Consider the following 57671-nt stretch of genomic DNA (forward strand, 5'->3'; position numbering starts at 1 on the left):
TCCCAAGCGCAGCGAACTTCTGGCCTGAACGCACGGGGAGGCCGGCCGATCAGAGATCAACGACAAACGCGGGTCCGATCGTCGGCAACCGACTTGCATGTGTAACGGCTCGGAATGCAACCGTAGGCGTCAGGCGAGGCCGGGAGTACTGTCTACCCGACATGCGTTGTCCATCCACCTGCAAGAGTCCTGCGTAGTCCAGTCAACTACGAGACTTGACAATTGATGGAGACGATCGACACATGGCAATCGTCATGCAATTTGGATTGAGGATCGGTCCGGCTGCTGACTAAACTCGGAATTCAAAGCAACAACCCCGCGGGAAAGACACTAGCACCTCGCCTCGGGAGGGCATCCTTGATGCGGTTCGCAACCAAGGCGAAGAGCGTCGCCAAAACCGGTGAAGTATGTTTTCTCTGGTCCTGGCGATCATCTCACTGCTCTATACGACCGTTGGCCAGGCGGGTGGCACCGCATTCCTGGCGCTAATGGCTTTTGCCGCTCTGCCATCGACAGAGATGCGCCCGACGGCGCTCGGTCTCAACATTGTTGTCGCGACTTACTCTACATGGGTCTTCAGCCGCAACAAGGTCGTTGACTGGATAATGCTGCGTCCGCTTCTGCTCTCATCGATGCCGGCGGCGTTTGCCGGTGGCCTTATGGTGCTCGGAGAAGACATTTATAAGACGCTGACCGGGGTCGTCCTTCTGCTGGCAGGAGCCGTGATGATCGTGCGGCGCGGAGGCGCCGCCGATCGCATTCACGAAAATCCGCTCTGGGGAACGGTGAGCATTGGAGCGGCCATTGGCCTGGTTTCCGGCCTGACCGGCGTCGGCGGCGGAGTGTTCCTCGCCCCGACGCTCATCGCCCTGAATTGGGCGTCGCCGAAGCAGACCGCCGCGCTGTCGCCCCCTTTTATTCTGGCTAACTCCACAATCGGCTTCGTTGGAGCTCTTCTCGCTGGTCAATTTCCGTCTTCGTATTTCGGGCTTTACGCAGTCGCCGCGCTGGGAGGTGCCGTTGCAGGTACGATGATCGGCCTGAAATGGATGAGCCAGACAACTGTCAGGTTCATCCTCGTGGCGGTTCTATTCGTCGCCGGCATCCAATTGGTTTGCGCATGATTGTGCAGCTGAAGCGCGACCAATGAAGAGCTGAACTGCACAATCCCGCGAAGATTGATAACTGCAAAAGCAAGCGCAAAACAAGCGACATGAAACGCTGAAGCGGAACAGAAACGCATCCTCACATAGTCACTGCGTGTGAGAAGCTGGTCGGCCTCTCATCCGGGATTAGCAAAACCGGACACTTGGTTGTGAATGGTGAGTTGCTTGTATTCGGCGATGGGACGTCGCTGAGCCAAGGCGCCCCGACGCACTTTGCCGGGGTTGGAAGTGCGCCGGGTCCGCCCCAACATCATCAGTACATCCGTGACGATGCTTGCCGCAATGAGACAAGCAGCGTGGCGGAAATGAGGCCCGTCCATTTTTTTGGCGTGGCGTCTAAAATGCCTTCTGCGCGGCTCCAAGGGCCTTGAATCTCACGTAGCGTCAGGTTGTATGATCTCGCGCTTGTCACGCCTCATCTAATGAGCAACTTCTTATCCATGGTATCTTCAGCCGGACGCGTCCTGCTCATGGCATTTATCCGAGAGGTGCCGCCTATAGCGAAGGAAGGTGAGCGACGAGCAGCCACTCCACCCGGACCTGCGCGGGATATCGCTTGCCTCGCGGTGATGGGTCGAGATGGTGGATCACATCCACGCTCGCAGCGCAGCCTCGGCCCTCATACCTCTCACGCCACGTCAGTCCCTAGGCCGTGATATCGAGAACGGAATTCCGATTTCGAGTAAGTTCGGACCAGTTGACATAACTCAAAGACACAGGAGGGCGAATCGGCCAGCTTCGCGGCTGTATGAGCATGGGAAGCCAAGCCTTGCAGACCGCACTCCTGAACAAATATTGCGATGCTCGCCTGCCTTGGTACACCATCTACCCAACTGTACCGGACTTCTCCACGACAATCGGTGCCAGGACCTGTCAGACTTGGTTGAACCGGCTGCCGCCCGACGAACCCGTATCGCTCTATCTCCACGTTCCGTTCTGCCGGTCGATCTGCTGGTACTGCGGCTTTCCCACAAGCCTCACTCGCAGCGAACGGCCGATTCGCAATTACTTGACGTCGCTGCGGGAGGAGATTCGTCTGGTTGCGGAGCAACTGCCGCGCGCCTTGCCCGTCAACGACGTGCATTTCGGCGGCGGAACGCCGACCAGCATTGCGGCGGTCGATTTCCTGGCTCTCATGGAGCTGTTACGCCGCTATTTTGCCTTCAGCACGTCCGCCAGCGTCGCCATCGAGATCGACCCGCGCGCGTTCACGATCGAGATGGCGGAAAGCTTAGGGGCAGCCGGGGTCAGCCGCGCGAGCATTGGTGTGCAAAGCTTTGACCCCAAGGTTCAAAGGGCGGTCAACCGCATTCAGAGCGAAACGCAGACGGCTTCTGCTGTCGAAAGTCTTCGCCAGCAGGGAATAAGCCGCATCAACTTTGACCTGCTCTTTGGACTGCCGCACCAGACGGTGCAGTCCTGTGTGAACTCGGCAAGGACGGCAGTGGCCATGCGACCCGACCGGCTTGCGGTTTTCGGTTATGCCCATGTGCCCTCCTATATGAAACGTCAGCGCCAGATCGATGAGACGGCACTGCCGGACAATGTTGCCCGCGTCGAGCAAGCTGCGGCCATGGCGGAGACGCTGGTGTCTGCCGGCTACCGGCAAATCGGGCTCGACCATTTCGCCTTGCCGGACGACGAGCTCACGCTGGCACAAGAAGCTGGACGGCTACGCCGCAACTCGCTGGGTTATTCGGCTGATACCTGCAAGACCGTGATCGGCCTTGGTCCGTCAGCCATCGGCCGTCTCGGTGACGGGTACGTCCAGAACGCGGCCGAAACCGCTACTTATAGCCGGCATATCAGATCTGGCCGTCTGGCAACATCGAAAGGCTGCTGTCTCACTGAGGAAGATCGGCTGCGGGCTGCAATTATCGAGCGCCTGATGTGCGATCTGCAGGCCGACGTGCCGGCACTCTGTGCGGCCCACGGAGTTGATCCGATTGGGTTTCTCGATTCAGCCGACCGCTTGGAAATGCTCACCGAGGACGGCATCGTGGAGATCCAGGACGGCTTCGTCCGCGTCAAGCACGAGCACCGTTTTATCGTGCGCGCCGTCGCTGCCGCATTCGACGCTCATCTCGACCGCACACCCTACTAGGCCACGGATCCGAGCACGGTCTCGATGCATCAACACTGCTTGCGGACGAATGATCGAAACAAGCGCCGGAATGCTGTCGGCTGCATTGACGGGGATCACCTCGGCGAGCGTGACCTTGGTGACGACGCTGTATTCGTAGGCTTCGGCTATGTATCGCAACAAGCAACTTTGCGAAACGTACGGCCGATCCCGGTGAGTGCGGCTAAAGGACTCGTCCACGCCTGTAACAGCCTTAACATGTCAAGGCCTGTCCCTCTTCTGTCCTGCGATCACTGGCGCACCGCCGACGGAAACGGGGCCTTGTGGTTTGGACCGCTCTACGCGCTTCTCGGCGCGCTTCTTGGCCGGGCTCGAAGCAGCTTGTGGGGGCGACGAAGAAATAGCGGAGGGAGCAGAAGGGACAGCTGCTGGATTCTGCAAGGAATCAATCCGCGAAGCCAGCACTGTGATCTGATCTAAGATCCCTTTGAGGTCCTTCCGCTGAGCATCGATGTACCGGTTGAGCTCTGCGATATCCTCGCTCATCTTCTCCTGCGCCCAACGTATCTCGGTTAGGGATATCCTGTCCTGCGCTGACAGGCCCACCACCGCATCTGCGGGCCCGGCTGCCGGCGTCTCGACAAACCCTGCGAGGCTGCCGCCAAAATGAGCTGCTGCCGCACACAAGCCGACAAGGACGAGAAACACCAGACCCCTGCGAATTCGCCCTGACGAGCCGTATAAGAGCGGCCGCAAGTCTGAAGCGGCCGCCTGATCAACCATCTCCATCGTTCCTTGCCCGACTTCCCCGTTTCGATAGACTTCTTGGTTGACGTGAGAGCTCGCGACGTTCACGCATCCCAGCGAGCCGCGGCCGCCCCAACAACATTCTTCAACTCGCCGACCATTTGCTCCCTTGGCTCCAATCAAGCGGCCCGTCTTGACCAAGGCAAAGCGAACACCCTACGTGGAACTCTTGCATCATAGGGCTGGCGGTAGGCACTAGTTCTCATCTTCTTCGGCCATGGTGCAGCATTCTTGCATTCAGGATGACCTTGCAGATTTTGTACCCTGCCGGCGCCTGATGTGAGCCGGCCGCTATTTCCTTCAAAGTCGGACTCTCGGTTTCCGTGCTGCCGAGGCTGGCAACTTCGCGGTCAGGCGCTACGAAAAAGGCGCCACAGCTGGCGCTCGAGCCACCATGCCATTGGAGCGGCAAGTGTTGAGCATGGCCAACTACCAATCCTGGCAGGTTGATCGAGACGACGGACACATGGCAAGCGTGGCCCACGAACGTTACCCGATCATAGCTAGGCACTCGGAATGCACCGCAGATTTGTCCGTGCCAATGCAGCGGGCGGAATTAGCAACTCCTCGCCCACAGCCACCAAAGCAGCTCGAAACCTGCTTCCCCCGCTGTTCTGGGCTACCATCGTGGACGTTGTGACGCGATCGCTGCACGAACAAATTCCGAGGCTCTGTGGAAATCGCGGCCGTCGACGATCGCTTCGTCCTTGGCGGACCGCGATACCAAGACAGCCTCACGAAGCCACGGCTCCGCTTTGGCTGGCATTGCATTCCGGTGGCTGCCACTTCGTCGAGAAAGGCACTTCGAGCAAGATGCTCGGCAAGGCTGCAATCCTCCACCCCATAGTGCATCGAAGTCGACGTTCGAATTGTTTTGGCGGCGAGGACAGCTGCGACGCCGCGCGCTCGCGGCCAACAGTTCTCGCTCAGCCAGCAAGCGCGGCTCACTCTCGGCAAATCCGGCCTGATGCACACGCAAGGCGCAGACCAGATCGTGCTCGCACTTACGAGCGACCAAGTCGGCAGGTCTAGTGAATCTCGCTGGGATAGACTTCCTGCCCATGGGGCGTCGTCCCTCTTGTCCTCAGACGCCACGGCTCGGGATGTCCGTTCTGGACCGCCGATCAATCCATTCATGGCTCGCAAAACAAGGACGCGAAGTACACTGTGCGTGATTGCTTTGTTACGGCGACGACGCCTCGAACATCTTCGGCTACCGCAGCATTTTCCTGCAGCTTGCGATCAGGAGAGCCGCAACGGCGACTTGCCGTCGCACTTTCGCTCGCGGCTTGTTTGGTCGGCCCCCCCGTTTCGGCACAAACTGCTGACGATCCTGTCCCCAAGAGCAATGTGGCGGACCAAGCCACCAAGAGAAGAGCGGCAACACTGCCCGATATGGCTACAAAGCTCCAGATCGGCGTGGTCAATCAGCCAATTCGACTTCATGCCTCGGCGTTGGCGTCAGCTCCCAACCTGCCTCTCATAAAGCGCGGCAGCGCTGGTCGGATTGCCCAGACCCAAACGCGAAAGACGATCGACCCCTTCGCACGCTTTGATGCTTTCCGAGAAAAAGGGATCTGGCTCAACATACCCGGCCCTGCTGATACAATTGATCAGGACAACAATGGCGTTAGATCCGCGCTGGCAGATGTCGGCATTGGCTATATCGGCTGGACGCACAACACCTTTGCAAACAACCAGCTGCCGAATGCGGCCAGAAGCAGCATCGCCAACCAGCTCTATATGGGGCAGAATCCGACATTTGCTACGGCGAACTTCGTGATCGTCACCTATGACCTCAGCCGGTTTGGTATTCCCGATGGACAGATTGTCGTTGGAGCCGAGCAGCAATACTGGACATGGAAGCGACCTGGACCGGATCGAGTAGGATTAAATGCATTCGCCTACTATCAAACTTTCCTCGACAGGAAATTCGAACTCAAGTTTGGCTATCTCAGGAATGCGAATGAGTTCACCGGCACATTGTTTGGAGGAATTTCAGGATCAAACATGTTTGCTCTTTTCCAAGCAGGGATGAGCACCAACGCCGCGCCAACGCCGGCCGCCAACCTGAAGTACAATTTTGATGATCACTTGTACAACAAAGTCTCCGTGCAGCGGTCAATCAGTCCAGATGGTCCTTATGCGCAGATAACCGAAAATCCTTCGGGTTTGAATTGGAGAACAGCCAATGCCGGCATTCTGTTCATTGATGAACTTGGCTACAAGAGCAAGGCCGCTCCTGGCGTTCCCGACACCTGGCTGCGGGCCGGCATTGGTTTGAACAGCAGCCGCTACAGGAATTTGGCAGATCCGGATCAACAAAGAGAGAGCGGGAATAACTTTCATTACATCGCTGCTGACAGGCAGCTCTGGCAGAGTGATGTTGAGGGGACGCCATCTCGCGGCATCTATGGCGGATTCTCCATCATGGGAGCTCCGCCTGACGTAAACAGGATCAGCCAGTATTACGAGCTTCGTCTATATGCAAAGGGACTGTTTGACAGCCGGCCCAGTGATTTGATTGCTCTGGTTGCCAACAACACGACCTGGAGCAGGTTTGCAGTGGATGCTGCCTTGGCCAAAGGCCAGCTTGCGCATCACGATACCACAGCCATCACGGGGACATATACGGCGCATATCGCTCCGGGGATATATGGAAGCCTCGGACTGTCCTACATTCATAACCCGACAAGCATCACACACATGCCCCAAACGGAGCACGCCCTCAATCTGTTGGTGTCTACGCTGATATTTTTCTAGATCAGTGAGGATGCCACCAATTCTGCTACCAAACTCTCGGTTCGAAAGAATTGCTCGCAAAGTTCTGCAAGCGCGCCGGCGAGACGCTGTGAGGAGACGAACCAGGGCGCCTGCTATCCCATGATCTAAGAGCCTCCTGACCGGATTTCGGCTACAGCTACTTATCCGCAGGCTGCCCCGCTGGACATAGGGCGCGGGGGTGAAGTTCCAAGAATGAGCTGAGACAGATAGGGAATGTCGCGCACGGTTCGGCGCACCATTAGCGCGACCAGAACAATCGCAGCCCCTAGAATTCCCGCCACGGCCAACTTGGATGTGAGATCCGAAGGCTCTGCGTACTGTATCGAATCCATGAGACGAAATGCCATGCCCTGAATCAGGTACAGCACCAGCGTGCTCTGTCCTATTTCCACGGCGATAAAGCGGACCACTCGATTTGAGCGGCCAACTCTCCAGCAATTCTGGAAGAGTTCACTCATGATCGCTGAGGCCGCTGCTGAGCCAAAAAACATCAGAAGCACGTCTTTTGCCGACTGCATATCTTTGACCAGGGCGAGATTGTTGTAGACGTAAGTGTCTTTGCGCCAGGCCAGAAAGCACACCAGTGCGGCTATTGAGGCAGACATGATCAAGAGCGGCTTATAGGCGCGCGTTATGCTCGTCCACCAGTCTCTTGACTGCGCAAATGAGAATCCCAAGCAGAAAAACGGGTAAGTGTACTTTATGAGAGGAAATATGGAGAATGTCAGAGGTGCAAGTGCGACCAGGATGACTGATAAGAATAGGATCCAGGACGACCAACGATTGAAGATCGAAAGAATTTTGACGAGAAGAAAACAAACGAGCGCGGCCCAGATGAACCAGTATGTGCCGGCGACATCGTTTAGAAGCTGTAGAATGTTGCCTGATGCGTCAGGGGCGCGGGGAAGCACGGCTAACTTTGCTGTCTCCAGGAGAGCGCACCAAAACAGCATGGGCACCAAGAGCTGCATCGCCCGATCACCGACGGCTTGCATCAACGACTTTTGCAACAGCGCTCGGCAAGAAAGATATCCGCTTATCGCCATGAAGAGAGGCATGTGGAACATGTAGATCCATTTGAAGAATGGCGAATCCCAGTATCCTTCATCTCGGTAGAGGATATATTGGATCAGGTGACCGACGATCACCAAAATGATGAGCACTCCTTTGTCGAAATCCAAAGCTAGATCGCGATCGTTTTCCTCTGGCGTCCCAGGCAAAGTCGACCCAGTTACATTTCGCAATGTATCAATCATCTCGACATCCCTTCATCCAACGAGCTGGAGATCCGTCTGACGTTGGGTAGCTGCCGCGACCAAGTACTGGCCGGAAGCTGCATCATCAGGTCGTCGGTCCATCATGCTCTTCAATTTGGAGTTCCGAGCCGGCATCAAAGACATCCCTGCCGGATGTCGTAGGTCCACTCTCCGGAACGCTGCTTTGAAGCTAGCCGTTCAGGTCAGCTGGAATATCGGGTGCTGGCGAACCAGGCGTGCGAAGGTCGGCCGCGTCCTGGCGGCGTCCGAGAAGACACCACATCATGACGACTGTTCTTAAGGTCAAGTTTCATGAGATGCCGCGTTATACCGGAGCACGGGAAGTCCAAGAGAGAGATAGGCTGAGCAGCCGACCATCGGGATCCGGCTGCCAACCACTTAGTATGAAAGGCAACTGCTGCAGCTTTTGCTCCATGGCAATCGATCCGACCGTCGATCGTGGAGGCAATTGCCATCGCAACTCTACGCTCCGATAGCTGGCTGGGCGCCAATATTCAATTATATGGATGTGGGCGATCGTTATAAAGAAAGGGGGACCGAGCTATACGACGGTTTACCGATTTGAAGTGCTGCTACCTCACTTCGATCGGCTGCCAGATCGAGCAGTCACCTTACTGGGTGTCCCGTCCGGAAAAAGTGTTTGCAACGCACTATGAGAATTTTGAATAGCGGCAATACCCAACTCGAGCATGAAGGCCTAAATATATGTAGGTCGCGCAGCAGGGCCTCCTTCCGAAAGTATTCGACCTTGCCATCACGAGTAGCCAGCGTCAGCAAAACGACGTCGTTGGCGAGCGTTCCCACATCCACCAGACCTCGCTTCGTCCGCACTCCGGACTGTGGGCGGTCGACGTGGTTCGAACAGTCGCGCTTACTGAGCAGCGGCTTCTAAGGCAAGTTGATCGGCGGAAGATTTGTGAAAGCCTGAGGGATAGAGAAGGCCGCGTTCAAGCTGCGCCAACAAACGGGAGCTGGACCGCTCAGGCGGGGCCCATCTCAATACTTTGAATGGATACATCGGCTGTCAAGGGCCGGGCTGTAGAACGCCTCGCGCGAGCTGCCCCGCCGAGCGCCTGAGATTGCCGTCCACCTGCGCTCTTCAGCCACGTTCAGGATAGATGCGAACGCGCTGGCGCCCTTCGCTTTCATCCAACTCGCCCCTGTAGGGCACGCCGCGGATCGCGAAATAGGTTGGACGCCCAGCCCCCGGCATGATGCGTTCCCCCTGCAGGACGCGGACAAGGTAAAGCGGAAGCAACCGCTCGCGGTGCTCCCATCCTCCGTGGATCAGGTACCCAAGATCCCGTAGACCCTCACGGGGTTGCTCGGCTTGGACGATCAGCGGTGGATGATGAAGCGGCCGGGATGGCCCAGCTTCATCAAGGTAGCTCGGGCGGGGATGATGGATCAGGCGGACATCCGTGCGCCCTCCTGGTCCGAATGTGGCCGAGTAGCGCTCACCGTTGATCATAAACTGACTTGGCCCGAACTGGTTTGGCAGCAGATTGATGTTGCCGAGGACGTCAACCAACACATCCGAGGCCGCTTGGGAGCCGCGACGCCAGTCAGAGCCAACGACGGCCCCAATATCCCGCAGTTCTTGGACGTCCCCGGACAGTCCAGCGAATGACGGCGCTCTGCCAAATTCAGGTGCGGGCGCGGAGCGTGCTTCGTCGTGCAAGTCGTGCGGAGTGGACGGATCCAAATCAACCAAGGAATTTAGACCGCTGTAGATGTTTGATGAGCGAGGCCGCACTGACGATGGTGAGGCGGGTTCTTGCATCTGTTGCCCGAACCAATCCCAGGCTCCTTGGCTGAGACTGGCCGGAGTCGCAGGAAGCCCGTGCGGCAGATTGGGCTGCGCGACCCAATAGGGCGCTTGCACAGGTGCGGCGGGTTGGAGGATCTGCTCGCTGGACCGATCCCAAGCCCCGGCGCTCGGGCTGGCCGACGTTGTAGGCAGTTGCTGCGACGAGGCGGCCTGCCAACCGTGGTGCGGCGCTGGCAGTGATGGGAAGGGTCCGTGGATCTGCTCACCAAGCCAATCCCAAGCTCCCGAACTCGGCGTGGCTGGCGTTGCCGGGACCTCCTGCGGCGAGTGCGCCTGTCGAGCGCCTTCCGCGACGGGCTGCCCCGCATCCTCGGCAGGTTGCAAACCGAGCGCCCTGTTCGCCTCCAAAATTTGCTGGTAGCGGCCAAGCCTGAGCAAATCAGCGTTGATTTTGCCGTCGTTGGTTTCTTGCCTGTACTCCGCGACATCCTGGTCCAGCCCGGAGGTGAAGAGCCGGCCGGCGATGGCCGGCTTATCGTGCTTTTGCAGCCATTCACTCAGCCTCGACATTCGGCGAGCCTGCCTGTCGATCGTCTCCGGCTCAACCCTGCGTGTCGCCTTTTCCGCCGCGACCCACATGCCGATGAGGGGCGCGTCGGCACCATGGGGAGCCAGGCGACGGAGATCGGCTGACAAGGTGTTTCCGGCCCCGACCTCACGGAGCTTTTTCAAGGCAGCTTTGATACGCCTTGCGCGGTCCGCTGCATAGGTGTCGACATCCTGGTCGAGCTCAGCTTCCAGCTGGTGGTTTTCCACCTCCGGATCTTCCAATTGCGCATTTTCCATCTCGAGGCGAATGCGATCCGCAATTGAGGGCCTATCGTTGTCATTGGCGCGCGCTCAAAATGCGCAGGTCGGCTGCCGCATTTCTGATGGTGCCGTCGGTGAGGTTGCCGGCTGCGGTGCCTTCGGTGCGGTTGCGGACTGCTCTTTGTCTAAACTCTTTGATGAGCGCCTCGTCCTCCGGATCGACCCCACGCGTCCGGCCCGGCTGTCTGGCGTAATCGACGCGAAAAGTCGTCGAGAAAGCATCCGGCTGCGCGGTCTCCGGCGAGGACTTGCTACTCCCACCAAAGGCTTTGCCGACCCCCGACTTGAAGCGCGACCACAGTCCGCGGCTTTTACCGCTCCTGGCCTGAACCGCAGGCCCTTCGTCCGGCAAGCTGTAGCGCGCGCTGCTGAACAGATCATCGCGCAAACTGGACTGCGGCACTTGGGCCGGAGCATCAAGCTGAAAGCGGGGAATGTCTAAGCTCCGCCGCGCATCGCCCCGCGCGCTGTCCCTAAAATCTGAGCGTGGTGACACCCGCATCGAACCGCCGAGTTCGTCCCGTCGAACTGCCCGCCCCGCTCCTGCGGGAGCCTGGTCCGGCGAACTCGACTTTGCGGAACTCTCATCAGGCGAATCGAGCTGCAAATCTTCCATCCGCCGCTCAAAATCGCCTTGCTGGCTTGCGTTGCCCCCTGGCCGTCCCGCTCGCCCCTGTCGGGCGGCGTACGCCTCCATCCAAGCGCCTGAATCGAAGAATGGGTCAACTGGATCCATCCTGCTCTCCTTGTGACGGTGTAGGCCCTGCGCAATCCGCACGCTTGCACGGCCGCCAAGCGGCAGCTGTGGAGCAAAGTCAGATTCTGGATTTTTATGGGACCTAGCTTTCGAAAAGCTGACGAGAACAAGAATTCACAGCGAGCAATGCCGATTGCGTCGACCTCTACTGAAGGGGACAGTAAGAAGCCGGCATGGCGCGACGGCCGGGCCCTGCCCCAATTTCAGTTGCTGTCGACGGGAGGTCCCAGCCCAAGGACGATCTCGCCCCCACTCTCGGCCCGAGAGCTGCGCAATAACGAGAAAACACTCGCCAGGGTTCCTCTATTCCGATCTGGAAGGTTCGCCGGACAGCCAATCTGTGGCACCTGCGAAGAACGCGTTCAGCGACCATTTCGCGGCTTCGCCATCGGTCAATTGGTGCGAATAAGGCTCGCGGCCTGCGGGATTGGCCCCGACACCGGTGGATTTGTATTCAGCATAGTAGGCCGTCCCCAGCGTATTGGTCGTGCCCGGAGTCCATTCGCGCCAGCCTTCCGCGACGACCGGTGCATCCATCTTCGTCGATAGGAACACCACTGTTGCATAGGGGCGCCAGGGCCGCCCAAGCGCAACATCCCGCGCGGCGGAGTCGGCAGTCAGTCTGCAATGATCGAACACATAGGCACTGTCCTCGTCCGGCGCTGCCTTGCTCTGCGCGGTATAGACGACCGCCTGATTGGCGATACCGTGCAACTCACAGTGTCGGAAATAGGCCTTGGCATTGCCGAATATGAAATCGACATGTCCCTCGATATAGCAATCTAAGAAGTACTGTCGCGACATCCGGCCATTCGGCCCCTTGGCAGCGAACAAGGTGTCTTGTGCGCCGAGCAGGCGGACGCGGCTGATAATGTCCCTGTCTCCAGTAACGGACAGTGCGACGGCCTGCGAAGCTGGATTGGCCGAATTGAGCGAGTAATCGTTTTGGATCGTCAAGTTGTCGAGCCGAAAGTCATCGCCTGAGGCGTCCAACGTCGCAGAACGGATGGTCCCTCCGACATTGATCGCACCGTCGCCGTACACAATGACCGTATCATCCGGCTTCCTGCCGGATCCTTTGATATGAACACCGGATTTGAAGACTTTGACCTTCTCGCGATAGATGCCCGGTGCGATCTGGATATCCCCGCCTTGCGCCGGCAATGCGTCAATGGCTGCCTGCACGGAATGATAGGCTGCCCTGTCGCCGTGCGAGACAAGAAGTGGCTGAGCATGGGCTACCGAGATCCAGAAACACCCAGCCAGAACGGTAGCGGGAAACACGGACATTCGCATCTGATCTCACTCTTACCGGGCTTGCTGCACACCGAGTGCGATCGTCCAAGATCCGTCCCGATATAGCAACTGAGGATCGTCAACCCATTTGCTCGCCGAAGTTGAACCCGCGCGTAACTGCCGCAACGTCCGATCACGGCAATACCTGTCAGGATGGCTACAACCCAGCGCCATGAACCGCATTCTGGTGATGCCCGTAATTCAGAGCCGCATCAAGGCAGACCTGACCAAGCTGAGGTCCCAGTTGTTGTGCTTACTGATTAACGTCGCGGAATGCCCTGGCGCACCCCTCCCAATCGCGCGGCACCGGTCCTCTCACTCGCCCGGGCAGCGGCGGCGACACGTCAGAATGATCGGCGGTCACATTGACATGCTCGAGCTGCCAGGTCGCGGAATCGGCAAATCGAACATCTTCGAGGGTCACGTCAAGCGTATGGCTCTCGTCTGCCCCGCGCATCAGCAGCGCACCGTTGTCGCCGCGCACATGGCGCAGAACGATTTTTCGATATAGCGGAATCCTCGTGCCTTGTGCGCGCGGATCGTACTTTGTATCGAACGCGACAGGCCATCGATTTCCCCGCAGACAGACGTTCTCGTAAGTCACTCGCTCGACCAATCCGCCGCGACTGGCATCGCTCTTGATGCGCAAGCCAGACGTCGTGCCGTCCAGGGTCAGATTGCGCACCAGTATGTCGCTGGCGCCGGAGTTCACCTCGCTGCCGATCGACATGCCATGGCCCCAGCCGAAATAATTGTCGATGACGGAAATATGGTGGGTTGCGCCGTTGTCGCCGGCCTTGATGGCCACGTTATCGTCTCCGGTGCGGATAGAACTGTGGGTGATGGTCACATCCTGGCTGGCGCCAGGGTCGATGCCGTCGGTGTTGCGGGCGTCGGCTGGCGCCTCGATCGTGAGGCCCCAAAACGTGGCGCCTTCGACCCGGTTCATCGCGATATGGAAATTAGGCGCGTTGCGCAAGGTGGCGCCAGCGACCGTGATGTCCTGCGCATGGTCGATCTGGATCAAACGCGGGGCGTTCTGGTGGCCACCCTCGACTTGCGCGCGGCGCGCCAGCTGCCACCAAGTTTCGGCACTGCCGACCATTGGCGTGCCGCCCTGGCCATCGATGATGCCATCGCCGTAGATGCCGCCGCCGCGCGTTTTGCTGAAGCTGATGAACGGGCGGCAGCCATCGCCTTTCCCGGCGATGCGACCACACTGCCCCCGACCCTTGTCGTAAGCAGCTGGTTCAGCGATGGCGAACAACGTTGCACCGCGTCCGATCCATAAGGTTACGCCAGATTTCATCTCCAGTGGACCGGACCGGAACTCACCACGCCCGAGATAGACCGCCGCACCAGCGGGGCACTGGTCGATGGCATCTTGCAGCCTGGCCGTATCGTTCTTGCCGGAGGCCACCGGGCGATCGCAGACCGTAGCAGGTGCAACAGGTTCGGCGACAATGCGGCGATCTTGCGCTTTTGCGGCGGGGCAAAGAAGCATGGAAGCAGCGATGAACAATAGAGTCCATGCGCGAAAAAGCTCTGTCATCGACCTCATCTCTTCGTCACGCGCATCCTGCCGCATGCTTTGTCTGGAACTAATCGCTGGCCACCCCGGCGCTTGCTTCACTGACTCGCGCAAGATGACATTTGTAAGACGCAAGTGAGAGTGGACCTCATGAGCTGACTTGCCAGCTGATCTCCGGTGCTCAGAGCGTGTGCTCTAATAATCATTCGACAACCGGCGGTCCTTCGATCGTATCCTGCGCGCGCGGGTCATCATCCAGCAGTCAACGAAGCTCTTCTGGAGACACCTTGCTCGGAATTGAAAATGAACGCCTCGACCGGCTGAGACTGGCAAGTTGCCGGATTTGTCCCCGAAAAACGGCGCGGGCTTATTGTCAAGCGTTCGGCGTGGCTCCCCTGGCCTTCCTATTTCAAATTCTCAATTCGGTTGTAAAATCCCAAGCTCAAGGATTCTCGAAAAGAGCGCCGCGTTGGCATTGGCGGGCCAACGCAATCCGCCTGGCCCGTCCACCTCCGAAGAATTCTGCTGGGTGATCTGATGTGGAAAAGCGACGTCAGCTGCCCTAATTGCATTCCGCGCATCGAACTAATATCCGAGCCCGGGAACAGTGATATCTATGCCCTGTTTGCGACGCTGCACTTGAACGCTTCAGCGGAGACAGGTTAATTGCATACCGTCTAACGGTGCAGCCGGAGTTCTCGCGGATCCTGAAGTAGCGGGGCCGCCAGCTGCGCAAAATCGACGGCCCCTTAGCCACTTGAAATGCCTCTTAACCGAAGTAGGCGGCAGCTATGCTGAGGAGTATGGCGACGCTACTTTGCAGCTTTGTGACGTCAGGCATCGGCTTCAGTCCCACGCCACGATTGGCTCTATTGCGGTGTTCGCGCGGGACGATCGCGGAGTGCGGCGATCAGCGAACCGTCGTCGGCGAACTGGTCCCAGATCATGATCCCGGCAAGTCCATGGTCACGCGCGTACATTGCCTTGCGCGCGATGGAGAGTGGATAGCGGCGTGAAATTGCTTCGAAGCCATGAGGCCCGGCGGCTCAGGTGCTGACTGGCTCGGTGTCCCTCCTGCGCAGCGCTCTGCGCGCTACAGCAGCTAACCGCCGACGATCGCGCCCCCGAATAGATAGAGCCATACTTGTTAGAAATTGAAGGATGCGAATTGAGCAACGAACTCACGCAATTCCACGCGACTGAGAGTAGGCAGATCCGTGCAAGCAGACCTGCCCTTACGTCTGAATTTCGTGCGAGTATGAGAAATACTGATCGGTTCCGAACACGGCTTTTCGGCAATACGTCCGCTTACATATACGGTTGCACTTCCGTGCCGTCGCGAGTACATAACCCGATTTGAATTTCGGTGTTACGGCTCGGCCCTGCCAGCCCGCGCTGAAATTCAACCCTTTCCATTCGAATCCGAAGAGCCCATGGGCAAGATCGAAACTCGCGTCAGTACTCGAGGACGTGCTCACGTCAGGTTAAGAAATGACGACATTCGCATTATTCGTCTGCTTGAGTTCGGCGCCTTCGAGCGGCGCTCGCGTGGCGGCTGGCGCTTCGGCACAAAAACGATCAGCGATGCCGTCGCCGAGCGCCTGATCTCCAGTGGTCGCGCGGAAATCATTGGCGATCGCCTGCAACTCACGCGCCGTGAGGCAGCAGAATGATGCTGGTCGCCGTGAGCGCCGCGACGAGGGTCTCGACGCCCAGTAGGCCTCGAAAATGCCGTCTGGCGCAGGCGCGAATTCTGCACCGATACCACTCGACAAGCGCAGACGCGGCGAATGGTAGCAGAAGGTGCCGTCGCACGGATAGGTCGTCGGCGAACGCTGGAAGCCCTTCCGACTGGCTCGTCGAGACCACCGGTAACGGCTCGATCGCAAAGCTGCCGAACTCCAAATGGTGACCTTTGCTTGAATTTAGACAGCGGTAGTTCGGCCCCACTTCCTTTGACATTCAAAATCTGGCGAGGAGCCACACTCAGTTCGCAAGGGCTCCCGGTTATGCCGGCGGGAGCGGCGTCTTGGGAACCCAGACCACACCGTGGCGCATCATCATCACTCGACGATGGTATTCTCGTCCTTGAAAGCAAACCTGTTGCGACAACGCGCTCGAATAATGCGCACCCGATCCGTCCGTTGTTGCGTCGTGCCGGTCGGCGACACCGTCGGCATCTGAAGAGCCGGCACCGATCGCCGGCGAAGCGCTGCGAGGCTGAATCATCGGATATCGGCGATGACGCCAGGATGGATCAGGCCCTCGTCAAACAGTTTTGCCAGCTGAAGATCTCGCCGGCAGGTCAGTACCATCCAGCCCTCTGCTCGACAAAAGGACGCCCAATGATCCGCCGCGCACGGCGCGGAACCGTCTGACAAAGGATCCCGTCAATGTTTGGCGCAGGAGAGGGTCGTCTCGGCGGCCGCACCTCGCGTGACCGCGAGGTCGCCTTGGGAGGCGAGCCGATCAGCCGTAAGCGGTATGAGCTACCACGTCCGTGGTGATCAGCGTGCGTAGCGGATCGGCATCCAATATTGGCGCAAGGCTTCGACGGCCGCTGGGATGTCGGCGTGAGCGATAGGCTCGCGACCGCTTTGTGGCGCCCCGAGCAGCGGACGGTTCTGATCGTCGCGACTGTGCAGCAGGATGGGTAGCAGCAGGCCGTGACTAACGTTGCCTGCGTCCAGCAACAGCGCCCACGCGGACAGTCTGAGCTGCATCGCGGCATAGAAGCCCTGGCACCAGGGGCGCGGATCGATATCGCCATTGAGTTTGCGCCGGTGCATCGGCTCGAACCGATCGGGCGCGGTCGAGAGGGTGTTGCTGATGTCGTTGTGGCGTAGCGCGACGGCTGATATCGCGGCGAACTCCGGCGTACCACCATGGTTGAAAGCGTCAGCGTCGATCGCGAGCAGTGGGCAGATCCAGTCAATCGGGCTCATTGACACCGGTCCGGCGACGATCGCGGCAGCATAGCCGTCGAGCATGGGAATGCTGGTGGCGGCAGGATGTCGATTGATACGAGCCTGGAGCCATCGCTCGAGCTCGGCAAGAGGCATCGCGGCTGACGCCATCGACGATGCTGATTTATGTCGACGCGGGCTCATGCGGCAGCCTGTGCGGCGCGTGGGCGTGCCGCCTTCCAGTTCCAGGCGAGCAGCTCCCGCAACTGATGGCTTTTGGTTCGCCCGGACACGATGCGCTCCAGCACATCGGTCAGGTAGGCCTGCGGGTCGAGCTCATGGAGTTTTGCCGTGTTCACGAGCGACGCCAGGATCGCCCAGCTCTCGGCGCCGCCTTCGCTGCCGCTGAACAATGAGTTGCGTCTTCCCATCGCAATCGGTCGCGTGGAACGCTCGACTGTGTTGCTGTCAACTTCGACACGGCCGTCGCGGAGAAACAGCGTCAACCCGTCCCAGTGATTGAGTCCGTAGTTGATGGCCTCCGCCAGCTTCGATTGGGAGAAGAGCTGGCCGACCATTGCGGTCAGGCGCGTCCTGAGCGCCTTCATCAATGGAGCGGACCTGGTGCCGCGGGTGGCCAGCCGCTGCTCGGCACTGCTGCCACGGATCTCTGCTTCGATGGCATAGACCGCCTGCAGGCGCTCGATCACTTCGCGCGCGAACGGCGACTGAGTCGTCTTATACACCTCGACGAATTTGCGGCGGGCGTGGGCGAGACAAAAGGCGAGTTGGATCGCGCCGCCATGATCGCGCGCCAGCGCTTTGTAGGCGGCATAACCGTCGACCTGCAGAATGCCGGAAAAGCCCATCAATTGTCCGGCGATCTCTCTTCCGTGCCGCGGCCGTTGGCGAACACGTAGGCAACCGCCGGCGGCGACGGCCCGCCCTATGGCCGGTCATCCATGGCATGCGCCCAGAACTGGCAGATGCGGGGGCGATGTCGTCCGGGATCGAGCACCGGCATCAGCGTCTCGTCGCAGAAAAGGCGCGGTGCAGCCTGGATCATCCGCAGCTGCAGTTCGTAGAGGCTCTTGAGCCACCAGGCGGCACGCTTGACCCAGCCGGCGAGCGTCGCGCGGTCGAGCTGGATGCCCTGGCCGGCCAGGATCTGCGCCTGCCGGTACAGCGGCAGATACCAGGCGAACTTCGAGACCACCACGTGGCTCACGAGTGCTGCCGAGGCCATGCCGCCTCAAGGTCCGCGACGACGGCTTCGACTGCAAGATCGATACCGCGCTTGAGGCAACATGATCGCCATCGCTCCACTCCCATTTCTCGTTTGCTGTCGGCGCTGTTCATCCCCCCTTTCCTGGCGCCTTAGTCGTGATGGTGATGGATTGGCCTATCATCTTCTTCAGCCAGACTCGCCGGCTCTATCATGAAGTTGATCGCTATCGTACCGGCCTTCTCGAATTCCAGCGTTCCTTTGACCATCTCTCCCTCTTTAAGTGCGCCGTGTAGTCCCTCAAACAGGATCCGCGCCCCATTGGGCTGAAGGCGAACGAAACCACCTGGCTCGATTGGGAAGCCCTGATCTTGCGCGGCAAACCTCGCTGGCCGAGCGCCTGCAACGGCTTTCTGCAAGATTCCTTTCTTGCCGGAAAGTGATGCCCCGAGCAACCGATCTGGCTTTGCGCCTCTGTTCTGGATTTCAACCACGTAGGCTGTCGTTGCGGCGTGGGTCATATCCTTGGCCGCGACCCAAGGATGTTGGATCAGGAGTGCTCCGCTCTCCAACTCATGACTGGCGGCGGCACTGCTGACCAAAGCCAGGATGGCAACAACACGGATCAACGGAAGCAACGCCGTTGCACTTGCCATCAACGTCGCAGGTTTCCAACGCATCATGGGCCTCCTCTGTTCTCGTTTGCGCTCGCCACCCCGTCTTCGGAGAAGGCGATCAGGAACGTGTGTCGCAATTGTCCTTTTTGGATCTTTCCGGTCGCTGCCATGGGACATTTCGGCAACGGAGTTGAGGGTCCTCTTTCGCCATCTTACGACTTTGTTCTTCTGACGTTCGAAATGAAAAGTGTTATGCAACGGGCGCCGTCCGGGCCCACCAAAACAGCCGAGGGGCCGATTATCGATGCAGGAGCTGCTCTCTGCGAATTGGGCATTCTCCGCCTGCTTGCGGACCGACAGATCACATGAGCAGAGGTGATCGCTGTATCCGACCATTATCACTCGCCTCAAAGCCTCGGTCATCAGACCATATGACCGTTTAGAGATCGCCGATGGACGCTTGCGGATGGAGTAGCCACGAAACGTCTGTAAGCACGGTCGGGGAGCAGCACGCTGGCGCAGGAATCATCAGCGCAAGTCCATCTGCGGTTCTGATTTGTAGACAGATTTGGCTCCCTGAAGACCGCCGAGATTGGTCGTGCTGCAATCCGCCGTATGACGCGGATCTTTTGTCATGGCCTGTCATGCCCTGAGATCTTGCCGGCCCCAGACCGCTCCCGTCACAAGTGATCGACGGGATGTCCCGAGTGAGTGTCATGCTTACCGCGAGCTTCAGTCACCGAAGCAAAAAGCGAGCCAGACGGCATGCGAAATGATAATCTACCTGCACACTAATGATCATGAATGCCTCTCTTGTTTATCTCTGGTTCGGCTCGAAGTTGCGTCATGGCTTCGACCAATTGGGAGGGCGAGGCCAACCCATCCGTCTCATCCGAACGCCAGCGCGCGCGCACGAACCCGAATCTATCGATGAGAAACTCGATGATCGATGGCGGCAAATCGTCGTCATGGGAGCCAGGGTTACTCATCGTGCGCCGATATAGATTCCATGCAGCGGCAATACGATGATCCACGTCGAACACGACACAGACATTTCTGACAACGCCGGCAGACGCGATCTTTTCGGAAGGAGACGGCAGCACCGCGACGATCACTCCACCTGCTCGCGCAATCTCGCGCTCATGTTGCATCAACTGATCGAGGTGCTGCATTCGAGCGCCATCCCGGAAGATCGACACCAGCTTTGCGGACCCATCGCTCCCCCCTTTCGAGTTCTCTGTCGGAGCAACGCCGCTGCACGTCGGAAAGTCGATCGCGTGCAGCCACGGCTGCCCCGCCGCGATTTCGGGGCCCAGAACTCTTGCTTCATAGCCAAGTGATAGAGCCATCACATACTCGACTACCCGCCAACGGTCCATGTCCGAGAGACGGTCGGCAAATCCCGGCATCGCCGAGGATGGGAAGCCATAGCTCACCCACCAGTACATGTCTCCCATCGTATGAGCGGTCGTGTGCGGCGCGGTGAGATCGGCAGGCGGCGGCTTCAAATCATTTGCCAGCGGGCCATCGCCTCTGCCCCTTTGGCCGTGGCATGCTACGCAATTTGCACGGAATACATCGTATCCCCGGCCGATTGCTTCCGCGTCATACGGCACTGGAACCGTCGCGTAGGTCGACGGATAGGCTGGGACTGACAACGCAGGCAGCGCGAAAGCACCTCCGACGCCAACTCCAGCGGCAGCAACAATCGTCGCCCATCGCCACATTCCCGCGCTGCCGAGCACAAAGGCGGCCATACTCGCCACAGACAGCGCAGCGCAGCCGCCAATGGCCGGAAGGCGACTTCCCGGAATCGTCCGCCACGCAACCGCTGGATCCAGACGAAACGAAAGCGGCCAGATTATCTCGACGTGTCTCGATGGAATCGCCTGAGACAGGCACCCTGCAAGTAGTGTGACCAGACATGCGAAGGCTAGCTCGGTCTTCAAGACCATCGCGAGCGGAGGAACTGATTTCTCGGACTTTAGCAGCGGCAAGAGCTTCAGCCGGACAAACGCCGCACAGATCAGGGCCACGCCGACACAAGCGAGCTTCCCCATTAAGAGCCAGCCATACTCAGTCGCCACCAAACCCGGCCAAGTCCCAACGTTTTCAATCGCTAGAGTAACGCCGGTCGCGACCACGAGCAACATCAGTGGCAGCGCAATGTTCGAAAAGCCGCTGAGCCGCTTCGACGGCCCTTCAGGCCTCGACGCTGACTGGTGAGCCATTGCGACAACGAGGGCTGACAGTCCTCCGAACCAGAGCGCTGCTGCAACAACGTGAGCTATATTGATCACGAGGTCTGCAATAGTCCCGCCTGCCGCCGAGTGACTCGAGAACAATCCCATTAGCAGCGACAATACGCCGGCAATCGCGGCAGGACCTGGCTTGTGCAGAAGTCGCAAGCTCGCGGCACCAACGAGCACGCATCCAAGCGCTGCAAGCTGAGCTCTCCCGAACCGGGTGCCAAGAATGATGAAGAGCACGTCGCTGAAGTTGATAGCCGAGGGCGGCTTACCAAGAATCGCAACGGTCCGAACCGTTAAGAACAGGACACCAAGGGCGAATCCTGCGAATGCTGCGGTGGAAGCGATCGTCGTGAAAAGCGACCGGGTGCGGCTTTCAAGTCCATCGCGCCACAGCGCCAGACCCGAGCAAACCCCGCCGAAAGCTGCCGTGGAGGCAAAAGCAGTCCCTCGCGCAAGTGAGAGGACTGTTTCCATCAAGGTTCCCAGTAGACGAACTTAAACTTGCCTTCCGTGCGATGCCCATCAATGGAGACAACGTTCCAACTGACGGTATAGAGCCCGGCAGAAAGATGGGGCGGTGAAATAGTCACGGTTCGTCCATTGTCGGCTAGCAAGGGCTGCGAAAGCCCTGACACGGCTTTATCATCGCGAAAGAGGGTGACATGGATGAGCAGCGGCTCGAGCGCTTCGGTGAAGGAGAGGACGATTTCCTCGATCGGCGCTGAAACTCGACTGCCATCTTGCGGCGTCGATCGCATGAGATGCGCATGAGAGAGGACTGCACTCGGCGTTCCGATCAGCGCAGCCATCAGCACAATCACGAACCTTTTCATTGAACTACTCGCCTTCACTTCTCGCTCGCCGCAGGTAGATCTTGTGCTATCGCGTATCGTTGCCAGGCCCATAGAAACGTTCCGATGGCGGCTGATACGAGGACCAGACACCAGGCCAAAAGGCGTATCAGACTCCAGCCTCGTCCCACGTCGAACGGAAATTTCGCCACGTTTCGCTCCCCATTCTCGATCGCCACCATCCCGATATATCTGCCGGCTTGCTCGAAATTGACGTCGATCTTGATCGTTCCGTTCGGATACTTCTTCGGTGGAATGTAGAGGATGCTGGATGGCGTGTTCATCGTGTCCACCGTTCGGGCGCCATCATCTCGAGCCAGATTCACGCTGACCGGGATGTCTCGAAGGGACTGGTCGACGAAATCGAGAACGATGATTGTTCGCCCGACCTCCGGTATGTCCTCACAAAATTCGGCTCTCGAGCTCTGCGGCTGATAGCCAGTAAAATGCATGAAATAGCTGTCCACTTTCAGCTTGCATTGGTCAGCCTCCATGGACACCGCTCCGTGCGCATGACCTTCGCGGACGGCGGCAGGAATAATGTGAGCGACCAGTGCCATCACCCGCGCAGTGCGGAACGCCCCTCTTCGGCTCGCAGCCGTTCGCGCCTGACGTCTTCGCGACATTCACACACCCAAGCCCTACTTGAGTTCGGTGAATACGGGCACGATTGGTCCGCCCATCTCTGCTATGACGCGTTCCCCATTGGGGGCATAGAGGAGCAATAACCCGCCGAACTTGGAGTCCACGTCGGTAAGGAAGCTGACAAGTCGCTCCAATTCCCACACGGCGTCCGCTGCCTCAACGCGCACCTCTCTCGTTTCACCGGGATTGATCGGCGTATCACTGCTGAGCTTAAGGCCCGTGCGTGCGATGAGGTCTCTTGGGTAGGACGGATCGACATTCGCCATCGCCACTGGGAGGCTCTGATTGAGGAAACGAATGTTTGCCGTCGTAAGCTCGCCAATCGAGAGAGGTTCTGACCCTTTGTTGGTTATCTGGGTCGCCAACCTCATCGAACGGCCCGGCACGTCATAGGTCGCCGATATGACCTTGATTTCTGCGTAAGCAGGGCTTGCCGCAAGCGGGGCGACCCTGTTCAAGCCGCTCTGGAGGGGCACATTGTATGGGTATTCCGCGCTCGCCCGGACATAGCCACCGAAGACCATGACAAGAACAATCGCCGCCACAATGATCCCAGCTCCAGTGTCTCTCAACGAAATCAACAAATCCTCCCGCCCCTTCTGCAGGACAAGCCATCGAGGTAGAATCAGCGGTCGAGCCAGCCAGAACGACAACCAAGCCGCAGCCACAGCCAGCCAAGCCAAATGCCATCCGACCGCATGAGCCAGCCCGAACGTCTGCAAGTCCTCGATCTGCAGACCGGTCATCGTCTTGATCGGAAATGCGAACGAATGCGCCTCACCCGAGATGTTTACCCATTGCCCCGGTCCGACCAACGGACCAGAGCCCTTGATCGAGATCGAGGGATGAATGTGGCTACTGCCCGGTGTGCGCCCCGCAAGAAGCATTCGAAACTCATAGTCTCGGCCAAGTTCCAGCCTCGCGAAAGACTGCCTCGCTGGCTCCCCATTGAGGTATGTTTCGATCCTGGCAATGGTCGGCCCGGGCGATATGCTTGATACGAAAACGATGTCCGGCGGGGTCACCGCATCCGGCCAGTCCTGCATCAACCTGAATTTTCCCGTCAGTTCGAAACGTTCGTTCACCTTCACGTCAGTTTTAGAGAAATGAACATCGTAGAACTGCACTGTTCTGGTCCTCAAGTACGGTTCCTGAGCGCGTTCGCCATGAGCCGCCGCATGAGACACGCCGGCGATGAATGCGACGCAAACGGCAGCGAATTTGATAAGCTTCAGCAGCATGCCTACAGTCCCCGTGCTCATGTCCTTAGGACGCGACGCTGCTTTTTATACCCATGAAGGATTTGACGACATCGCTGTTCTTGAGGAACGTTGCCTGGGACGCAAAAAGTCCAAGCCGCCACCAAAGCTGGTGCATGAATATGCAGATGAAGCCCGCGAATGCCGCCGATACCCAACTCACCGAGCTACCGAAAGTGCGGAGGGTGCCGCGCTCAATGATACGCAGATACTCTGGCATGTTCGAACGCGGAAACGTGTAACCGATCATGTCGGCCAACGATGCGACCATTCCCTGGTGCTCGACCGGGAGATAGAACGGAGCCAATGCGGAATAGTTCGATGGCCAAAATACGAAACCGAACGCAAAGCCGCCGATGATGGATGTGAACAGGCTATTGCGAAGGACGATTAAAGTCATATCCATCAACAATGCCCCCGCGAGCGCCTGTGACGGCACGCCTTCAGTGAAGGGGAAACCTGTCCATATCAACCAATTCGCGTAACGACCGATCCAGGTTGCAATGAGCAACACCGTTGCGCCAACCGTCGCACCGATCGGCAAACGAAAGTTGACCCAGAAGATCGCCTGCAGGGCGGCAGGAAACATGATCATGGAGACAGGCATGACCAGGGGCCAATACTGCCGGTCTTTCCAGTCGACATACATGTCCCAATCGCCGACCGTGAGCATAACATGCAGATGGATTGCTCCCGCAAAGATAGTCGCCATAGCCGCCACGACGAGGACATCGAACAGGCGAGAGTATCTGGCTGCACTGGGCGTTAGACCAGAGACAGAAATGACCGTCTCACCCTTCTTGTCCTTGAAGCGGGTATTCTTTTCCGCACTCGCCACCGCATCGATGTCGGCCGTTGAGGTCACTCTACCCTCGCCGCTGGGGTTGACTTACTCTTCCCGGAGATAGATCGCCGTCCAGAAACGGTCGTTGGCTTGTATCGTTGTCGTTGCGCTTCCGGACCGCACTTTTCCGACGCGTCGCGGAACGGGTTCGCGTCCGTCGGGCTTCGCGCAGCATCCTGCTTGAACACGAGTGGTATGAGTTCTCTCAACCGTTCGACGATCTGCATCAAAATGCCCGCCAACGCGAGTGCACACCATCCAAGAACGACGAAACCCCAATGCAGCGGATGCGAGAAGATTTCCTCAGTCAGCCAGTAGGCATGTCCCCATTCGTTGAAACCGAGATTCGGCAATATGAGGAAAGGCCCCACTACAGCAATCACATGCATAAGCGAGACCCCCCTGCAGAAGGCCGGGATCCGGGTCATCGCGTAGACAAAGCTGCCGATCCCAAAGAAGAGATAGATCGGGATGGTCGCATAGAACAGAATGATGTGACTGGGGGTGAGCGGCGTGTCCCTCAGGGTCGTCTGATGCCAGACGCCATCTCCATCGGCGAAGAAGCTGCCCGTCCAGAAGATACAGAAGCTGTACACGACGAGCCACATGGCCAGATAGAAGTACCTGCGCAACTCGGTCTCGGGTGTGACGGTCTCAATGCCTCTGTCACGCGTCAGGAAGAGGTACGACCAGCAGAGCACGCCCGCGCCGTATAGAACTGGCAACTCGATTCTGAAGAGCGTCATCCAGTATCGGTCAAATTCCGGCGAGTTCGCATCGAGCCCCATGGAGAAACCAAAAGCCTGCTGATACAGACGCGCGCTGACGTACAGAATCGTCAGCGCGACCATCGCGAACGCGAACAATCCATAGTCAATATCAAAGGTCTTGATGACCGTGACATTCGCCCTGCGAGGTAACGCATCGCCAAACATTTTTGCTTCTCGACTTTATCCTAACAAGTATCGACGCAGAGGCACTGACTGATCAGCTGGGGACTCCAAAGACGCATAGCCGCTCAGCAGGGACCTGCCACTTCGGCCTGCACGGCGGACCCGCATTGATGCGGCATGCCCGGCCTGATGATGGAGTTGCCAAGCCGTCTGCAGCCGGCCAAGGATGAGTGCGTATCCCGCTCGGTCATTCAGTGCGTCTCCACGCGTAAACATCCTACCCCTGCAGATAGCCTGAGGACGTTCGGTCAGATGGAGATCGCCTCGAGCAGGCGGTTCTGCATCCTCCTAATCTGCACGAGGTGACCACAACTTCGTCGTTCAGTTTCAGTTCTGCCTACTTCGTCCATCATCGCCTTACTCAACCACCGACGAGGCGGCTTGAGCAGCTACCAGATCAGGTAGTGTCAGACCACGTCGGAGCCTTGCAATCCTGACGGCCATTGACGCCCTTCGCTCCAACGGCGTTTCATGCCTCGCACCCACGTGGACGGTCGACATGGCCGATGATGAGAATGATCGAAATGTGATCGGAATGTGAAAATGTTCAGCTTGGCCAGCGCGGCCTGGAGTTCAAGCCAACTCTTCGTGTGAAGCTCGCACCACGCCATCGATCTTGAGCATATCGTGTCCATTTAGTGCCGCGCAGTGGTCCGCCGCATTGGAGGCAGCGGGTGGGCTTCTCATCGCAAATCGCCGCACTAACAATGGTGGCAACCTAAGAGATCCCCTTTTGTGCCCACGTGGAAAGCCAGCGCGGGCCACCGGCCACACCAACGCTCCAAGCCGAGCGGCTCCGCGAGCATCAGGAGCGTGCGCGCGAAACGCCAAAGGTATTTGGACGAAGACATAAGCCGACAGATCTGCGCACCAGGCAGTTACAACGGCTTGCGTTCGTACTCCCAGATCGGAGTTGCCGATCTCTTGGGGAGAGCGCGCCATCGGGCGGCACGCCGGCCTTTCCATAGGCGGCAGCGGTGTGCTACGCGCCATCAGGGCGGCGATACGACAACTCGTTGCCCCGTCTATCGGCGAAATCCGAAATGGGCCTTTCGCCGCTTGTATTTGGCACGATGGGTCGAAATTATCGATGCCAGTCTCCACCACCGAGACCCGGTCCGCACCTTCCAGCCGTTCATCGAAAGTGGCGCCGACGATGATGTTGGGATCCTGGTCGGCCTCTTCGCGAATGCGGCTAGCGGCTTGATCGACCTCGAACAGTGTTAGGTCGTTGCCGCCAGTGATGGAGATGATGAGGCCGCTAGCTCGCTTGATAGTTGGGTCCTCGATCAACGGGTTGGAAATCGCCTCTACAGCGGCCTTGAGCACATGCGAGGCGCCGGAAGCCTCGCCCTTGCCCATCATGGCCTTGCCCTTCTCCTGCATGATGGAGAGAACGTCCGCAAGATCGAGGTTGATTAGACCCTCTTTGACTATAAGGTCGCTGATGCAGGCCACACCCGAATGAAGCACTGTTAACGGCGTTGCCGCCGGCGCCGCCCACACGCTGATGCGCGCTTTCAGCTCGGGAACATCGGTGATGTTGATCATTTCCGCCTCATGATTGCGTGGGATATGAAAGGATCCGAATTGCCACTTACAAACCTTGCGATCTGCTGTCCGCGGCTAGATGGTCCGGTGGGCATGGACTTGTCCGAGGCTGTAGATCGAACCGCCAGCTTGGACGCCGGCTCGCACAGAGCCTTCCGCCGCACCGCCATTCTCCGTAGCAGCCGAAGCCTAGCGGTCGCCCTCAGCACGTCAGTCAGCAGGCGACCGGCACGCCCGCCGCGCCCGAGATCTGCTCGATGACCGGCTGCGGCCCTCTCGAGCGGTACGATCTCTCTCTCCCTACAATGCCACATGCTTTCCGCGCAGGGATGCCTGGCGATCGACCCCCACTCGCAGCGGCCTATGCTCTATTTCAGCGGGATTGACGCTCCCGGAACCGGCCATTTCATCCGTAATGAAGTCATCCTTTCCGAAAAGCGCGAAGGGCACGATTGGAAGCCGCAATCCTCCTTTGCCAAGCTCATCGCCGCGTATGCACCCGATTCTTGGTTTGACCTTCACCCGACGGATCAGAAAGCATCCGAGGGCGCCCGAAAATCATTGGCAAAATGAAAGCGGGCTCCTGCGATCAGGTTGGAGACTCCAGCGACAATCAGAGGTTCTTCCGCATATTTGGTGCTACATGAGCGATCGGGGTTGGATAGGTTGCCCGGTCGTTCTCAAGCAGCCAGGAGGACGCCCCGACGCAATACGAAGTCTCACCCTGATCGCCGCCGCGCAGCTTGAGGTCGGTCCGCACCCTATCACCTCCTCTTGGCGGGACTCGGGCGCATGTTGACTGGTCCCCCCGAGACGTTTGCTGAGATCCAGACGGAGAATCCTTTTCCGTCGACAGTTCGCTTGCGCCTGATCGCAGCACTCGAGAGGCTAAGCGGGGACGGCCAGGAAGTCCTCGACCATCTTCGCTGTGAGTGGAGTGATCTCGCGCCACGTCTCAAACCAGCCGCCGAGACCTGCGAGCGCCTATTTGCGTACCCAATTTTTTCTCTGAGGAGGAGCGAATAGAGATTGAAGACATAGGCGTATGACTGACGTTAGCCTCAGGCGGTGGTACGCAACCGTGCGCGGGCCGAAGATTTCGATAAACAATATTCTCCTAAGTGTCGCATGGACCATAAGCTAACAATGCATCGCGTTCTAGCCGCCCAAGCGAAAGGCGGGCGGCATCGGGTGTATAGTATAGCTTAGCGGCAGAGCCGGCCGCTTGCTTGAAGACCTGGTCGTCAGTTCGACCCCGGCTACGCCAACCAGCTCAATCATCAGCTCTTCAAAACGGGGCTTAAGTATGCGCACCGACACCGTACTTCTCGATTACTACGGCTATCGGATAACATTCCGCCTATTCACGTACCGCTTGGTGCCTCGCTAAAATCGTTCGGCTGCACCGCTATACTTCCCGACTGGAGTCCCGCCTCCCCCTCTCCATGTGCAAGACGTTCCAAACCCTGAGGGCTCGCAGTGTGAGGCTGGCACCGGCAAGTTGTTTCCAGGACTTCCGCACCTCGATCCAGCGGCTTTTTCGAGCGGGCAAGGCATCAAGCACTTTTTTGGCAATCGGAGCCAGGTGCGCAGCTTCGGAGTTCGGGTCCCGCTTGGCATCTTCAAGAATTTTAAAAGCGACCCTTTCGGACCGCGTCCAACCCGACTCGGTGAACCTGCTCTCCGCGAAATACTCAAAACATGTGCGGAACGTCAAAGCGCGACCAATGACCGTATGGTTTGGTAGTCCCGCTTGGCTCAGCCACCGCCGGAGATACCCACACCTCTCTCGGCTCCCATTTTCGGGAGGACCGCGAAATTCGAAGCCCAAAAGCATCGCCATGCCAGCGATTTCGCGTCGTATCTCGTCATCCTGCGCTTCGAACCAATCCCGGATTAGCTGTAACGGCGTCGCCGGCGGCTTCACGATCGATGCGGTAGCGGTGCGGTGGAACGAGACCACGTTTTCCAGCGGGGGCATGCGCGGCCATGGCCTTCCATCTGCGTCCCACAAGACCCACCGCGCTGCAATCGTTTTTGCCTCTTCGGGAGAGTTGGTTCGCCAAAGCTCCTTGAGCGCCTCATTGACGTAATATGAGACGTCAGCTTTCAGGCCGCATGTACGTGCTATTGCTGCGAGGCGTCCGGCGTCAATGAGCCGCGCCGCGAAGTTATTCTCTGCGTTCATTTGCCGAGGCCCTTCATGTCCTTCCTAGCGCGCCCCGCTATTGGCTCTTCGGCGGCGTGATACGAGTCCGCTGGGATCTACACCAGCAGGCGCCCTCTGCTGCCTAAGTTCCAGCGATTCACCAACTTCAGTAGCCAGCCATGGCCTCAACTTGCGATCGTGGCCGTGCCCACGTGAGGGCACCCTGGGCATTCCGAAGGCCTGCATTCTTCGTGCCACAGTAACAGTCCGCGATTCGTTGGGTCCGCTTTGTTTGCTTTGCGACTTGGGCCCGTCTTGTTTCATTCTATTCATGGACCATCCGTGGCAACTTCATGTGCCGCCGGAAGGTCATCGATTGCGCAAGCGTTTTTCAGCAAGTTCAGACCCGTATGAAGGCTAGGCTCCGTGCCGGCGTCATCGACGCCGTTGCGACGAATGGGCCGTCAGATCTCGGCTTAACTTCGGGGGCACATGCGACCAAGGCCTCGTGTTCCGTGAGGGAGCATGCTTTCTCCCGGTTCGCTCTGCCGAAGAATGCCGCAGATACCCCAGCATCCTCAGGCAGAGTAACCCGTTCTTTCGAGGCAGAACCCACTTCTGGCACGCCCGATGGCGATCATTTCAAAGTGCTTTCCTCGCTCATTGAGCAATAGGAGGACGGGCATTTTTCCACCGCACACGGCGTTCCGGTCGTGTCCTCCATCTTGCGATTGTGTCTTGGGCAAATCTCGATCCGCACTCGGCTATCCTGTCGGGCGCAATCGCGCGTCTGATATACTGAACCGAATTCGACCTCGGATGCTGGAAATGATGCGCACCATTAGCAAGGAGTGGAACATTCCAATTGACGCCCTGATGGCTCAATACGAATCGGCCAGTATACGCATAAATTCTGAGGGCCCGCCTACGCGGGGCCTTCATCATTCCCGTACGCCTTCCAGATATACGTGAGCGGGTCACGCGCGATATGTCACCCGCTCAACCTGGTTCGCTGACAAGGCCAGCGCTCAGCTTCGCATGGAGCTTATCCAGCAGCGCATCTGCGCTTTTGTTGATCCTCCGGTCGATCGGGTCGATTTTCAGATCTGCCATCTGATACACATGGGAGGCAGACAGATGTCGACGCCGGCCAGTGCGAAGTGCCCAACCGCCAGCATTTTCTACAAGGACGTGTGCACTCATGGTCCTAAAACGCCGCGGACCGTTCCCAAAACGAAGGGCCCCCGCCGGATACGAGGGCCCTTACAGAACTTGGAGGAGGAGAAGTCTCCAAGCCCTATGTTGGCGACTGCAAACCTGAAGACGATACCCATTGATCGATGTCAGCTGCGATCTCCGCCCTCCGCGCACGCTTCAGCAGCTGGTCGCGCTCGACGCCTGGCGGAAGCCGCGCTGCCTTGTGGAAGATATCGTCGGCAAACGCATTGAGCCGGTCCTGCAGCGATGTGGTTTGCTTCGCTCTATTTCTGGTTTTCTTCATAAGGTGCTCCGTATTTTCTCGGGAGCGTTGAAAGCTCACCTTTGCGATGAGCGTATGAAGTTATGATGATCGTTTCCACAACTTAGGTTACGACCGCGATAATCCTTTGGGCGCACTCGCGCGAAGAAGACTTCGGAGGTCATGTCCGCGGCATTCGATTTCCGTCTGTAAAAATAGGCTCTACCCAGGTCGCTTTGCGCTTCTTGAGCGGCTTACTCAATTTACTTTTTGGACTAATTACACTGTCCAGCGCCTTGCGACGCTTGCTCGACGTCGCCCGATTTCAACCGGGCGCGACTTTGCCCATGTGGACCAGTTCATTGCCCTCCTGTTTTCCGAGATTCGGCGCGACGACACTCGTGGGGCCTTTGATAAACCCGATAACCGGAAACTCGCCTCCGCCGGACGGCCTTCGCTGTCAGCCAGGCTTCGTTGCGGTCGGAGCGGTACGGCGCAGTCCATCTTCTTCGAGATAATGCCCTCGTATTGAACTTCGCCGCGTGTTCGAACAGCTTCTGTCCATCACCCTCGACATGTCACTGAAAAGAAACCGGCGGCTCGAGCTGGCAGGTGTCGAAGAGTCCCTGCAACATGGCCTTGCGCTCGATCAGCGGCGTCGTCCGCACGTCCTAGGCGTTCACCCACAGGAGGTCGAAGGCGGAGTAAAGCAAACGATCCTGGCTTTCCGGGCGAGCTACGGCCTGCAAATCTCTGCAATTAGTCCGCCCCTCATGGACGACCGCTACCTCGCCATCAACGATGGCCGGGCCGGGAACGTCGAACGCCGGGGCGATGAGCGAGAACCCTTCGTCCTGTTGAGACAGTTACTCGTGGAAGCTTTAGCCCTTTCGCTCCGAGAGCGCTGCGCCGGAGAACGGAACAGCGGCGACAAATCGCGCATCAACGAGATGATCGACAGCTCATTATTCCATTGGCACGACGCGGAACCTTATCGCCCGCCGGGCCTCGGTGCGCGGGCGAAGGACAGAAACGTTGGTCGATAGCCACGAGCGGATACGGCAGGCCGCCGGCGCATCCACACTACTGTTGAGTTCGCTAGTATTGGCCGCCTTAGGTGTAGTCGCGAATTCACTCTTTTTCCCACCAACTTCGGGCTGGAACTAGTGCATCCGGCCGATCGAAGCCCACAACAAGAGGGTACGTGTTCTGTGTCCCTTGCCTCGAACTGGATGGCCCACAGGTGTAGATGTGATGCCAGGGCCGAGCCCGATCGCCGAACCGCTATCCGCCGAGAGCAATGGCGGCCTACTCGAGACTTACTCCACCAGCGAACACGCCACCGGCGGGCACTGATGGTACAATGTGTCGAAAGCCTCGCGCGACGGCGACGACTATCGCGTCACGCCGAGAAGTCGTTCAACACGAGCTCGGGGCCAGGCCGACTATTACATCGTGCAGACGCGCCCCCCGCGCGCCAAGGACCAGGCCGACATCATCTCTTTCGAGATCGGCAGGACAAATGTTCCTGCCGGATCCTCCTCACTCATCCTTCCGTCTCCGGCTTCTTGTATGGATTCGGTTCGCTAGCGGTCCGATAGTCATCCAGATTGCCGCCCAGGAACAGTACCTCGCGCTCCTCGGTTGGCGTATCGCTCACCCATGCCAGATCGGGTTCATCATTCTCAGTCCCGTCCTCAAGTATCTCGACGATCTGTTCGGACGTCCAGGTAGCGGCCCTCGGCACCGTGTAGGTGTGCAACTCGTTCGCATTTTCCGCGATCGCTTTCGCGCCATACTCGTTGGCATCGTCCGGCGAAAGCAGCAGTCGCGAGGCGTCCTCGGACAGTGACACAAAGGGCGAAAAATTTGTGTCCCCCCTCATGTGCCCTGCCGCCGTGCGACCCAGATCAAGTCGTTGCCCTCCCCAAATATTCCAGGGGGCGTGCTCGTAACGCAAAGACGCCATGAAACGCAAATGGTCCGTCGCGCTCTGATGCTCCAACGCATGCGGCTTGCAATGGGCGGCGTGGTCTTGAAAACGTTGCAGCTGCACATACGACGATGCCATCCTGTCATCGAAAATGCCGCTGCGATCGACACTGCCGGCTGACGGCCCAGTCGCAGTTGGCCACTTTGCCGCTTGTTGCGCAGCCAGTTCGATCTCCCGTCCGAGCGCCCCGACGTTTGCACAGGTCAGCGTTGCGGCTAGTTGAGCGCGCGTTTTGACAAAGGATTCAGCCGCGCACCTTTCGCTACCTTGGATAGCCCGCGCTCGCTTATTGCCGTCCGTCACAATCCCGGACGATCCAGCCTCCAGTGGAGCTGCTGTTTGGTGAATTGGCTCAATCTGTCCAAGCTGCTGCTCAAAGTTTGCTCGCCCTGCCTCTTGCGGCTCGACGAAGCACGTGCGAGCGGCGGATAGGTTGATATTGTTAGATGGATCCATTTCATTCTCCCTTGACAGCCTTACCGTCAAATACGCGAACTGTCCCTACGCTAAAATTGCGGGAACACCGGCTTAGGTGCTCAGATCTGATGCGCAGGGCGCGATTGAGCAGAGAACACCGCGACAAGTTACGTATGCTTGTGTTCTCTTTCTGCCAATTCTCTTCAGCTGCACCATCACGCTGTGGTAGTTTCGGTCGGTTTGCATCGGTATGGTCGAAAGTTAAACCCCCTCCCGCTCGCCGGGCGGAGTTCGGGTAGCAGCAAACGTGCTGTTTCTGGGAGGGTGCGCGCTGTCGTAAATGCAGCCGCCGAGATATAATGCCGAGCGGACACACCTGGAATTCGTTCTCAGAGGTTACTTTCATAATCATGGCCGCGCGCGATCAAGCAAGGCGTGTCTGCGGTCTGACGGCGCGGCATTCTCGCCACGTGCGGTTGCAATCCATCAGGCGCTGCTCGAAGCTCGAATGCTCCCGGGTGCATAGCGTAGTGCGTCCGCGAGACGTCTGGACCATCCAACGGTTTTGTCTTCAGGTCGGACCATCCCAATCCGTCAGTTTGACGTCGCTTTGCAGGGACAAAATACTTCCACGTTTCCAGTCTAGCCGATTTAGCTGTCGAGAAGCTGACGCGCCCCCTCACTGCCAGGTGCGACTCATCGAAGCGTGCGCCGCATGGCGAACGGCATTGCAAAAACGAACAATTATGGCACCGGAACTTCTCGATCTTTGATGGTCTGGAATTGCAGCACTTCCGGTGCCGCCGCTAGAATGATTTGGTGCGCTGGACCGCCAACAGAAGCCATCCTCGCAAAAGTCCAGTCTGCCACGTGGAGAGAACAGCGCCCAAGCATGAACTTGCCCGGTTGCCAATAGTGCCGGTCTACGTGATCAAGCCTTCGCCGCTTACCCGGATACGACCGGTGTTGTCCTGTACACCTGCGTCTCGCTACTTCGCGTACCAATTTTGTTCATGCGGCATCAGAAGTGTGAGCCGCCAGGCTATCGAAACCACTTGCACAACGGCTCGCCATTGCATGACGTGTTGCAACGGCATAGCCAAGTCAGGCTTCCGTCAGATCTGACGTGTATGTCGATCAGCGCGAGCCTGATCACATCCGCGACGGCTCGCCTGGCAAACACGACGAAGGAATATGACATGGCATTCCGCGGTACGAACACCAACGATCACATCGTTGGGACTGCTGATAGCGACTTTATTCAGGGTCTAGGCGGGAACGATTTGATCTCCGGCGGTGGGGGCGATGATGAGCTGGAAGGCAATCAGGGAGCCGACACAATCCATGGTGGTGCAGGCGACGATTTTCTATACGGCGGTCAGGGCAACGATGTTCTGTTCGGCAATCAGGGCAACGACAACTTCATGTTCACGAGTGGGAACGGCAAGGATTTCGTGATGGACTTCACGGTGGGAGATAAACTGAATATTGAGGACGGGATCAATCACACCGGTATTCATACGCTTGCCGATCTTGCCAGTCACATCAAGGCGGCTGGCCCTGATACCACGGTCGTTGATCTCGGAGAGGGCAATTCGATCACGCTCTCACATGTGAATGCCGACGATGTTCTGCATCACCCGGACAATTATTTCTCAATCATGCATATCACCGATCAGCCCACCTGATCCTCGCGGTTGTCCTTGTCGGCCGGACATGGCGCAGGGGCACGGCGATCCGCCGTTGGCACGCCATCCTGCCGCCGGGCAACGGCCATCGCCCTCGGCCGACGGTCAAACATTTTCCCAATGAGCAGAAACATGGCGATCAGGGCGGATCGCCATGTTTCCGCAAATTAGCATGTAGCCTGGTAGACACCGAGGGCGCCGATGGCGTTCCTGCACCGGATCAATGCAGTGGTGCTGGAACCAAGCGACATCTCGTCGCCATGCGAACGGCTGACCTCAGTTGGCGCTCGCGGCGGGCGTCAGGTCTGCCGCTCAGCAAAGCCGCTGCGCAGGGCTGGATCTCTTTCGTTGTTGCACATGATCGCCATCCCCTTCAGGCCGTGCGGAATTTCGTGGTGTCGAGAACGCGAAGGGCGAATCGTGCAAACTGACTGATCACAGCTTGCGCCATGGCGGAACCGCCGCGGGAGCGGCACGCCAGCGGGCTTGATCTGGACGGCGCTCTGCCCCCTCACTGTGAATGTGATCACGAACGCATTGGTAGCGGACGAGGGTGGCGGTGGCAATGAAAAGCGCTTCAACGAAAGCGCGCGTGCACGGCATACGCCTATGTCTTCGCTCTCCATTACAGCCTGCCTGGCGGCCTTCGCCGGAGCGACACCGATAACCTGTTCGAGGCACCAGATTTTAGCCAGATCATCGAGCGCATGAACGGAGCGAGGGCTTCTGCTTTTACCGGATGTGTGATCTGGCCCCACCAAAATTGCGGCGTCACGTATCGTAGGTTCACGGCCGAACACTCGCTTCTAAAGACGATATGTTCAATCTGTTTGCCCCCCGCGCGTTCATTTTGTTCGGCGAAGCTGCTATCTCAGCCTGATCGTCGGCGGCAAGCCAATCATGCTTAGCCAGCTCGGCTACGAGAGTGGAGCGGATAGATTGCGCTTCTGGGAGGCATTGCCGAGGGGTAGCCGTTCTTCGCTCTTTTTTCCGAACGAGTTCGGCTGATTGCCGAAAAGGAGCAGCTAACTCAAGACTTTCCCATGCGGCCCGACGACTTCTCATCGCATTCCGATTCGAACGTTGCTTCTGCATCGCGCTCTTTCCACCTTCGGCTGACCGCTACATCTGCGCCGGTAGCTACCCCACCTCGGTTAGTCCTTTTCAGTCGAATAAAGACCGATGAACGATAAGGGTGTCGCCGGTTATTGAAATTGGAAGCAGCCACCAAATTTGCAGGCTCCGGCACATGAAATGCGTGCTCCCACTCCTTGTTGGACGTTCGCTCCGAGTATGTTCGAACGAGGCTGGCCATCCAAATGGAGCGTTCTCATCCGAGACGGAAAACCGGCGCGGAGTTCACTTTTTCGTCTCGAACTCGTCAGCTTCTCGAAAGCCAACCGTCCTAGCATTCGAGCCCAGTCTCTAGCTATCGACGCCGCCTGCGACTGAACCGGCCACGAACCCTGGGGGTACGTGCTCGGCGGGTCTGCAGCAGACTTTGTTCTCAAAACAGATAGGAGACGCTTTGGAGATCAATCGGATAAGTGGTGCAGGTTCGCCAGGGTCCCCAACGGGAAAGATCCAAACACAGACGGATCAGGACCGATTTACGCAGGTCGTGAATGAAGCCAGGCCATCATCAGTTGGCGCGCCAGGGTCGGCGAAAGCTCCGATTTGGAGGTCGAGCGCTCCATACGGTAGCTTTTCACTCGGTATCCACTCTTGGAACAACGACGTATGGGGGGCGGGCGCTGGGCCTCAAACGATTTCAGTGAGCGCCGCCAATCAGTGGGACGTGTGGTCGAACCAGCCTAACACTCCTGGCATCAAGAGCTATCCGCACGAGACTTTCAACGTCGGAAAGCCGCTCAGCTCCATCAAGAGTTTGACCTCGAGCTTCAACCAGCAAGTGCCTACCGGCGGCGCTTGGGACACCGCCTATGATATTTGGGACACCTCAAACGAGCACGAAATCATGCTCTGGACAAACTACACCGGAAATCCCGACGGTGGCGGCAACGTTAAGCCAATCTCGTATCATTACGCTCCTTCGGGAGCCGCGATCCCGGTCTACAGCAATGTCGACATAGGTGGAGCGACCTGGAACGTGTTTGAAGGCTTCAACGGTCACAAGGTCATCTCATTGCTCCGCACCTCGAAGACCAACAACGGCACGGTGGACATCAAAAGCGTCCTAGAGTGGATCAAGTCGAAGGGCTACTTTGGCGACATAAAGGTTGGTGGTGTCCAATACGGTGTCGAGATTACTTCTTCACCAGGAGGAATGAACTTCAATTTCAACAACTGGGCGGTGACCTCGAAGTGAATGCTCACGAGCTGTGAGCTGGCCTGCAGTCATGCCATTGAGCCGCGCCGACTGACGGGCTCAGCTTGCCGCTTACTTTTAAAAGGTCTGACTCCAGTGACACAGCCAGCAGGGATGCCAGAACGGAACAGGATCTGGCACAGTTGCCACATCGGTCAACTGGCTTCTGCCCCAACAGCCGCACCAAGAGCAGCACCAGCGGCACGACATTGGGGCCAGGCTTCAATGCCGTAGCCAAACAAAGGTCCGACATAGACTTCGGCGGCGACGAGCCGGGGCGAGCCCGCAACACTGCTTCGGACAATGAAGATGAAGAATGTCGATCATTCGCTTGGTCAGCTGTAACGCTTCAGCGTATCGCTTATGGCTCGCAGAGCAGCGGGACGCGGTCATGCGGTGGAACCAACCGCCTGATGGCGTCTTCTTACCGCTTACAAAAGAAGGGCCGCCCACGTTGCCGCAAGCGACCCAAGTCTAGGGAGGAACGCCCAAGGAGGGCAGCGATAGCGGGGCGCTACCGCGCATCCTGAAAATAAGACCATCGTATCGGCGGCTCAATTGAACGTAGGGAAACGCCGGGCATCTAAAGGGGGCATGGAACGATACGAAGGTTTATGGTGCCCGCTGGTGAAGCCGACCACCTCCGCACCAAGCGCAGGCTGTCATTGCCTATCCATCACATTGAGCGGCGGCCAGAACTTGGTCACCGAGCCGTGGCTGGCTTGCCTTGCATTGTTCAAACTATATCGGTGAGAAATTCGCGATGAACCTGCCCCTGGACTTAATCCCGTTACCTCCGCAGGACAGCCAAGCCCGAGGCTGCGCTTATCCTCGTCGGTCAAAGAGCTTGCTGAACGACTGGTGTGGAATGATGCCATCGGGAGGTGACGACCAACCGATTCCTAACCGGGGCTGCCTCCTCCACCTAGGCCATAGCAACATGGACCCATCGTTGCCGAGCCCGCCGCCAGATCAGGCCCTCGTCGAGATCAAGCCGATTGTACATCCATCGGAGATCAACTCGCTTCAGGCCCCAGCGCAAGGTGTTTCTTGCCAAGCCGGGCAGCAGCACGTTTCGTCGTCAGCGGCGGTCAATTGGCGTCGTTTGACTGACAAAGCTTGAAAATAGCGAGAGCACCCTCCTCCCGAGAGTCGACCGCAATTACGTCATCGTGTTCAACGAGCGCAAATTCCTTGACGTTGGTTCGATCTGTAAATCGACGTCACACCGATGACAATCGGGAGGAGGAAAGCGGGATAGAAATATGCACGGCGAGTCATTGCCCCGAAAATGGGACATCTGATACGGAACGGCGAGAGACGACAAGTGAATGATCACATAGGTTTCCAGAGTTTCTTGCATAATGACGCCGCCGACCTGCTGCCCGATGAGGGCGCTCGGCATCGTTTTGAGACGATCGTGGATCGTGCAGCGGATGCGCGTTCAACGTGGTTGCCGGTTGAGGAGCAGATGCGCGCAACTCGTGCCGAGCTTCATCGCGTCGAGAGCTACCGCCAACAGCTGATATTGTCTCGCAGCGCCCACCGTCCCGGCGCGGACAAGGAGGACAAGCAAGTCCGTGACCTCGACAAGCAAGCCAGCGAGCTGACCGAAAAGTTGCGTCGCCTCATCGCTCGAGAGGCGACCGCTGCTGCCCGCATGCGGAACTGCGGGATCCTGGCATCTCGCTGCCGGGCCTTTCTGGCTCACGGTGGCCTGCCGTCGCGCGCGCGCCTTGCCTCCGTCTCTCCAATCGCACTGTCGGAGATTCTAGAGCGGGGCGAACGGATCATTGACGCGCTCGAGCGTCTGCGCTTGCACATTCGTGAGCTCGAAGCCGACGCCCGCCGGATCCGCAGTGCGCCATTTCCCAGTGAGGCGAAGAAGCGAGACGCCGCGGCGCTGATCGCACGCTTGGCGGAACGTGGGGCGCCATCTATCTCGGCCATGATTGATGACAACACCAGCGAGATCGGATGGCCTTACACCCTCCAGGAACACAATCTGATTGCTGTCGTCCCCCATGCGAACACGCGGGTCGTGGGCACCGCATCTGGGCAGGTTCCCGATGTGATTGGGCTGCTTTGTTGGGCCCTTCGTGACACTCTGACCGAAAAGGTGAACGAGCTGATCGACACGAACAGCGACGATGCCGCCGCGCTCCCCGCGGATGAGCGTGAAAAGCAGCTGGCCCAAATCGAAGCCGACAAACTGATGACCGAACGCAAAGAGGCCGCCTTGGTACAGGCCGCGCAGGCTGCGGGCGAGGCCGTCGAACACCGCCACGACATCAGCGTTCTGGCCGTGCTCCAGCTCGAGCTGGTCACGCAGTCACGATGAGGTCTGCGACTGCCCTCGGCAGGCATCCCGGCTGCTCGCGGCGCATCGTCTCCACGACCAACATCCCCGACCACCTGCTTTCATTCCGAAAGTGACGGCAGAAATGGCGCTCTGCTGCGCCAGGAGAACGAACGGCTGCGCATGGAGCGAGACATGTTAAGAGGTCGATTGCGATTTTTGCCGGAAGCCGGACGTGAGCTTCCGCTTTATCGAGGACCATCGCGACGCCTATTGATCTCAGCCCGGCGCCCTTCGTCGGCGTTGACGAGCGGCCTGCCTCTCGGAACCGAACACGGACGGGACCGAATTGCCGCCGCGCTCGCGGATGGCGACCTTGCTCTTGCCGTTCTGGTTACGGGTAAAGCGGCGGTCAACGCGATCCTCTTGAGGTTGGCGGGCTTCACGTCGCCGAAATAGCGAACCACCTATTGGGATGGCCTGCATGAACGCTCCGACATGCGCCGGATCAATCATCAGGAGGCGTACAGCCTCGACAGCACTTGCACAATCAGGCTGAGGAGTATTTCAGCCGCCGCCGTCCACCTCAGCAACCTTACCTTCGCCGCCCACGATATCGGCCCGCGGATAGCCTTGAAGGCCGTCTCGGCTTCCGAGTCAGTCATGCGGAAACACCTGAGCTAAGCTCAGGGTCCTAATTGTTGCGGCCAGTGGCTGCCGGCCAAAGATCCTGAGCGAAATCTTCGATGTGAATTCGGGCACCTTTGGATCCACGGTCGAAACGCTTCACCAGCAAGACTCTGCCGGTCGACAATGTGTTGAATTCTTCAGGAATTCCTTCGAAATGGGATTTTTCGACAAGCTCGCGTTCCGGCACATCCATTCCGAGGATTTCGGACAGCGCCAGAACGGCGAACTCGTTTTCCGACAATCCGACAAGATTGGGCGAAGGGAATTTTGCGATGTACTGACCTTGCGCGTCGCCGATGGGCAAACTCAGTCCGCCACCCCTGCCCATATTTTTCATCACGGAGAGCTTTATCTGAACTCCCGCCAAGGAAAACCGCGCTTTTATCTCACGTGGATTGTCTTGAACGGCTAGGAAATCAGACGTCCTGCGTTGAGGGGGCAGAAATCGCAAGGATTTGCCAACCATGGATGCTGTCAGTGCCGGCCGCTAACCAATCGAAAATCGATCCGCCTCATGTTCGCGCTGTGAGCTGAATGGGCAAATCAAACATGACAGGATCGGCAATTTTGGAAAACGTGCGTCGCTACCGCGCAATAGCTTCGCTGTGCCGTCAAGCCGCAGCATTTCGCCCACTCCAGCGTGTCTCATTGCTGACGCAGGCCGACGAATGGGAGCAGAGAGCGGTTAGTGAGATCGAAGAATACTTTGATGCCCAAGACTCTCCGATACCTGCTCAGCCCTCAGGCAACGTCAATTGAGCGAGAGCTTAGTTAAGAAGGCGCATACGCTTGGCTCACCCCTACCCTTCAAGACAAGGCCGGACCGCTGATGAAGCCCCGCAACGATCCACTGATGGACCTTCTCCGAAAAATGCGGCCGGCCCATCAGTTCGGGGAATTTCGCGGCGATGACCTCCGTGCGAACATAGGACTCGCTGCATTTACCCTTGTAGCTGGTGCGGTGATAATAGATGTAGCGCCCCTTGTGGAGCTCACCGACGAAGGCGCAGCCGCAGTGTCCGCAATTCATAAGTCCTGAGAAGGGAAAGTCTCTTGGACCACGCCGAAGCTTGGTGGCATTACGCTTGTCCAGGACGGCCCGAACCCGCTCCGCGAGGTTTCATCGTTCATGAAAATCCCGTGGAGTTTATTGCGGCGCCTCGTTGACGACGGGAATGACCCAACTCAACCTAAGACTGCCTGATAAGACCTCAATCCACTGATGTGGAATAAAATCGTTCCATTTCAGTGTTTTGTGGAGCGGCGACTTGCCAAGGATCATGTTCACGCGCAAGCCATTGATTTTATTAATATTGCGGAGAATATTACCCTTATTCTCCGCACCTTATGCGTAGAATACTATTGCGTTTGCTAGGAATAGGGTGCATATTCTCCGCATGAGGTGCGGTGAATGGCGACTTATATTCACGAGCTGAAAGACTGGCCGAAGTTTACCTGGAATAGCTCAAAGCTGGCCCAGAAGCTGGGAGCTGTCCGTAACCGGCAGGGTCGTCTCACCGGTCGCATGGAAGAGCTCGGCTTTCGGCTGCGAACCGAAGCCAATCTTGAGGCCCTTACCGAGGAAGTCACCAAGTCGAGCGAGATCGAGGGCGAGGTTCTGAGCCGCGATCAGGTGCGATCATCGCTTGCGCGCCGCCTGGGTGTCGATATCGGCGCCTTGACGCCCGTCGAGCGCAATGTCGAGGGCATCGTTGAGATGATGCTGGACGCCACCGGCAGATATGACGCTCCCCTCACCTCTGACCGTCTCTTTGGCTGGCATGCCGCCTTGTTTCCGACGGGCCGCAGCGGCATGACGAAGATCGCCGTCGGGAACTGGCGCACGGAGGATACGGGGCCGATGCAGGTTGTCTCGGGGCCAATCGGACTCGAGCGCGTTCACTATGAAGCTCCCAAAGCTGGTTTGCTTCCTGACGAGATGAAAGCCTTCATCGGCTGGTTCAACGGTACGCAGGAAATCGATCCAGTTATCAAGGCTGCCATGGCGCATCTGTGGTTCGTTACCATCCATCCGTTCGAAGATGGCAATGGTCGTATCGCCCGCGCGATTTCCGACATGGCGCTGGCGCGGTCAGAGAACAGTTCACAGCGCTTCTACAGCATGTCAGCGCAGATCCGGCAGGAGCGGAACGCCTATTACGATATCCTCGAAGCCACGCAGAAAGGCGATCTCGACATCACGGTATGGCTGGAGTGGTTTCTGGACTGCCTTGACCGGGCCTTTGATCGCGCCGACACCATCCTCGCCTCGGTTCTACGGAAAGCCCACTTCTGGAAGAAGCAAGCGAACCAGAAATTTAACGACCGACAGCGGGCGATGATTGAGCGTTTGTTCGAGGGCTTTGAAGGCAAGCTCACATCTTCGAAATGGGCACAGCTTACCAAATCATCGCAGGATACGGCCCTGCGGGACATCGATGATCTCGTCGCCAGAGGCGTTTTGGCGAAAGACGCGGCTGGCGGGCGTAGTACGAGCTATTCATTGATTGACGAAGCCTGAACACATCAGCGACCTAAGAGGATATTCATGGCGGCCTGAAAAGCGGAAACGTGGCGCGCCAGCACCCGAGCTGAGATGGCCGAGCTCTTGTCCGCTAGCAAGAAGGTCCAATGAACGCATACGCGAAACCCTCGCAGTCCGCCAAATTAAAGCCCGTTGACTTTTTTTGCCTATTTGAGACCCCGGTTTGGTCAACCGAATGGCTTTCAGAACTTTCGACGCAAAGATGACAGCGATACATCATGTACTGGGATTTTCAGCTGAAGGCGGAGAATGCAGACGTTTACATTTGCGGGCATCTCCGAGAAGTTCAGTTGATTGTCTCGGAGAAACTGACCGACCAGGAGCGGGGTAGCGGCGCGATCAAAGCTGATTTCAGTCGCGTTGCAAAAGAAAAATCAGCAATCTTCAAGAGCTTCGAAAAATACATTCTGTTCCAAAACAAATACGCCCGCGATAGCTAACCTCTGTGTCGATCTTCATGCGAACATTTCGGACGCCCCGGCCCAGTAGACGTAATTTATCCGAGCAAAGCCGAAGCGAGTTTGGAAGAGACAAAGAAGTTGGCCGACGAACGATCCAAGCGGATCGAAAAGCTTTTTGGCGATTGTCTGAAGCTGCGGCTCCTGATGCCGATTATGGCCGGAGACCGCAACGATTAAATGCGTTTGAAACGGAATGAGCTGGGCTAGCGGTCAAGAAGGCCTTTTGCGCGTTGGCAATCGGTGACGAAATCGCGATCGCTTCAGCATTCGTGGTACATGCTTGTCCCGCAACCGTTGTTCGCGCGCCGCCGCAACTGCCCCGACGGGGCACTTTTCTCCTCGATCTCGTCAGCTTTAACAAGGAAGTCTGACGAAATGCTGACAAGCGCTATATTGTTGATCAGGAGTCCGATCGCGGTTGTGAGTAGACGAAATATTCGGTCGCTTGCCAAATCTCGAGTCCTTTCCATTTGGGGTCTGGCGCATATCTGGCGGCGAAGAAAATTCGATCCTTGTGCGCCATTCGCTCGTTGATGCAGCGATGGAAACGACACTGGTCTCTCTCGGGAGCCGCGCCATCGGTGCGCCGGCATCCGAAAACAACATGACGTAGCGAGGGGCGGGTGGAAACAAGATCGACGCCCCTCGCAATTGGATGGCCGCTTCACAGTTCAAGCCCGCGGTCCCCAAGCACCTGGCGCATCAGTGCGCCCTTAATCTCGCGGGCGATCTCCTCGCGGATCTGGGCTCCGAGCTGCACCTCGGCCTCGCTGTCTCCGGTTAGGTGATGATCTGCGAGCCGTTGCTCAAGGCGGCTCGGAAATTGCTCGTCCATCGCCTCCCTGAGCCGGACCTGCATCTGTGCATGGGCTTCGGGGGCGATCCGGCTCACCACCGTCTCCCAAGGTTGCCAGTGAGTCGCCAGATAGTCGGCGAACCCCGCCTCCTCCTGATTCCGCACCTGCGTCTCGGCTGCGGTGAGATCGTGCTCAGTGACGTAGGAGACTTCATAGAACCGCATGTCCGGCGCGATGAGCTGCAGGTCCAGCCGATCACGTAGCTTGACCTGATAGGCGAGATAGACCTCGATCTCGTCGACGAACCGGAGCGAGTTGACCTTCTGATGGGCGATCGAATCGAGCGCATTGAGGCGGAACAGGACCCGCGCCTTCTGGATGAGTTCACCGAGCCGATCGTCATAGGTGCCATCCTCGACATCAGCCTTCAGACGTGCGGTCTGCATGCCGTTCCAGGTCAGGGTGATGCGATCCTGGCAGGTCTCGCTCGCCCCGAAAGCCAGCTGAAAAAACTGCTGGCGCAATGGCGGCCTGATCGCTGCCTGCCGCAGATCCTCGGCCACCGCCTGTCGGAACTCGGGATTGTCATAATTCACAGTTTTCTGCAGCTTGTCGAGGAAGAGCGCGTATGCCGGGGCACCCGCCTCGTCGGCGAAGTTCTGCCAGGCGGCGATCGCCTCCGGCTCGCCCTTCAACCAGTCCGCTACCGCCTCGGCTAGTGGCCGTTCCTGATCCACCGCCGTTCCCCCGCCCATCGAGAAGAAGACCCGCGGGCCAGCATAGTTCGGGGCATTCAGAGCTCCCGCCAAATTCGTCCGCACCTGCTCGGGCAGCGGATTGTCATCCACATAAACCATGCATCCAGAACCTAGCTGGGTTAGCAGGGTCTCCGGCAAGCCGATCAACCGGTTGTCGCGTGCCTCGAGCACCTGAAGCTCGGCCGGGAGGGTCTCGGGCAGGCTCGTCAGCCTGTTGCCGCTAACGTGAAGTCTCTGGAGCTCGGGCGGGAGTGTCTCGGGCAGACTATTCAGGTGATTATCGCGGGCGAAGAGCAACTGGAGCTCGGCGGGGAGAGCGTCGGGCAGGCTGGTCAGCCGGTTGCCATCGGCTTCGAGCTCTTGGAGGTCGGGCGGGAGGGTATCAGGCAGGCTGGTCAGCCGGTTGCCGCCGACGGCAAGCAACTGAAGTCCGCTCGGGAGGGCGTCGGGCAGGCTGTTCAGCAGATTGCCGCGGACATCGAGGTCCTGGAGCCCGACCGGCAGGGTGTCGGGCAGGCTGGTCAGCCGGTTGCTGCTGACGGCGAGTGTCGAAAGACCCTCCGGGAGGGTGTCGGGCAGCCCGGTCAGCTGGTTGCTGCTGATGACGAGTGACTGGAGCCCCGTCGGGAGGGCGTCGGGCAGGCGAGTCAATCGGTTGCTGCTGGCGCCGAGCGTCCGAAGTCCAGACGGGAGAGTGTCAGGCAAGTGCATCAGCTCGTTGTCGCTCACGTTGAGCGATCGGAGCCTGGGCGGAAGGGTGTCGGGCAATGTCGTCAGGCCTAAGTATTGCAGCTCCAGCCCTGCATAGACGTCGCCAGCTTCGCCCCAGGCTCTTATTCGTCTTACCGCCTCTTGCCGATCCTCGCCTTCCGCCTGCCGCTCATCGCAGGCCCATTTGTCCAAGATCTGGTCGAGCCGCGATTCCCTGAGGACGGCGCCTTCGAAGTCCGCCGCACCGCCTGCAGGGCCAGAGGCCCGTGTGTCATGCAATGCTTCGGCCCACTGCGCCGCGGCCGGGGTGAGCCGGCGGCCTCCTGTTGAGGTATTGGCGTCACCTGGCAGGGGCCGTCGGCCGAGGATTGCTGCCCCGAGATTTTGCTGCCAAGGAATTGCGGGGGTCGTTGCCCACTCCGGCGCCACGTCACTGGCCTCCGCCCACGAATGCTCCTCCTGACCGACACTATGCGTCGGCCAATCGGCAGCCGCATCCATGCCGTGCCAATAATCCGGCAGACAAAAACTGCCGGCTGGCAACTGGCCACCGCGATCCGCGGCCGCAAAGAGCACATGGTGGTGATGGCCCCCTTGTTCAGAGCGGCCTGGCGGATTTGAGGCGAACTGCGAAGTGCCTTCTCCGACGCGATCCTCGTGCGGCATTCTCAAAGGATCCGCATCTCTGTTCGAAACATCCGCGTCGCCGAGCCTATTTGAACTGGTGGGCGGGCGCTCGTGCGGATGCAACTCGTTCAGGTGCTGCGGAAACCCCGCTTGGTCCGCCTGCTGCTCTTCCAGCCCATGATAGTACGCCCGATCGACATCTGGGGCCGCGAATGGGTTGAGGTTGTTGAACCGATCCATCCCATCTCCTTTGACAGATATGATTAGCTAACGCCGAAGCTGGATAAACACGTTCTCGCTACGAGGCTTAGCTTTCGAGAAGCTGACGAGAAATCAGAATGAGCGTAACTGTCCTGCGGGACGCTTAGCGCTTGATTGCCCGTGCTGGAGTTCGACATGCCGATGCCGGACCATGTCGGCACTTCGAGAAGCAGATTTCTGAGGCTCTCTCAAGAACGTCCGCGCTTGTGGGCGCCGGCAACGCCGAAGACAGCTGGTGGCGATCTCATGGTCAATTCCGTCTAAGCTGAAGCTAGTCTAATGCGCCGCGATCATGACGCCCGCCGGTCGACGCCACACAGGTCTGCAAGACTTGTGAGGGACAGTCGCCGCTGGGCGGGTTATCCGCGCGAGACGCAGGAGATGGTGTTCGACGCCGACGACAGGGCGTTCGCCTGTTCAAGGGCACCGGCGGCCGGCGCGCCCATGTCCCGGATCATCATCGCGCAGACTGTATTCATGCGCTCGCGTCCGTCGCGGCTCCTTTGCGCCACCGTCCGCTCAAGCATGCAGTGCGGGCATTCCTTCACTGCGTTACGGCCGCGTCGCGGTGTATCTCTTGCCCCAGCGGGGCGCGGTGACGCCTTCCTCGGCGGTGCCCCGGAGGATGTCGGCGTCTGCCTGCACTTCCTTGGACTAGGTGGGTTCGGGACTGCCAACGGAGACCGAGTTGAATGTCCTCAATCACATCGTGGAGACGGTGGTGGCTTGACGTTCGCGTCTCGAACTCGTCGGTCAGATGCCGGGCTTCCGGCCGAGGTGCTGCGAGACATGTTGAGCCTTCCACCGGAGCGCGGGAAAGGCCTCGATGCGTTTTCTCACATCGTCGTTCGCAGGAAGCGAATCGACTTCGATGCTTGCGCGATCGTAGAGCGCGTCGAGGAAGGCCAGCTCTCCGTCATCGTGCTTGAAGAGCGGCGCCAGTTTTTCTTGACATTCCGCTAGGATTCGGTCGCACCATTTCTTCGGGCCGCCCTCCGCGTCAAACATGCCGTTCTTGACTACGGACAGCAGCTTGTTGTTCAGGTCGTTGAGATCGTATTTGTAGTCCTTCAGCGACACCGTGCGCCAATCCAGATCCCTGGAAGCGGCGCCGATCACAAGCGCTCCGACCTTAACTTGCGCCCAATCGATGTTTTCGTTCTGCAGCAGCCTCCAGGCGTCGTACAGATCGCGCGATGCCCGCCGGGCCACCAGGGCGACGATCTTGCCGGCGGCGATTTCGTGGAGGTCGACCACGCCGACGTTCTTCGCTTCGTAGTCGCCGAGCTTTGCGGAATTCATTCTGTCCCAGCCGAAGAACGGCGTCCGGAAGAGATAGTTCACGTCCACTTCCAGCGTGCTCGGGCGCTGATAGGCCGAGACGTACCTAAAGCGCCATTTGCCGCCGGCGTGTTCACCGGAAGGATCGCGGCCGATTTCGTACCCCTTGCTCTGCAGGAGCGCGGGAAGGCGCGTGTTGATGATCTTGGAATCCCGCAGCATGGCTTCCCTATCCGCGGCGCCGACGTAGTTCAGGTCGATGTCGACGGAAAGCCGGTCGAGTGCGAGATAGAACAAGTTGAGCGCGGTGCCGCCTTTGAGTGCGAGCAGCTTCCCGAGTTCGCGGTCATTCGCGATCTGGTGGAGCACGTCGATCAACCGGATGACGCGCTCGACCGAGGCCGGTTGGAACGAAACGTCGGTGGCAATCTTTTCGAGGCGTTCGACCGAGATCACGGCATCATCTCCGGTGACATCCCTTCGAAGGACGGGTTGAGGAAATCCGGAGGCAGGACGACGTTCCAGCCTTCCATCGCATGGCCTCGGGCGTCGCTTCCCAACGCAGGTCTTGGTGCCGGGGGGGCGGCACGCTTCAGTTCGTCTAATACCTGCGTGTCGACGAAGAGATCGTCTTTCCGGCTCTCAAGCCAGGCACCGCACACGCCGACGAGCGTCTGGTTGTCGCGACCGAGCGCGAACTTCGCGAATTTGCCAACGTCGAACGCTTTGACGCTGTGGAGCGCGTTCGCGAGTTCCTCGACGCCGCCGGTCAGGTCCGGGCGCTCGATGCAGTCGACGAGCGTTCGCTCGACGCCGGTCGCGATAACGTCGAGACCGCGGCGGTCCATCGTGATCGTGCCGGACATTTCCTCGGAGCGACGGCGCAGCGAGGCGGGTTGCGCGACGAACCTTACGGGACCAACGAGCGTTTTTATTTCGCCCGGGCGACCTCCGCTGAGGAGTTGGGTCTGAGAGCTTTCCGAATAGGCGAGCCCGTGCAGTTCGAGTGCGGTGTGGTACGCGACGACACCATCGTCGCGTATGCGCGATGCGACCAGAATCCGGTCGGGATGGAAGTTCGCCGGATCCAGGTGCGGCGGGACGGAGGCATACACACCCGGCGCGACATGGCGTATTCGTCCGGAGGCGGCGTGGTACTTAAGCAATGAGTCCGACGACGAGAGCGGCTGGCCGGGAGACACGGTTTTACGGAACTCGGTCCGGGTGAAGACCGGATGTGAGGACAGAAACCTTTCAACTTTCCCTTTCGGTCCCACCATCTCGATGCGCTCCTTGGGGTATATTATACCCCAAAATTTACGCTCCGCAAAAGATAATAAGTTCAATGCGTACAATAGGGTATATAATACCCCAAAAACTACAACAAACACGAGTGCCGAGCTGCCGATCGAGAGGCCCTCGTCCGCCCCTCCGATCCGATGGGCGGCAATCGGGCAACAAAACCGGCGCCATCATGCGCCGCCGGCATTACCCAATGCCGCTGCGGCCGCTCAACGGTCGCCGACTGAAAAGCTTTCGGATTCTTGAACACCCCGCCTAGTAACGATGGGTACCGGGACGTCGCCTTCTGACGATCTCTCGCATAAATATCGTCGATGACAATCGACATCGATATGGACTTCTTTGCGCCCGAAGGCCGATGATCGGCAGCACCCAAAGCTGGCTAGATCTGATGGGGCGACCTCTCGGGCGGCCACCGCAAACGAGCAACACAGGTCCCGGCGCCGGCGCGGGTGGTCGCTCCGTATTGTTTCACGGTTGCCTCGCAGCGTACGGAAATGCCGTCCAGCATCGCATCGAGCACCGGTTCCTTCAGTTCGCCGGCCCGCGCTTCCTTCACGACGCGCTCAGGGCGTCCGGTATCTTCTCGGCGAGCGCGACCAACGCGATGTTTAATAGGGCTCGCGAAGTCGGGCACTTGCGCTGCGAAGTGCCCGTTGAGCAGGTGTAAGGACTGCGGCAACCTCATATTTGGCTCACCGTCTTGGTAAGTCGGTTATAGCTGATGACACGGGAGCTCCGCCCTACATGCCAGCAGGTCAGCGCGATCTCGGTCTGCTCTTTCTGGCTGACCAACGCGCCGTTCGTAATTGGCGGCCAACTGCAACAAACGCTTTTTGATGAACGGGTCAGCTTGCTCAGCAAGTTCCCGCACGGTTCGCGCCCTCTCTCTGCAAAACTCGTCGTCCATAGTACCCCACCGAAACTGCCTTCCGGATAATGCCCGTGAAGAAGTGGGGCTGAATATGACCCAGGTTACACTGCAAGATATTTTCCGCAGTTTTGATCGATGGTGCGCGAGATCGATAGCATTTTTGCCAAGGTCAGCTGCCGTGCGCGCCTTGCACCTGGTCGCGCTCCCGCTTCATGCTGTACGTCGATTGAATCCACCTTTCCTGCGGCGTCGCCGCGGCCTCTGACGGCGACTGCAGGGAGTATGTGATTTTGCCGCATCTGTGACCGCTTGCGCAGCGACTTCGCTGCGCGAGGGATCGATCGTTGATCGAGGTGACTCTCTTTGATCGGCGACGGCCCTTTCGAGCGCAGAGAGGAATTGCCGCCCGTCTTCGGTAATTTCCCAGCCGAACGCATCGCGAAAGACAAACTTCGCCGAAAAGATATTAAGATCCGGCGCGTGTTGGGCCAACCGCTTCATACGATCGGTCCAGTCATGGCCGCTGTTCATCAGGATCTCCACGGCGCGTCGGACTTCGGCAACGGAAGCCCGCCCGCCAGGCTGGCCGGCCAATACTTTCAGGACAGTCAGCTGGAAGGACACTTGCCGTGTCTCCGATGGCTGTGTGTGTGCAGTTCCCCCGCAATGGATCAATGTCAGGGGCGGATCGTCAACAGCATGACGCCGTTAACCTCAACTATATTGGCTAATCCCGCGGGCGAGCTCCTGGGATTTGACCTCGCCCTCGCTCAAGCTAATGCACGACTGGTCCTCGAGGGCCGGTACGACAGCGTAGCAGGACAGACCTGGAGCCGGAGCGCCGCGCCCATCGTCCATAACGGACGAACTTCAGCTGTGCGGGCTCCTTCCTTCGCTACAGCATCGCTCTTCGATCGGGAGCGCCGGCCGGCGCATCGTGACTTCGGGCGATACATGTACCTCTCGGCCTGCCGGGCACGAGCGTACGGTTCGGACCGTTCATTGCTACCGACGATAACCCGCCCTGCCCCCACTGCACGAGGAAGGAAAAACTCTGGAACTGCCCCGGCATGGGCGATCGACGGCTTGAATCAAGCCTTCAAGCAGTATTGCGGCATAGCCTTGGTTGGAAACGACAGTCGTACGGCAAGCGTCCGGCGCACCGGTGACGAGACAACGCCAGACGCAGGTACGAGAACACGCCTAGCAGGCAGACGCTTTCCGGAGGCGAACTGGATCAGCCAACCCTTAGATCCTCGGCTGACATTTTGCCCGAACGACCTGCCTTGAGCTCGTAACTTACCCGGACTCCCTCTTCGAGGGTGGTGTAACCGGCCTTTTCGACGGCGCTGATGTGCACGAAGACATCGGCACTTCCGTCCTCCGGCCGAATAAAGCCATAACCTTTGGTCGAATTGAACCACTTCACAATACCCATTGCCACGGCGGCATCTCCATAAGTGAACCGTTGTGATCTAGCGAAGAGTCTCGCGGCCATCAAGGTGGACAAAGAGACGCTGGTTCGCTGCGCCCGTCACGTGCGCGACCTCTTTGTCGTATAGCCTACGCGGCCCGAACGCTCTGCGCGGCAGGCAGCAAGACCTAATGAAGCCAGTTCGCCTCAGGGCTTCGGAATCCGAATGACGTCTGAACCTTCGGCTCATTCATCGCGCGTGACCGCGTTACACGAGAGTTGTAGTGCGGAGATCATGGCACGCTCATCCGCAGCCGAGCTGGAGCGAATGGTCCGGTCGCCCTTACAGAACCAGGCGGCCGTAAACTCCTTCGCACAGCCCGGAGCAGGGTCACAATCCGCGCCGTGCCGGCACTGAAAGTGCATGCGTCCTTGCCGTTACAGGCTGCTGCAACCGAACCCGTGGCGTTGCCACGCGCCGAGATCCAGCGGCAATTGCCGCCATATGTAGCAGAAACCACCGAAATCCCTGATTGCGTGACGGCGTCCCCCGCCGCATCGTGCAGCGCATACGTTGCGGCCGCACCGATGATAGTGGCAAGGCCAACACTTCCCAATCGTACCAGGCGCCTGCGCTGTTCTGGCGAGGCCGCCTGATAGGAGCTGCGAATTCGTCTTCGGGCCGGCACCTCCAAGCCGAAATGCAGCAGAAACGCGACGCAGGTGGCCAGAGTGAAAGCAAGCGCGAGCGCGCCTAGATGGCCAAGCAGTTGGCCTGCGGTTTCCCAACGGACCACCGGAAATCGCTGGTAGATGATGATGTGTACAAGGTAGAGCGCAAAGCTGGCCTCTCCGAGGAAGACAAGCCACCTTGCCGACAACAGCCATCCTGCAGTGCTGACGGGCTGAGCCGCCGCGACAAGGATGAGCGCAACCGGTGCCGCCAGAGCGATATTGTTGCGCGCAATATCGAACAGGCTCATGGCCGCCCCAAATGGCGGCTTGTGCGCGGTAAACCAGAATACCCAGCCTATCGCGCCGACGCCAACGATTGCAGCGATATCGAGCAAAGCTCGAGATGGTCTGAAATCCTGGGCCGGCCACGCTTCATGGAGCTTCGCCAAACAACAGCCGAGGACGAATTCCCATACCCTGCAAACCGGCGAAAAGTAGACGATCCAGAGGATGAGCGTGTTCTTCCAGTTCGGCAGAGCCGCATCCGTCCCATAGGCGTGAAGCGCAAACAGATTGATGCGGTCCTGAAGCAGGAGCACCGCAAGGTCGATGCCAAGCTCGATTGCGACTGCGCCAATCGCGCATAAGATCGCCGCAGGAACCGTTTTGATCCGCGCAAGTAACGGGCAAGCGAGCGGAAACACGAGATAGAAGAACCATTCGGTGCTGACCGACCAGGAGACGATGCCGATCGCTTCGTACTGCCAGACCGGAGCAACGCCAGCTACATTTGCAAAGAACCAGGTTTGAATCATCCCGAGTTGGAACGGGACAATGTGCCACGAAAATCCCTCAGCTGGCGCCTTAGTTCCGAGAAGCCAGGGCCAGACAATCGGTCCGGTCAGGAGTTCAACGAGAAAGAGAACAACAAACAGAGGATAGATTCGCGCTATGCGCGCCACGAGAAATTCCGGGATCGCTTTGCGCGGACTGCCGGCGATCGAGCTGCCATAGTTATATTGAATGACAAAGCCACTCAGCGTGAAGAAGACGGACATTCCGAACAGGCCCAGCGTCCCGATGCTGATATCGAGTGCAAGACTGGTCCCCTCCAGGAACAGGCTTCCACCGTGAGACAATGCCACGGCCGCTGCCGCGACAAACCGGATGCCGGTCAGCGCGGGTATCTGCCTAACCATTGATGTCGCCCGTCCTTTGCGCGGTGAGTACAAATCCCGGCGATCGATGGCACAAGGGCAGTCTGCCGGGGAGAGAACGCAATAGAGGCAAGGAGAACCGATCGCATCGCGCGATGCGTGCAGCCAGATTCCTGCGGTCGCTCTGAGTCTGATCAGAGCGACCGCAGCACCTTATTGGCAGGCTGGCTAACGCTCAAACTCAGCCTTCTGGTAGGGGGGCCCGGATTCGAATGTTCCGTGTTCGACCGCGCTCTGGCGCAAGACACGGTCCCTTGACCAGTCGCCGCCATACTCGCTGAAACCCGTGCATTCTCCCGGAGCGCTCCCCAAAATGACGGGCCGTTGTCAGCCGATTTTCTCGCTACGTTGGGCGCCGAAGGTGCCCGATGCAAGTCCAGGTCGGAGCAGAGCAACGAACCGCATCGGCGACGCACGACCAAGCCCGGCTCCAGTTGCAGCGGGTCCAGGCGCCAGATCGGGTCATGTAGCGCCACTCTGAGCCGGGGTTTCTATTTCTTTGACAGCGATCGTCAAGGAATCTCGCTGCGGATTCGTGCAGCAACTCATTATACTTTTCCTGCACGACTGGCCGAGCTTTCGCTTGGTTTGGCGTGCCAGAGAAGGAAAGGAAACGTGATGACAAAGAAGATCGCTGAGATCAAGACCACCATCCGCACCACCACTCCGTACACGGGTACGCTTTAGGGTTGGTTCGGCGGGTGCCTTGAATGCATCTAGCTGGTGAGAGCATGGCGGCATCGGAGGGTGGTCCTTTTCGACCACCCTCCTTTGTGAGACGTTTTCGGGAGAGTAAAATGGTTGATTTGATCCAGCAGCGCATTGCTCCGGCCATATCATCATCCATCGAGATCAGTCCGATCACGATCTTGAAGGCGGAGCCCGGCATGGCACCGGTGCCGACGATCAAATCGGCACTCGCGAGTTTCGGTGCCGACCTATCCGTCGCTGACGGCGACTGGCGGACCGGCGGCTATCTTGCCGGCCTGCAGGAGCTCATCGACGCCGAACTGAGGTGGGCCGATGAGAATAGGACAAAACTGGTTGAGGCGGCACAGCAATCCTTGAAGCGGCTGTTTCCTCTCCTGGTCAGCGACGCCTTTACCGTGCCGAAGGATCTTACCAATACCTCAAGTAAAGAAGAGCGTACACGCTTCTATCATCATGAATATCAAAACAAGCTCCTGGTTGGATTAGCCGAATTCCTGATCAGCTGTGCCCAGGAGCGCAACGGGCGTCACATCATCGTTGTCGATCGCGCGGCTGCCCTGTCGGCCCCGGCGAAGAACCTGATCAAGCTACTCGTCAGGCTGGACGACGATGCGCGCCTGTTTCGCTTTGTCCTGATCGACTACGAGCAACGCCTCTATTTCCAGGACGCCAGCGAAATTCATTTCGGCAGATATAGCTCGCAGGAACTGGCGCCGATCCTGGATCGGGATCTCGCTACGGAGAAACGGCGGCAGATCCATGAGGCGAGCGGCGGAAATCCGCTGATTGCGGAGGCTTTAAACAAATGCGCAGCGGCCGGATTGCCGGTCATCGGCTACCTCGACCCCGTCGCGATTGTGGACCTTTATCTCGCCAGTCTCAACAACGGGGAACGGCATAGCCTTCTCAAATCATACATTGAATCCGACTGCACGACGCCTGATCTTATCGCGCAACGAAACTATGCAACCTTCGAGCAGACGACTGCAGATCATTTGCACGAGCAGTTGCACCGCGCTTGCCTGGACCGCTATCTGGCGGGCGAGGCGCCGCTCGTCATGCTTCATGCGCTATCGATACGGGACAAATACAAGCGTCTCGAACTGCTTGCAGAACCGAGTCAGTTCCTCCAAAGCATCGGTCTGTATGACCTCTGGTTTGGCTACTTCGGTGAAATTTTCGCCGATCCTGCGCTCCGCACGTTCGGCCCGGGAGATGCTCCGGTAAACGCAGCCTTCATCAATGCGGCTTTTGTGCTGTATTCGCTCGGCTGCGGCCGGGTGTCGGTTCCCTATCTGGATGAATTCTACAAGGCATTCCCGAAGAGCCGATACACGCCAACGGTTCTCTATGCCCAATCAATGACGTATGGACGCTATCAGCAGCCGGTCAATCTGACGGTCGCCGAAGAATACGCGTTGCGAAATCTGGAGACCATCGAACGAGATTTCAAGGATCACGACAAGTACGACTATATCAAGGTGTTTGCAGAGAACGCATATGCCTATATCAAGGCCAAACAGGAGAAGTACGACGAAGCCCTCACCCTTTGCGCGGAAGGCCATGGCAAGATGCTTAAGGCCTATGGCGAGGAGCGTTTCAAGCTTCACCAGTCGATCCTGATCTACAACACCAGTCAGGTCTATGAACTCGTCGACGATCTTCCTCGAGCTGAAAAGCAGCTGCGTGAGGCGATTGCCTACGACCCCTATTACGGCGAGTACCACAATGACTTGGGGAACCTGCTCTCGAAAGTACCCGGAAGGGAAGCTGAGGCTCTACAGGCCTATGCGCGCGCCATTGAGCTTTGTCCCCCCTATTACGAAGCCCATCTGAACAGGGCCGCACTTCGCAACAGAATGGGATATGCCGCAGGCGCCCTGGCCGATCTCGACAGAACGCTTGTCATCAAGCCAAACGAATGGCGAGCTCACTTCCAGAAGGGCAACATCTTGATGCGGCAAGATAGGCCGGAAGCTGCTTTGAAGTCCTATTTAGCGGCAGCCGGTATCGATTCCAAGAATCCCGATTTACAGAGCAATCTCGGCCTTGCCTATTCCGAGCTTGGTAAGGCGAGCGAGAGCATCGCGCATTATCTTCGAGCCCTTGAACTTAATCCTCGACATGCACTCACGCACAACAATCTCGCCATCGAGTACTTCAACGAGGGTCGGCCGGACATATCACTGAATCACGCCACGGTCGCTGTCGAGATTGGGGGAGATCCAGACTACCTCGTAACGCGTGAGCACATCCAGGCGAGCCTGCAAGCTGACCTGACTTCGCGGCGGGACCGAGCTTCTGCGTCTTCCGCCGAGCCCTCATGAGATCGCGGCTCATGGATTCCTTGCCGTCGAAGCCGAGCGACGTGCGGCAGGATCGCCAGGTAGTGGTAGCTGCGCCTGAAAAGCTTTGCTCAGCGTCAAGGGGATCCTGTTGTGCGACAAGCGCACTCGAAAGATCTGACCACACAAGGGGAACCGCGTTGACCGGTCCCGAAACACCGCCTGCCAAAGAGGGGGAGGCAGATATGATGCCTTTTGACCAGTCGTGCAATTGCGAGAGCGTTCGTCATGCCCGTTCCGGGTCATTCATCTTCGCTTCCGCATCAAGCGATATCCACTCGATGACGTGTTCGATGAGCTAGGTCATAGATGACTGGTACGAGCACACGGCAGTTCGTTTATCTGTCACATTTGATCATTCAGATCGGCGGCTGGGCGTTCCGAATCGGCATCCTGATCGGCCTTCTTCAATCCGGCATGAGCGCTGCGGGTCTCGGCGTTGCCGTCACTTTTGCGCCTATCATGCTCGGGAGCCTCTTCCTGTCGCCATTGGTCGACAGACGTAATCCGATCTCCGTCATGATGATCGTCAATGCTATTCGCATCTGCGCGCTGCTCGCCATCTTCGGCACCGACGGCGCCGATACCTTTCTGAGCTATGCCTCACTCGGCGTCTTGAGCCTGGTGCAGCCTGTCTACTTGTCTGCAGAGGTTTCTTTCTTCCGTCGTATCACATCAGAAGACGACATGATCTCGGTGTTGCGCAACATTGCCAATATCGACTGGCTCACCTATCTGCTTGGAATGTTTGCAGGTGCCATGCTCTCCGACCGATTGCATTTGCCTGGCGTCTTGGCATTCAACATGTCGGCGATCATCCTGTCCTTGATCGTGCTCCTTGGCATCAAGCAGCAGTTCAGAAGGACGCCACGGGTCCTTGAGGCGCAGCCTTCGGGAACCATCCTGGACCTGGCACCTCTCTATCCGGCATTCCTGGCTGTCTTTCTGCTCAACCTCGGCGCCGGCATCATCAATGTCTATCCTGCAATACGTGCCACAGCCGACGGGGTTCTCGATAAAAGCGTTCTATTGACGATCGTCATGACCAATGGCGTTTTAGCCCTTCTGGGGGCGCTCGCCGTCAAGCCGATTTACAACCTGCTCGGCGCCTTGCCAACCATCGCCGGGGCCGCAGCGCTGCTTGCGGCATGCCTTGCGATCATGTCGCTCGACGCTGGCCTGCCTGTCGTCATCGCGTCAAGTAGCGCAATGCTCGGCCTTGG

General features: G+C 58.4%; 41 protein-coding genes and 1 pseudogene (1 of these 42 cut by a window edge). 15 read left to right on the forward strand and 27 right to left on the reverse strand.

Annotated elements, in window-relative coordinates; translation table 11 throughout:
- The first annotated feature begins 407 nt into the window (after positions 1-407).
- Positions 408-1124: a sulfite exporter TauE/SafE family protein gene (locus tag QA635_RS32400; protein ID WP_283063701.1), complete on the forward strand. Its 717-nt coding sequence runs from the start codon at positions 408-410 to the stop codon at positions 1122-1124.
- 811 nt (positions 1125-1935) lie between these two features.
- Complete coding sequence (hemN, locus tag QA635_RS32405) at positions 1936-3270, forward strand: oxygen-independent coproporphyrinogen III oxidase (RefSeq protein WP_283063702.1); 1335 nt, start codon at positions 1936-1938, stop codon at positions 3268-3270.
- A gap of 240 nt (positions 3271-3510) precedes the next feature.
- Here hemN and QA635_RS32410 read toward each other — a convergent pair whose 3' ends face one another.
- Entirely contained in the window at positions 3511-4032 is a 522-nt protein-coding gene (locus QA635_RS32410) for a hypothetical protein (RefSeq protein ID WP_283063703.1), read from the reverse strand.
- Positions 4033-5406: 1374 nt separating this feature from the next.
- Here QA635_RS32410 and QA635_RS32415 point away from each other — a divergent pair.
- Positions 5407-6819 carry a carbohydrate porin gene (locus tag QA635_RS32415; protein ID WP_283063704.1) on the forward strand — a complete coding sequence of 471 codons (1413 nt, stop codon included), beginning with the start codon at positions 5407-5409 and terminating at the stop codon, positions 6817-6819.
- A gap of 161 nt (positions 6820-6980) precedes the next feature.
- Here QA635_RS32415 and nolL read toward each other — a convergent pair whose 3' ends face one another.
- The 5 genes from nolL to QA635_RS32440 all read right to left on the reverse strand — a co-directional run bounded on the left by nolL (position 6981) and on the right by QA635_RS32440 (position 14363).
- On the reverse strand, positions 6981-8096 hold the full coding sequence (gene nolL / locus QA635_RS32420; RefSeq protein WP_283063705.1) for a nodulation factor fucose acetyltransferase NolL: 1116 nt from the start codon (positions 8094-8096) through the stop codon (positions 6981-6983).
- Positions 8097-9216: 1120 nt separating this feature from the next.
- Complete coding sequence (locus QA635_RS32425) at positions 9217-10734, reverse strand: hypothetical protein (RefSeq protein WP_283063706.1); 1518 nt, start codon at positions 10732-10734, stop codon at positions 9217-9219.
- A 40-nt stretch (positions 10735-10774) separates the two neighbouring features.
- Positions 10775-11374, reverse strand: a complete 600-nt coding sequence (locus QA635_RS32430; RefSeq protein WP_283063707.1) for a hypothetical protein — start codon at positions 11372-11374, stop codon at positions 10775-10777.
- A gap of 444 nt (positions 11375-11818) precedes the next feature.
- On the reverse strand, positions 11819-12805 hold the full coding sequence (locus QA635_RS32435) for a pectinesterase family protein (RefSeq protein ID WP_283063708.1): 987 nt from the start codon (positions 12803-12805) through the stop codon (positions 11819-11821).
- 259 nt (positions 12806-13064) lie between these two features.
- Positions 13065-14363: a glycoside hydrolase family 28 protein gene (locus tag QA635_RS32440; RefSeq protein WP_283063709.1), complete on the reverse strand. Its 1299-nt coding sequence runs from the start codon at positions 14361-14363 to the stop codon at positions 13065-13067.
- Between the two features lie 1412 nt (positions 14364-15775).
- On the opposite strand from QA635_RS32440, the gene QA635_RS32445 reads away from it, so the two are divergent.
- Entirely contained in the window at positions 15776-16015 is a 240-nt protein-coding gene (locus QA635_RS32445) for a hypothetical protein (RefSeq protein WP_283063710.1), read from the forward strand.
- Between the two features lie 834 nt (positions 16016-16849).
- Here QA635_RS32445 and QA635_RS32450 read toward each other — a convergent pair.
- The 11 genes from QA635_RS32450 to QA635_RS41845 form a co-directional block, all read right to left on the reverse strand.
- Positions 16850-17419: a UPF0149 family protein gene (locus QA635_RS32450; RefSeq protein ID WP_283063711.1), complete on the reverse strand. Its 570-nt coding sequence runs from the start codon at positions 17417-17419 to the stop codon at positions 16850-16852.
- A 29-nt stretch (positions 17420-17448) separates the two neighbouring features.
- The gene (tnpC, locus tag QA635_RS32455) at positions 17449-18117 is read right to left on the reverse strand and encodes an IS66 family transposase (RefSeq protein WP_283063712.1); all 669 of its coding nucleotides are present in this window, start codon (positions 18115-18117) and stop codon (positions 17449-17451) included.
- A gap of 77 nt (positions 18118-18194) precedes the next feature.
- A complete protein-coding gene (locus QA635_RS32460) occupies positions 18195-18494 on the reverse strand; it encodes an IS66 family transposase (RefSeq protein ID WP_283063713.1) in 300 nt (99 codons plus the stop codon).
- A gap of 131 nt (positions 18495-18625) precedes the next feature.
- Positions 18626-19156 carry a copper chaperone PCu(A)C gene (locus tag QA635_RS32465; protein ID WP_283063714.1) on the reverse strand — a complete coding sequence of 177 codons (531 nt, stop codon included), beginning with the start codon at positions 19154-19156 and terminating at the stop codon, positions 18626-18628.
- A gap of 725 nt (positions 19157-19881) precedes the next feature.
- On the reverse strand, positions 19882-21816 hold the full coding sequence (locus QA635_RS32470) for a CopD family protein (protein ID WP_283063715.1): 1935 nt from the start codon (positions 21814-21816) through the stop codon (positions 19882-19884).
- A complete protein-coding gene (locus QA635_RS32475) occupies positions 21816-22175 on the reverse strand; it encodes a copper resistance CopC family protein (RefSeq protein ID WP_283063717.1) in 360 nt (119 codons plus the stop codon). Before QA635_RS32475 ends, QA635_RS32470 begins: the two co-directional genes overlap by 1 nt.
- Before the next feature lie 14 nt (positions 22176-22189).
- Entirely contained in the window at positions 22190-22753 is a 564-nt protein-coding gene (locus QA635_RS32480; RefSeq protein ID WP_283063719.1) for a hypothetical protein, read from the reverse strand.
- An 81-nt stretch (positions 22754-22834) separates the two neighbouring features.
- Entirely contained in the window at positions 22835-24079 is a 1245-nt protein-coding gene (gene amoB / locus QA635_RS32485; protein WP_283063721.1) for a bacterial ammonia monooxygenase, subunit AmoB, read from the reverse strand.
- A 25-nt stretch (positions 24080-24104) separates the two neighbouring features.
- Positions 24105-24962, reverse strand: a complete 858-nt coding sequence (locus tag QA635_RS32490; RefSeq protein ID WP_283063723.1) for a methane monooxygenase/ammonia monooxygenase subunit A — start codon at positions 24960-24962, stop codon at positions 24105-24107.
- Complete coding sequence (gene amoC / locus QA635_RS32495) at positions 24959-25876, reverse strand: bacterial ammonia monooxygenase, subunit AmoC (RefSeq protein WP_283063725.1); 918 nt, start codon at positions 25874-25876, stop codon at positions 24959-24961. Before amoC ends, QA635_RS32490 begins: the two co-directional genes overlap by 4 nt.
- Positions 25877-26467: 591 nt before the next feature.
- Positions 26468-27445 (reverse strand): cell division protein FtsZ, encoded by a 978-nt coding sequence (locus QA635_RS41845; RefSeq protein WP_425249077.1) that lies wholly within the window; start codon positions 27443-27445, stop codon positions 26468-26470.
- 363 nt (positions 27446-27808) lie between these two features.
- On the opposite strand from QA635_RS41845, the gene QA635_RS32505 reads away from it, so the two are divergent.
- Positions 27809-28018, forward strand: a complete 210-nt coding sequence (locus QA635_RS32505; protein WP_283063727.1) for a hypothetical protein — start codon at positions 27809-27811, stop codon at positions 28016-28018.
- An 835-nt stretch (positions 28019-28853) separates the two neighbouring features.
- Here QA635_RS32505 and QA635_RS32510 read toward each other — a convergent pair.
- On the reverse strand, positions 28854-29633 hold the full coding sequence (locus QA635_RS32510) for a hypothetical protein (protein WP_283063729.1): 780 nt from the start codon (positions 29631-29633) through the stop codon (positions 28854-28856).
- Between the two features lie 1294 nt (positions 29634-30927).
- On the opposite strand from QA635_RS32510, the gene QA635_RS32515 reads away from it, so the two are divergent.
- Both QA635_RS32515 and QA635_RS32520 read left to right on the forward strand, forming a co-directional pair.
- Positions 30928-31161 (forward strand): hypothetical protein, encoded by a 234-nt coding sequence (locus QA635_RS32515; RefSeq protein WP_155258794.1) that lies wholly within the window; start codon positions 30928-30930, stop codon positions 31159-31161.
- Between the two features lie 434 nt (positions 31162-31595).
- Positions 31596-32099 (forward strand): hypothetical protein, encoded by a 504-nt coding sequence (locus QA635_RS32520; RefSeq protein WP_283063733.1) that lies wholly within the window; start codon positions 31596-31598, stop codon positions 32097-32099.
- A gap of 500 nt (positions 32100-32599) precedes the next feature.
- On the opposite strand, the gene QA635_RS32525 is transcribed toward QA635_RS32520, so the two are convergent.
- The gene (locus tag QA635_RS32525) at positions 32600-33502 is read right to left on the reverse strand and encodes a hypothetical protein (protein ID WP_283063735.1); all 903 of its coding nucleotides are present in this window, start codon (positions 33500-33502) and stop codon (positions 32600-32602) included.
- A 1091-nt stretch (positions 33503-34593) separates the two neighbouring features.
- Here QA635_RS32525 and QA635_RS32530 point away from each other — a divergent pair.
- The 3 genes from QA635_RS32530 to QA635_RS32540 all read left to right on the forward strand — a co-directional run bounded on the left by QA635_RS32530 (position 34594) and on the right by QA635_RS32540 (position 39821).
- Complete coding sequence (locus tag QA635_RS32530) at positions 34594-35151, forward strand: calcium-binding protein (RefSeq protein WP_283063737.1); 558 nt, start codon at positions 34594-34596, stop codon at positions 35149-35151.
- Positions 35152-36772: 1621 nt separating this feature from the next.
- Positions 36773-37480 (forward strand): glycoside hydrolase family 12 protein, encoded by a 708-nt coding sequence (locus tag QA635_RS32535; protein WP_283063739.1) that lies wholly within the window; start codon positions 36773-36775, stop codon positions 37478-37480.
- Positions 37481-38807: 1327 nt separating this feature from the next.
- Entirely contained in the window at positions 38808-39821 is a 1014-nt protein-coding gene (locus QA635_RS32540; protein WP_283063741.1) for a hypothetical protein, read from the forward strand.
- A gap of 688 nt (positions 39822-40509) precedes the next feature.
- On the opposite strand, the pseudogene QA635_RS32545 reads toward QA635_RS32540, so the two are convergent.
- Positions 40510-40851, reverse strand: a pseudogene (locus QA635_RS32545) (HipA domain-containing protein); the annotation flags it as partial.
- A gap of 167 nt (positions 40852-41018) precedes the next feature.
- On the opposite strand from QA635_RS32545, the gene QA635_RS32550 reads away from it, so the two are divergent.
- Positions 41019-41228 carry a hypothetical protein gene (locus tag QA635_RS32550; protein ID WP_075969274.1) on the forward strand — a complete coding sequence of 70 codons (210 nt, stop codon included), beginning with the start codon at positions 41019-41021 and terminating at the stop codon, positions 41226-41228.
- Here QA635_RS32550 and QA635_RS41850 read toward each other — a convergent pair.
- Positions 41221-41499 (reverse strand): recombinase zinc ribbon domain-containing protein, encoded by a 279-nt coding sequence (locus QA635_RS41850; RefSeq protein ID WP_425249078.1) that lies wholly within the window; start codon positions 41497-41499, stop codon positions 41221-41223. The two genes, QA635_RS32550 and QA635_RS41850, sit on opposite strands and share 8 nt — an antisense overlap.
- A gap of 381 nt (positions 41500-41880) precedes the next feature.
- Between QA635_RS41850 and QA635_RS32555 the strand changes: the two genes are divergently transcribed.
- Together QA635_RS32555 and QA635_RS32560 are read left to right on the forward strand one after the other, a co-directional pair.
- Complete coding sequence (locus QA635_RS32555; RefSeq protein ID WP_283063743.1) at positions 41881-42990, forward strand: Fic family protein; 1110 nt, start codon at positions 41881-41883, stop codon at positions 42988-42990.
- A gap of 242 nt (positions 42991-43232) precedes the next feature.
- Positions 43233-43454 carry a hypothetical protein gene (locus QA635_RS32560; protein WP_283063745.1) on the forward strand — a complete coding sequence of 74 codons (222 nt, stop codon included), beginning with the start codon at positions 43233-43235 and terminating at the stop codon, positions 43452-43454.
- A gap of 685 nt (positions 43455-44139) precedes the next feature.
- Here the strand turns inward: QA635_RS32560 and QA635_RS32565 are convergent.
- The 6 genes from QA635_RS32565 to QA635_RS32590 all read right to left on the reverse strand — a co-directional run bounded on the left by QA635_RS32565 (position 44140) and on the right by QA635_RS32590 (position 53374).
- On the reverse strand, positions 44140-46608 hold the full coding sequence (locus QA635_RS32565; RefSeq protein ID WP_283063747.1) for an NEL-type E3 ubiquitin ligase domain-containing protein: 2469 nt from the start codon (positions 46606-46608) through the stop codon (positions 44140-44142).
- 774 nt (positions 46609-47382) lie between these two features.
- Positions 47383-48366, reverse strand: a complete 984-nt coding sequence (locus tag QA635_RS32570) for a nucleotidyl transferase AbiEii/AbiGii toxin family protein (RefSeq protein ID WP_283063749.1) — start codon at positions 48364-48366, stop codon at positions 47383-47385.
- Positions 48363-49190, reverse strand: coding sequence for a type IV toxin-antitoxin system AbiEi family antitoxin domain-containing protein (locus QA635_RS32575; protein ID WP_283063751.1), 828 nt, complete (start codon positions 49188-49190; stop codon positions 48363-48365). Before QA635_RS32575 ends, QA635_RS32570 begins: the two co-directional genes overlap by 4 nt.
- 1106 nt (positions 49191-50296) lie before the next feature.
- Positions 50297-50710 (reverse strand): hypothetical protein, encoded by a 414-nt coding sequence (locus QA635_RS32580; RefSeq protein WP_283063753.1) that lies wholly within the window; start codon positions 50708-50710, stop codon positions 50297-50299.
- Between the two features lie 613 nt (positions 50711-51323).
- A complete protein-coding gene (locus QA635_RS32585) occupies positions 51324-51530 on the reverse strand; it encodes a cold-shock protein (protein ID WP_283063756.1) in 207 nt (68 codons plus the stop codon).
- A 263-nt stretch (positions 51531-51793) separates the two neighbouring features.
- Positions 51794-53374, reverse strand: coding sequence for an acyltransferase family protein (locus QA635_RS32590; protein WP_283063758.1), 1581 nt, complete (start codon positions 53372-53374; stop codon positions 51794-51796).
- An 815-nt stretch (positions 53375-54189) separates the two neighbouring features.
- Here QA635_RS32590 and QA635_RS32595 point away from each other — a divergent pair.
- Positions 54190-56430, forward strand: coding sequence for a tetratricopeptide repeat protein (locus tag QA635_RS32595; RefSeq protein WP_283063760.1), 2241 nt, complete (start codon positions 54190-54192; stop codon positions 56428-56430).
- A gap of 327 nt (positions 56431-56757) precedes the next feature.
- Positions 56758-57671, forward strand: the 5' portion of a protein-coding gene (locus tag QA635_RS32600) for an MFS transporter (RefSeq protein ID WP_283063762.1). The gene runs 265 nt beyond the window's last position; only the first 914 of its 1179 coding nucleotides appear in the window; the start codon lies at positions 56758-56760; the stop codon falls past the right edge of the window.

It is taken from the genome of Bradyrhizobium brasilense (assembly GCF_029714345.1).
Taxonomy (GTDB): Bacteria; Pseudomonadota; Alphaproteobacteria; order Rhizobiales; family Xanthobacteraceae; genus Bradyrhizobium; species Bradyrhizobium australafricanum.

Bases quoted from the DNA above. Each gene is read 5' to 3' on its own strand.
- QA635_RS32400 (WP_283063701.1), top strand. From the start codon at position 408: ATGTTTTCTCTGGTCCTGGCGATCATCTCACTGCTCTATACGACCGTT.
- QA635_RS32410 (WP_283063703.1), bottom strand. From the start codon at position 4,032: ATGGTTGATCAGGCGGCCGCTTCAGACTTGCGGCCGCTCTTATACGGC.
- nolL (WP_283063705.1), bottom strand. From the start codon at position 8,096: ATGATTGATACATTGCGAAATGTAACTGGGTCGACTTTGCCTGGGACG.
- QA635_RS32425 (WP_283063706.1), bottom strand. From the start codon at position 10,734: ATGGAAAATGCGCAATTGGAAGATCCGGAGGTGGAAAACCACCAGCTG.
- QA635_RS32430 (WP_283063707.1), bottom strand. From the start codon at position 11,374: ATGGAAGATTTGCAGCTCGATTCGCCTGATGAGAGTTCCGCAAAGTCG.
- QA635_RS32435 (WP_283063708.1), bottom strand. From the start codon at position 12,805: ATGTCCGTGTTTCCCGCTACCGTTCTGGCTGGGTGTTTCTGGATCTCG.
- QA635_RS32440 (WP_283063709.1), bottom strand. From the start codon at position 14,363: ATGACAGAGCTTTTTCGCGCATGGACTCTATTGTTCATCGCTGCTTCC.
- QA635_RS32445 (WP_283063710.1), top strand. From the start codon at position 15,776: ATGGGCAAGATCGAAACTCGCGTCAGTACTCGAGGACGTGCTCACGTC.
- QA635_RS32450 (WP_283063711.1), bottom strand. From the start codon at position 17,419: ATGGCGTCAGCCGCGATGCCTCTTGCCGAGCTCGAGCGATGGCTCCAG.
- tnpC (WP_283063712.1), bottom strand. From the start codon at position 18,117: ATGGGCTTTTCCGGCATTCTGCAGGTCGACGGTTATGCCGCCTACAAA.
- QA635_RS32460 (WP_283063713.1), bottom strand. From the start codon at position 18,494: ATGGCCTCGGCAGCACTCGTGAGCCACGTGGTGGTCTCGAAGTTCGCC.
- QA635_RS32465 (WP_283063714.1), bottom strand. From the start codon at position 19,156: ATGATGCGTTGGAAACCTGCGACGTTGATGGCAAGTGCAACGGCGTTG.
- QA635_RS32470 (WP_283063715.1), bottom strand. From the start codon at position 21,816: ATGGAAACAGTCCTCTCACTTGCGCGAGGGACTGCTTTTGCCTCCACG.
- QA635_RS32475 (WP_283063717.1), bottom strand. From the start codon at position 22,175: ATGAAAAGGTTCGTGATTGTGCTGATGGCTGCGCTGATCGGAACGCCG.
- QA635_RS32480 (WP_283063719.1), bottom strand. From the start codon at position 22,753: ATGGCACTGGTCGCTCACATTATTCCTGCCGCCGTCCGCGAAGGTCAT.
- amoB (WP_283063721.1), bottom strand. From the start codon at position 24,079: ATGCTGCTGAAGCTTATCAAATTCGCTGCCGTTTGCGTCGCATTCATC.
- amoC (WP_283063725.1), bottom strand. From the start codon at position 25,876: ATGTTTGGCGATGCGTTACCTCGCAGGGCGAATGTCACGGTCATCAAG.
- QA635_RS41845 (WP_425249077.1), bottom strand. From the start codon at position 27,445: ATGATCAACATCACCGATGTTCCCGAGCTGAAAGCGCGCATCAGCGTG.
- QA635_RS32505 (WP_283063727.1), top strand. From the start codon at position 27,809: ATGCTCTATTTCAGCGGGATTGACGCTCCCGGAACCGGCCATTTCATC.
- QA635_RS32510 (WP_283063729.1), bottom strand. From the start codon at position 29,633: ATGAACGCAGAGAATAACTTCGCGGCGCGGCTCATTGACGCCGGACGC.
- QA635_RS32525 (WP_283063735.1), bottom strand. From the start codon at position 33,502: ATGGATCCATCTAACAATATCAACCTATCCGCCGCTCGCACGTGCTTC.
- QA635_RS32530 (WP_283063737.1), top strand. From the start codon at position 34,594: ATGTCGATCAGCGCGAGCCTGATCACATCCGCGACGGCTCGCCTGGCA.
- QA635_RS32550 (WP_075969274.1), top strand. From the start codon at position 41,019: ATGACAGGATCGGCAATTTTGGAAAACGTGCGTCGCTACCGCGCAATA.
- QA635_RS41850 (WP_425249078.1), bottom strand. From the start codon at position 41,499: ATGAATTGCGGACACTGCGGCTGCGCCTTCGTCGGTGAGCTCCACAAG.
- QA635_RS32555 (WP_283063743.1), top strand. From the start codon at position 41,881: ATGGCGACTTATATTCACGAGCTGAAAGACTGGCCGAAGTTTACCTGG.
- QA635_RS32560 (WP_283063745.1), top strand. From the start codon at position 43,233: ATGTACTGGGATTTTCAGCTGAAGGCGGAGAATGCAGACGTTTACATT.
- QA635_RS32565 (WP_283063747.1), bottom strand. From the start codon at position 46,608: ATGGATCGGTTCAACAACCTCAACCCATTCGCGGCCCCAGATGTCGAT.
- QA635_RS32575 (WP_283063751.1), bottom strand. From the start codon at position 49,190: ATGGTGGGACCGAAAGGGAAAGTTGAAAGGTTTCTGTCCTCACATCCG.
- QA635_RS32590 (WP_283063758.1), bottom strand. From the start codon at position 53,374: ATGGTTAGGCAGATACCCGCGCTGACCGGCATCCGGTTTGTCGCGGCA.
- QA635_RS32595 (WP_283063760.1), top strand. From the start codon at position 54,190: ATGGTTGATTTGATCCAGCAGCGCATTGCTCCGGCCATATCATCATCC.